The 56102-nt window shown below is 70.9% G+C and carries 54 protein-coding genes, 2 tRNA genes and 1 pseudogene (1 of these 57 running past the window's edge); 34 read left to right on the top strand and 23 right to left on the bottom strand.

Annotation, left to right across the window (positions count from 1 at the left end):
• On the bottom strand, positions 1-416 hold the 5' end (the start) of the coding sequence (locus SNR22_RS26280) for a trehalose-6-phosphate synthase (protein WP_320069342.1). It extends 985 nt beyond the left edge of the window; only the first 416 of its 1401 coding nucleotides appear in the window; its start codon is at positions 414-416; its stop codon lies off the left edge, out of view.
• A 347-nt stretch (positions 417-763) separates the two neighbouring features.
• Here SNR22_RS26280 and ettA point away from each other — a divergent pair, with 347 nt between their 5' ends.
• The 4 genes from ettA to SNR22_RS26260 all read left to right on the top strand — a co-directional run bounded on the left by ettA (position 764) and on the right by SNR22_RS26260 (position 4362).
• Positions 764-2440, top strand: coding sequence for an energy-dependent translational throttle protein EttA (ettA, locus tag SNR22_RS26275; RefSeq protein WP_320069367.1), 1677 nt, complete (start codon positions 764-766; stop codon positions 2438-2440).
• Entirely contained in the window at positions 2433-2891 is a 459-nt protein-coding gene (locus tag SNR22_RS26270) for a thioesterase family protein (RefSeq protein ID WP_320069341.1), read from the top strand. Before ettA ends, SNR22_RS26270 begins: the two co-directional genes overlap by 8 nt.
• Positions 2888-3643, top strand: coding sequence for a hypothetical protein (locus SNR22_RS26265; protein ID WP_320069340.1), 756 nt, complete (start codon positions 2888-2890; stop codon positions 3641-3643). The genes SNR22_RS26270 and SNR22_RS26265 overlap by 4 nt, the downstream gene beginning before the upstream one ends.
• A 131-nt stretch (positions 3644-3774) precedes the next feature.
• A complete protein-coding gene (locus SNR22_RS26260; RefSeq protein ID WP_320069339.1) occupies positions 3775-4362 on the top strand; it encodes a YbjN domain-containing protein in 588 nt (195 codons plus the stop codon).
• A 142-nt stretch (positions 4363-4504) separates the two neighbouring features.
• On the opposite strand, the gene SNR22_RS26255 is transcribed toward SNR22_RS26260, so the two are convergent.
• From SNR22_RS26255 to SNR22_RS26205, 11 genes are all read right to left on the bottom strand, one after another.
• Positions 4505-4924 carry a globin gene (locus tag SNR22_RS26255; RefSeq protein WP_320069338.1) on the bottom strand — a complete coding sequence of 140 codons (420 nt, stop codon included), beginning with the start codon at positions 4922-4924 and terminating at the stop codon, positions 4505-4507.
• A gap of 84 nt (positions 4925-5008) precedes the next feature.
• Positions 5009-6403 carry an MFS transporter gene (locus SNR22_RS26250; RefSeq protein WP_320069337.1) on the bottom strand — a complete coding sequence of 465 codons (1395 nt, stop codon included), beginning with the start codon at positions 6401-6403 and terminating at the stop codon, positions 5009-5011.
• A 256-nt stretch (positions 6404-6659) separates the two neighbouring features.
• On the bottom strand, positions 6660-7706 hold the full coding sequence (locus SNR22_RS26245; protein WP_413775711.1) for a mechanosensitive ion channel family protein: 1047 nt from the start codon (positions 7704-7706) through the stop codon (positions 6660-6662).
• Positions 7707-7933: 227 nt separating this feature from the next.
• Entirely contained in the window at positions 7934-9172 is a 1239-nt protein-coding gene (locus SNR22_RS26240) for a tyrosine-type recombinase/integrase (protein WP_320069336.1), read from the bottom strand.
• Position 9173: 1 nt separating this feature from the next.
• Positions 9174-9359, bottom strand: a complete 186-nt coding sequence (locus tag SNR22_RS26235) for a helix-turn-helix domain-containing protein (protein WP_320069335.1) — start codon at positions 9357-9359, stop codon at positions 9174-9176.
• On the bottom strand, positions 9356-10657 hold the full coding sequence (locus SNR22_RS26230) for a replication initiator (protein ID WP_320069365.1): 1302 nt from the start codon (positions 10655-10657) through the stop codon (positions 9356-9358). Before SNR22_RS26230 ends, SNR22_RS26235 begins: the two co-directional genes overlap by 4 nt.
• 139 nt (positions 10658-10796) lie before the next feature.
• On the bottom strand, positions 10797-11738 hold the full coding sequence (locus SNR22_RS26225) for a hypothetical protein (protein ID WP_320069334.1): 942 nt from the start codon (positions 11736-11738) through the stop codon (positions 10797-10799).
• A 5-nt stretch (positions 11739-11743) separates the two neighbouring features.
• Positions 11744-12832: a cell division protein FtsK gene (locus SNR22_RS26220; RefSeq protein ID WP_320069333.1), complete on the bottom strand. Its 1089-nt coding sequence runs from the start codon at positions 12830-12832 to the stop codon at positions 11744-11746.
• Positions 12833-13207: 375 nt separating this feature from the next.
• Positions 13208-13444, bottom strand: a complete 237-nt coding sequence (locus SNR22_RS26215) for a hypothetical protein (protein ID WP_320069332.1) — start codon at positions 13442-13444, stop codon at positions 13208-13210.
• Positions 13444-13719, bottom strand: a complete 276-nt coding sequence (locus SNR22_RS26210; RefSeq protein WP_320069331.1) for a hypothetical protein — start codon at positions 13717-13719, stop codon at positions 13444-13446. Before SNR22_RS26210 ends, SNR22_RS26215 begins: the two co-directional genes overlap by 1 nt.
• Positions 13720-14126: 407 nt before the next feature.
• Positions 14127-14456 carry a hypothetical protein gene (locus tag SNR22_RS26205; protein ID WP_320069330.1) on the bottom strand — a complete coding sequence of 110 codons (330 nt, stop codon included), beginning with the start codon at positions 14454-14456 and terminating at the stop codon, positions 14127-14129.
• Between the two features lie 254 nt (positions 14457-14710).
• Between SNR22_RS26205 and SNR22_RS26200 the strand changes: the two genes are divergently transcribed.
• The 3 genes from SNR22_RS26200 (at position 14711) to SNR22_RS26190 (ending at position 18875) form a co-directional block, all read left to right on the top strand.
• The gene (locus SNR22_RS26200) at positions 14711-15550 is read left to right on the top strand and encodes a GntR family transcriptional regulator (protein ID WP_320069329.1); all 840 of its coding nucleotides are present in this window, start codon (positions 14711-14713) and stop codon (positions 15548-15550) included.
• Positions 15547-16083, top strand: a complete 537-nt coding sequence (locus tag SNR22_RS26195; RefSeq protein WP_320069328.1) for a kinase — start codon at positions 15547-15549, stop codon at positions 16081-16083. Before SNR22_RS26200 ends, SNR22_RS26195 begins: the two co-directional genes overlap by 4 nt.
• 242 nt (positions 16084-16325) lie before the next feature.
• The gene (locus SNR22_RS26190) at positions 16326-18875 is read left to right on the top strand and encodes a tetratricopeptide repeat protein (RefSeq protein WP_320069327.1); all 2550 of its coding nucleotides are present in this window, start codon (positions 16326-16328) and stop codon (positions 18873-18875) included.
• Positions 18876-19359: 484 nt separating this feature from the next.
• Here SNR22_RS26190 and SNR22_RS26185 read toward each other — a convergent pair.
• Positions 19360-19617: pseudogene (locus SNR22_RS26185) on the bottom strand (hypothetical protein); the annotation flags it as partial.
• 200 nt (positions 19618-19817) lie between these two features.
• On the opposite strand from SNR22_RS26185, the gene SNR22_RS26180 reads away from it, so the two are divergent.
• On the top strand, positions 19818-20051 hold the full coding sequence (locus SNR22_RS26180; RefSeq protein WP_320069325.1) for a winged helix-turn-helix domain-containing protein: 234 nt from the start codon (positions 19818-19820) through the stop codon (positions 20049-20051).
• Between the two features lie 884 nt (positions 20052-20935).
• On the top strand, positions 20936-21472 hold the full coding sequence (locus tag SNR22_RS26175; protein ID WP_320069324.1) for an HNH endonuclease: 537 nt from the start codon (positions 20936-20938) through the stop codon (positions 21470-21472).
• Positions 21473-21566: 94 nt separating this feature from the next.
• On the opposite strand, the gene SNR22_RS26170 is transcribed toward SNR22_RS26175, so the two are convergent.
• The 3 genes from SNR22_RS26170 to SNR22_RS26160 form a co-directional block, all read right to left on the bottom strand.
• Complete coding sequence (locus tag SNR22_RS26170; protein WP_320069323.1) at positions 21567-22418, bottom strand: class F sortase; 852 nt, start codon at positions 22416-22418, stop codon at positions 21567-21569.
• Positions 22419-22429: 11 nt separating this feature from the next.
• A complete protein-coding gene (locus SNR22_RS26165) occupies positions 22430-22954 on the bottom strand; it encodes a hypothetical protein (protein WP_413775710.1) in 525 nt (174 codons plus the stop codon).
• Between the two features lie 160 nt (positions 22955-23114).
• Positions 23115-23567, bottom strand: a complete 453-nt coding sequence (locus SNR22_RS26160) for an Lrp/AsnC family transcriptional regulator (protein ID WP_320069322.1) — start codon at positions 23565-23567, stop codon at positions 23115-23117.
• Positions 23568-23711: 144 nt separating this feature from the next.
• On the opposite strand from SNR22_RS26160, the gene SNR22_RS26155 reads away from it, so the two are divergent.
• The 13 genes from SNR22_RS26155 to SNR22_RS26095 all read left to right on the top strand — a co-directional run bounded on the left by SNR22_RS26155 (position 23712) and on the right by SNR22_RS26095 (position 35288).
• A complete protein-coding gene (locus tag SNR22_RS26155; protein WP_320069321.1) occupies positions 23712-24617 on the top strand; it encodes a tryptophan 2,3-dioxygenase in 906 nt (301 codons plus the stop codon).
• Positions 24618-24631: 14 nt separating this feature from the next.
• The gene (kynU, locus tag SNR22_RS26150; RefSeq protein WP_320069320.1) at positions 24632-25933 is read left to right on the top strand and encodes a kynureninase; all 1302 of its coding nucleotides are present in this window, start codon (positions 24632-24634) and stop codon (positions 25931-25933) included.
• Positions 25930-27267 (top strand): NAD(P)/FAD-dependent oxidoreductase, encoded by a 1338-nt coding sequence (locus SNR22_RS26145; protein ID WP_320069319.1) that lies wholly within the window; start codon positions 25930-25932, stop codon positions 27265-27267. The genes kynU and SNR22_RS26145 overlap by 4 nt, the downstream gene beginning before the upstream one ends.
• A 23-nt stretch (positions 27268-27290) precedes the next feature.
• Positions 27291-28772: a 2-hydroxymuconic semialdehyde dehydrogenase gene (locus SNR22_RS26140; protein WP_320069363.1), complete on the top strand. Its 1482-nt coding sequence runs from the start codon at positions 27291-27293 to the stop codon at positions 28770-28772.
• Between the two features lie 5 nt (positions 28773-28777).
• Positions 28778-29569 (top strand): 2-keto-4-pentenoate hydratase, encoded by a 792-nt coding sequence (locus SNR22_RS26135; protein WP_320069362.1) that lies wholly within the window; start codon positions 28778-28780, stop codon positions 29567-29569.
• Positions 29566-30501, top strand: a complete 936-nt coding sequence (locus SNR22_RS26130; protein WP_320069318.1) for an acetaldehyde dehydrogenase (acetylating) — start codon at positions 29566-29568, stop codon at positions 30499-30501. Before SNR22_RS26135 ends, SNR22_RS26130 begins: the two co-directional genes overlap by 4 nt.
• The gene (dmpG, locus tag SNR22_RS26125) at positions 30498-31571 is read left to right on the top strand and encodes a 4-hydroxy-2-oxovalerate aldolase (RefSeq protein WP_320069317.1); all 1074 of its coding nucleotides are present in this window, start codon (positions 30498-30500) and stop codon (positions 31569-31571) included. Before SNR22_RS26130 ends, dmpG begins: the two co-directional genes overlap by 4 nt.
• Positions 31568-32362, top strand: a complete 795-nt coding sequence (locus SNR22_RS26120; protein ID WP_320069316.1) for a 2-keto-4-pentenoate hydratase — start codon at positions 31568-31570, stop codon at positions 32360-32362. The genes dmpG and SNR22_RS26120 overlap by 4 nt, the downstream gene beginning before the upstream one ends.
• The gene (locus tag SNR22_RS26115) at positions 32355-32783 is read left to right on the top strand and encodes a RidA family protein (RefSeq protein WP_320069315.1); all 429 of its coding nucleotides are present in this window, start codon (positions 32355-32357) and stop codon (positions 32781-32783) included. Before SNR22_RS26120 ends, SNR22_RS26115 begins: the two co-directional genes overlap by 8 nt.
• Positions 32780-33304 (top strand): 3-hydroxyanthranilate 3,4-dioxygenase, encoded by a 525-nt coding sequence (locus tag SNR22_RS26110; protein ID WP_320069314.1) that lies wholly within the window; start codon positions 32780-32782, stop codon positions 33302-33304. Before SNR22_RS26115 ends, SNR22_RS26110 begins: the two co-directional genes overlap by 4 nt.
• Positions 33304-34329 (top strand): amidohydrolase family protein, encoded by a 1026-nt coding sequence (locus SNR22_RS26105; protein WP_320069313.1) that lies wholly within the window; start codon positions 33304-33306, stop codon positions 34327-34329. Before SNR22_RS26110 ends, SNR22_RS26105 begins: the two co-directional genes overlap by 1 nt.
• Before the next feature lie 280 nt (positions 34330-34609).
• On the top strand, positions 34610-34894 hold the full coding sequence (locus SNR22_RS26100) for a hypothetical protein (protein WP_320069361.1): 285 nt from the start codon (positions 34610-34612) through the stop codon (positions 34892-34894).
• Positions 34881-35288 carry a DUF5130 family protein gene (locus tag SNR22_RS26095; RefSeq protein ID WP_320069312.1) on the top strand — a complete coding sequence of 136 codons (408 nt, stop codon included), beginning with the start codon at positions 34881-34883 and terminating at the stop codon, positions 35286-35288. Before SNR22_RS26100 ends, SNR22_RS26095 begins: the two co-directional genes overlap by 14 nt.
• A 165-nt stretch (positions 35289-35453) precedes the next feature.
• Here SNR22_RS26095 and pepN read toward each other — a convergent pair whose 3' ends face one another.
• Positions 35454-38000: an aminopeptidase N gene (gene pepN / locus SNR22_RS26090; RefSeq protein ID WP_320069311.1), complete on the bottom strand. Its 2547-nt coding sequence runs from the start codon at positions 37998-38000 to the stop codon at positions 35454-35456.
• Between the two features lie 245 nt (positions 38001-38245).
• Here pepN and SNR22_RS26085 point away from each other — a divergent pair, with 245 nt between their 5' ends.
• The 4 genes from SNR22_RS26085 (at position 38246) to SNR22_RS26070 (ending at position 41084) form a co-directional block, all read left to right on the top strand.
• Complete coding sequence (locus tag SNR22_RS26085) at positions 38246-38845, top strand: disulfide bond formation protein DsbA (protein ID WP_413775716.1); 600 nt, start codon at positions 38246-38248, stop codon at positions 38843-38845.
• A gap of 132 nt (positions 38846-38977) precedes the next feature.
• Entirely contained in the window at positions 38978-39283 is a 306-nt protein-coding gene (locus SNR22_RS26080) for a hypothetical protein (RefSeq protein WP_320069309.1), read from the top strand.
• An 11-nt stretch (positions 39284-39294) separates the two neighbouring features.
• A complete protein-coding gene (locus SNR22_RS26075) occupies positions 39295-40494 on the top strand; it encodes a DUF1015 family protein (RefSeq protein ID WP_320069308.1) in 1200 nt (399 codons plus the stop codon).
• Positions 40495-40616: 122 nt separating this feature from the next.
• Positions 40617-41084, top strand: coding sequence for a ribose-5-phosphate isomerase (locus SNR22_RS26070; protein ID WP_320069307.1), 468 nt, complete (start codon positions 40617-40619; stop codon positions 41082-41084).
• An 83-nt stretch (positions 41085-41167) separates the two neighbouring features.
• Here the strand turns inward: SNR22_RS26070 and SNR22_RS26065 are convergent, their stop codons facing one another.
• Positions 41168-41485, bottom strand: a complete 318-nt coding sequence (locus SNR22_RS26065) for a hypothetical protein (protein ID WP_320069306.1) — start codon at positions 41483-41485, stop codon at positions 41168-41170.
• A gap of 138 nt (positions 41486-41623) precedes the next feature.
• Positions 41624-42856 (bottom strand): GNAT family N-acetyltransferase, encoded by a 1233-nt coding sequence (locus SNR22_RS26060; protein WP_320069305.1) that lies wholly within the window; start codon positions 42854-42856, stop codon positions 41624-41626.
• Between the two features lie 109 nt (positions 42857-42965).
• Between SNR22_RS26060 and SNR22_RS26055 the strand changes: the two genes are divergently transcribed.
• On the top strand, positions 42966-43514 hold the full coding sequence (locus tag SNR22_RS26055) for a hypothetical protein (protein ID WP_320069304.1): 549 nt from the start codon (positions 42966-42968) through the stop codon (positions 43512-43514).
• A gap of 132 nt (positions 43515-43646) precedes the next feature.
• Positions 43647-45530, top strand: coding sequence for a propionyl-CoA synthetase (locus SNR22_RS26050; protein WP_320069303.1), 1884 nt, complete (start codon positions 43647-43649; stop codon positions 45528-45530).
• A gap of 27 nt (positions 45531-45557) precedes the next feature.
• Here SNR22_RS26050 and SNR22_RS26045 read toward each other — a convergent pair whose 3' ends face one another.
• The 3 genes from SNR22_RS26045 to SNR22_RS26035 form a co-directional block, all read right to left on the bottom strand.
• Entirely contained in the window at positions 45558-48371 is a 2814-nt protein-coding gene (locus tag SNR22_RS26045; protein ID WP_320069302.1) for an Hsp70 family protein, read from the bottom strand.
• Positions 48372-48628: 257 nt separating this feature from the next.
• Positions 48629-49087, bottom strand: a complete 459-nt coding sequence (locus tag SNR22_RS26040; protein ID WP_320069301.1) for a hypothetical protein — start codon at positions 49085-49087, stop codon at positions 48629-48631.
• A gap of 294 nt (positions 49088-49381) precedes the next feature.
• Positions 49382-49455, bottom strand: a tRNA-Gly gene (locus SNR22_RS26035).
• A gap of 369 nt (positions 49456-49824) precedes the next feature.
• Here SNR22_RS26035 and SNR22_RS26030 point away from each other — a divergent pair.
• The 6 genes from SNR22_RS26030 (at position 49825) to SNR22_RS26005 (ending at position 55279) form a co-directional block, all read left to right on the top strand.
• Positions 49825-49898, top strand: a tRNA-Pro gene (locus SNR22_RS26030).
• Positions 49899-50043: 145 nt separating this feature from the next.
• Positions 50044-51402, top strand: coding sequence for a trigger factor (tig, locus tag SNR22_RS26025; RefSeq protein ID WP_320069300.1), 1359 nt, complete (start codon positions 50044-50046; stop codon positions 51400-51402).
• A gap of 170 nt (positions 51403-51572) precedes the next feature.
• Positions 51573-52214, top strand: coding sequence for an ATP-dependent Clp protease proteolytic subunit (locus tag SNR22_RS26020; protein ID WP_320069299.1), 642 nt, complete (start codon positions 51573-51575; stop codon positions 52212-52214).
• 14 nt (positions 52215-52228) lie between these two features.
• The gene (locus tag SNR22_RS26015) at positions 52229-52891 is read left to right on the top strand and encodes an ATP-dependent Clp protease proteolytic subunit (RefSeq protein ID WP_320069298.1); all 663 of its coding nucleotides are present in this window, start codon (positions 52229-52231) and stop codon (positions 52889-52891) included.
• A gap of 207 nt (positions 52892-53098) precedes the next feature.
• Complete coding sequence (clpX, locus tag SNR22_RS26010) at positions 53099-54394, top strand: ATP-dependent Clp protease ATP-binding subunit ClpX (protein ID WP_320069297.1); 1296 nt, start codon at positions 53099-53101, stop codon at positions 54392-54394.
• An 87-nt stretch (positions 54395-54481) separates the two neighbouring features.
• On the top strand, positions 54482-55279 hold the full coding sequence (locus SNR22_RS26005; RefSeq protein ID WP_320069296.1) for a carbon-nitrogen hydrolase family protein: 798 nt from the start codon (positions 54482-54484) through the stop codon (positions 55277-55279).
• A gap of 36 nt (positions 55280-55315) precedes the next feature.
• On the opposite strand, the gene SNR22_RS26000 is transcribed toward SNR22_RS26005, so the two are convergent.
• Positions 55316-55543, bottom strand: coding sequence for a hypothetical protein (locus SNR22_RS26000; RefSeq protein ID WP_320069295.1), 228 nt, complete (start codon positions 55541-55543; stop codon positions 55316-55318).
• Between the last annotated feature and the right edge of the window lie 559 nt (positions 55544-56102).

Genomic DNA, 56102 nt, shown 5'->3' with positions numbered 1-56102 from the left:
TAGTCCTGCACCCAGACCGTCGCGCCCTCTGCCGCGACCTCCGCAGCGGCCTCCGCGAACCGCGCGTTGACCAGCCGGTACGCCTCGCGCCAGCGGCGCTTGTACGCCGGGGTCTCCACCGCGTCGTGGTAGAGCGGCCAGATCGTCGCGTTCGACTGGCCCTCGTAGTAGCGCTCCAGCTCCTCGGCGCTCAGCGGCACCGGGTGCAGCCGGATTCCCTCCAGGTCGAACGGCTCGGGGGCGGCGCCGGTGCCGCCGGCCCAGCCGACCCAGGTGCCCTGCTGTTCGACGAGAACGGGGTGCAGCGCGGTGACCAGGCCGCCGGGGCTGCGACGCCACTGGCGCCCCTCCGGGGTGTTCACCTCGTCGACCGGTAGTCGGTTCGCCACTACGACAAAGGAACTGCGGACGGTCACGATCGGCCACCTCCGGGTGCTGACGGGTCCACCGCGTTCGAGCGTACTGAGCGTAGCCGCGGCCTCTGATGCCTCGTGTCGCAGTTAGGTACCCGTCCCACAATCGCCGAACCGTGAAGGTGATCACGGCGCCCACCTCGACCGGGGCTCGGTGATCGGCCGAGGTGGCTTCTCGGCGTACCCCCTGGGCGGGGTGATGTGGGCGCGGCGGGCCGTACCTGTCAGGATTGAGGATGGCCTGCGGTGGGCCTGGCTCCGGCCGGCGGCGACGAGCGGCACCTTCGGAGCCCGCGCCGCGCCCGCACCGCAGGCCTCGAAGATCACAACCTATGGAGGTAGCCCGCACCGTGGCCCAGTACATCTACGTCCTGGAAAAGGCGCGCAAGGCGCACGGCGACAAGGTCGTGCTCGACAATGTGACGCTGAGCTTCCTGCCGGGGGCCAAGATCGGTGTGGTCGGCCCGAACGGCGCCGGTAAGTCCAGCCTCCTCAAGATCATGGCAGGGCTGGACAAGCCGAGCAACGGCGAGGCCCGGTTGATGCCCGGCTACACCGTCGGCATGCTCGCCCAGGAGCCCCCGCTCAACGATGCCAAGACCGTCCTCGGCAACGTCGAGGAGGCGGTCGCGGGAACCAAGGCCAAGCTGGAGCGGTTCAACTCCATCGCCGAGCAGATGGCGACGGACTACTCCGACGAGCTGATGGAGGAGATGGGCAAGCTCCAGGAGGAGCTGGACCATCTCGACGCCTGGGACATCGACTCCAAGCTCGAACTGGCCATGGACGCGCTGCGCTGCCCGCCGCCGGACGCCGACGTGACGCAGCTCTCCGGTGGTGAGCGCCGTCGGGTGGCACTCTGCAAGCTGTTGCTGGAGGCGCCCGACCTGCTGCTGCTCGACGAGCCCACCAACCACCTGGACGCGGAGAGCGTCTCCTGGCTGGAGCAGCACCTGGCCAAGTACCCGGGCACCGTCATGGCGATCACCCACGACCGGTACTTCCTGGACAAGGTGGCCGGCTGGATCCTGGAGCTGGACCGCGGCCGGGCCATCGGCTACGAGGGCAACTACTCCACCTACCTGGAGAAGAAGGCCGCCCGACTGGCCGTCGAGGGGCGCCGCGACGCCAAGATGAAGAAGCGGCTCACCGAGGAACTGGAGTGGGTCCGCTCCAACGCCAAGGCGCGGCAGACCAAGTCCAAGGCCCGCCTCGACCGGTACGACGAGATGGCCACCGAGGCGGAGAAGACCCGCAAGCTCGACTTCGAGGAGATCCAGATCCCGCCGGGCCCGCGCCTGGGCAGCACGGTGATCGAGGCGCAGAACCTGAGCAAGGGCTTCGGTGACCGCCTGTTGATCGACAACCTCTCGTTCTCGCTGCCGCGCAACGGCATCGTCGGCATCATCGGCCCCAACGGCGTCGGCAAGACCACCCTGTTCAAGACCATCGTCGGGCTGGAGCAGCCGACCAGCGGCGAGGTCCGGGTCGGCCCTACCGTCAAGCTGTCGTACGTCGACCAGAACCGGCAGGGCCTCGACGGCGACAAGAGCGTCTGGGAGATCGTCTCCGACGGCCTGGACTACCTCATGGTGGGCAAGGTCGAGATGCCGTCGCGGGCGTACATCGCGGCGTTCGGGTTCAAGGGGCCGGACCAGCAGAAGCCGACCAAGGTGCTCTCCGGCGGCGAGCGCAACCGGCTCAACCTGGCGCTGACCCTGAAGATCGGCGGCAACGTCCTCCTGCTCGACGAGCCGACCAACGACCTGGACGTGGAGACCCTGTCCAGCCTGGAGAACGCGCTGCTGGAGTTCCCCGGCTGCGCCGTGGTCATCTCCCACGACCGGATGTTCCTCGACCGGGTCTCCACGCACATCCTGGCCTGGGAGGGCGACGAGCAGGACCCGGCGAAGTGGTTCTGGTTCGAGGGCAACTTCGACGCGTACGAGAAGAACAAGGTCGATCGGCTTGGCGCCGAGGCGGCCCGCCCGCACCGGGTGACCTACCGCAAGCTCACCCGTGACTGACAGGTTCGTCTACCACTGCACGCTGCGCTGGTCCGACCTGGACGCGTACGGCCACATCAACAACTCGCGCTTCCTCACCCTGTACGAGGAGGCGCGGGTGGCGTTGATGTTCGCCGGCGGCCGGGCCTGGGGGGTGGGCTCGTTCGCCGACGGGGTGGTCATCCGTCGGCACGAGGTCGACTACCTGCGCCCGGTCGACTACGCCCTGGGCCGGGCCACCGCGGAGGCCGCCCCCACCGTCCGGATCGAGCTGTGGGTGGAGGAGATCCGGGCCTCCCGGTTCACCGTCGGCTACGAGCTGTACGACGGCGACACGCTGGCCAGCACCGCCCGTTCGGTGCTGGTCCCGTTCGACCTGGTCGCCAAGCGGCCCCGGCGGATCACCGACGAGGAGCGGGCCTTCCTGCTCGCGTACGCGCCGGGGGTCGGCCCGGCCGGGGTGCCGGCGTGAGCGGCCCGGTGCGCCCGCCCGGGGCCGACCTGGCCGGCGGCGGGCACCGGCTGGCCGGGGTGGCCGACGCGGGCGCGTTCCTGGCCCGGCTGGTCCGGCTCGACCCGGCGGCGCTGGTCCGGCTCCGCCCGGCCGGGGCGACCGGCCGCACGGCGCTCTGGGCCCGGCTGCCGTGGGGTGTGCTGGCTGTCCGGACGGTGGATGGCGCCGGGTACGGCGACGTGACGGTCGCCGCCCGGGAGTTGCTGGCCGGGCTGGCGGCCGGCGAGGACGCCCTGCCGGCCCGGCGGGACACGCAGTGGCACTGGCCGTTGCCGCCGTCAACGAGCCGGCCGGTGGAGGCGTTGCCGGCCGGGGAGCTGTGGCGGATCGCCGAAGCGGCGGCGGGGACGCTGCGGGAGGCCGCCGCACAGGGGGTGGCCGGCCGGGCGGTCGGGCAGCGGGCCCTGCGCGACGCCCTGCTCGACCACGTGGCGGTGGTGGTCACCCCGGACGACCCACCCGGCCCGCCGGTCGAGATCGCCCAGCGGTTGGTTCAGGGGTTGGTCCGGATGGGCTTCCTGGGCCGCCCCGGCAGCGCCGCCGGGCCCGCCAGGCCCGCCGCGCCGGCCGCTCCCGACGCGGCCGGCGGCGATGTCCAGGTGCGAGTGGCCGGCCGATGGGTCAGCCTGGTGGGACCATACGGAGCCGTGTGGTCGCAGAAGGTTGCGGATCTCGCCGTCACACCGCTCGGGACTCAGCCGAAAGTATGACCGGTGGTCGTTCTTCTGGCCCGGGGCTACCGTTGGGGGGATGCTTCAACCCGGCTGTCCGGGTACCGTCCATCCTCGGATCCAACGCACCGTAGGCGAGTGGATCCGCTGGGGAGTGAGGTGCGCGAGCGATGCCGTGGTGGTCATGGCGCCCCGGTCCCGCCGGTGGCGGCGAACCGGAAACTCGAAGCGGGATCAGAGTGGACGACAGCACCGTCCGGGTCGGACCACCGGCCCAACGTCAACCAGGCGACGACAGCCTGCCCGCTGACCGTCCGATGGTCGCGGACATGTCTGCCACCGTCGCGCCGGTCAGCCTCCGTCGGGTCTGCGACGCGCTCGACCTGCTGGACGTGCGCTACCTGGCCGACGGTGACGGCAACCTGCTGGCCATGTGGGAGCGGCACGCGGTGCTGGTCACCCTGGAGGGTCCGGAGGACGAGATCCTGGTGATGCGGGCTCGTCCACACGCGACCGTGCCGCCCGACTGGGCCGACCGGGCATACCGGGTGGTCAACGAGTGGAACCACACTCGACGGTTCTGCAAGGCGTACATCGGCGACCCCACCGAGCGGGGTCAGTTGCCGATCTACGCGGAGCTTCAGGTGCCGCTCGGCGCCGGGACGCACGACGCGCTCCTGGTGGAGATGCTCGACTGTGGCGCCGCGGTGGCCAGCACCTTCGTGGACTGGCTGCACGACGAGGGCGCGCTGCTCTGATCCGACCCCGCCCGGGTCGCCCCGCGCGGCCCGGGCGGGGTCGTGCCGGCCGGTGCACCGGCCGGTGGCGTCGTGCCGGCCGGTGGGCGTCGTGCCGGCGCGGGTCAGGCCGTGCCGGCCTGTGGGCGTCGTGCCGGCGCGGTCAGGCCGTGCCGGCCGGGTCGTCCATCGCGTTGACCATGAAGTACGCGGCCCGCTCCAGGTAGTCCCAGAGCGCGGTGGCGATCTCCGGCGGCAGGTCCAGCCGGTCGACGGCCCGACGCATGTGGTGCAGCCAGGCGTCGCGCTCGGCCGCGCCGATCCGGAACGGGGCGTGCCGCATCCGCAGGCGGGGGTGCCCCCGCTGGGTGGAGTAGCTGTTCGGGCCGCCCCAGTACTGCATCAGGAACAGCGTCAGCCGGTCCGCCGCGGGGCCGAGATCTTCCTCCGGGTACATCGGCCGGAGCAGCGGGTCGGTGGCCACGCCGGCGTAGAACTCGTCCACCAGCTTGCGGAAGGTGGGTTCGCCGCCGACGGCCTCGAAGAGGGTCACGGCACGCTCGGACTCACCTGCGGGATTCACCGTTCCATCCTGCCAGGTGCGGACGCGGCCGGCCGGGGCGTACCGGCCGGGGCGCTGCCGTCCTCGTCACACCCGGGCCGGCCATCAGCTCACCGCGTGGCTGGGGCGGCCGCGCTCACCGGGCAGGTTGCCCAGCTTCCCGTCGCCGTCGCTCTCGCCGTGGCTCTCGCTCTCGCCCGCCGGCCGGGGCGGCACCGGGCCGTCGGCGTTCCCGGCGGCCTCGATGGCAAAGTCGATCGCTGCCCGGTTGGGCCAGCGCGCGGCGGTGAACGCCATCAGCAGCACCCCGGCGGCGCTCCACGCGCCCACCACCACCGGGATCGAGAACCGCTCGGCGAGCAGGCCGGTGGCCAGCACGGCGAAGCCCTGGATCACCTGCACCCCGGTGGCCATCACCCCGAACGCGCGGGCCCGGTAGCCGTTGGGCAACGCCCGGACGAAGAGCCCGTTGGCGACCGGGAGCAGCCCGGCCACCGCGAAGCCGCAGAGGGCGGCGAGCAGGGCCACCGCCAGCGGCGGCGGGTCGAGCAGTGCCGGCACCAGGGCCAGCGGCGCGAGCACCGCCAGCGGGCGGATCAGGACCAGCCGGCGGGCCGGGGCGACCGCCCGGCCGACCAGCAGCCCGCCGACGATGAAGCCGATCGGGTTGGCGGCCATGATGACGGCCTGTGCCACGCCGGTGTCCATGTCGCCACCGGCGCCCTCCCGCGCCCAGGCGGCGGCCAGCCCCTCCGGCACGATCGAGAAGAGCATCGAGCTGAACACCAGCAGGGCGACGGCCCGCAGGACCGGGGTGCCGAAGACTATCCGGAAGCCGGCACCGGTCTCCCGCAGCAGATGGCTGCGGTGTGCCGGGCTCATCGCCGGCGGCCGGTCCTTGATGCCGAAGCGGACCAGGGCCGCCGAGAGGGCAAAGGTGGCCGCGTTGATCAGCAGGGCCGCGGTCGGGTTGACCGCGGCGATGGCCGCCCCGATCAGGTAGCCGATCACCTGGGCGGCCTGGCCGGTGCTGCTGTTGAGCGAGAGCCCGACCACCAGCCGGTCGCCGGTGAGGATGAGCGGCATCAGCGCCGACCGGGCGGCCTGGCTCGGCGGGTTCGCCAGGGTGGTGGCGAAGAGCAGGCAGAGGATCAGCCACGGCGGGTTGCCCGGGATGGCGACCAGCACCATCAGGGCCATCCGGATCACGTCGCACACCACCATCACCGAGCGGTAGCGGTGCCGCTCCGCCAGGGTGGCCAGCAGCGGGCCGCCGATCAGCCAGGGCAGGAAGCTGACCGCGAACGCGGCGGCCGAGTAGCCCACGGACTGCGTCTCGTGGTAGACCAACACGGTGACCGCGGCCTTCGCGATGAAGTCACCGATCCAGGAGAGCGCACTCGAGGCGAAGATTGCCCGGTATTCCCGCTGGGCGAACACCTCACTGAAAGTTGCCGGACCTTCCTGGGAGGGTCGCTCGTCGGACACCGTGGCCTCCATCGTCCCCGCGGGGGCCACTCGTGATGGCCTGCCCGGGAAACCGTCGTCAGATCTACGGATCAGCGAGACGTGATCACGCTCCGGCAGGTGGCGTTGCGTACCGGATTCTGCCCGATCGTCTGATGGCTGGCTAGGGCGAACGGTTTGATCGTCGCATCTCCGACTGAACGAACGGACGATACCCGAGGGGACACACGGCCCGCGACCCCTGGATCGACCGGTCAGGAGAACCGCAGGTCATCGACGTCCTTCTGGTTCAGGCGGCCCCGGTCCGGCCGGCAGTCCCGTCCTGCGGCGCGGGCAGCGGAACGCCCGGGTAGAGGCGTGCGGCGGCGATCCGGGCGGTTATGCCCGAATTCTCTAACGCCTCGGCGAGCCGCCGGCGCAACTCCCGCCCCACCGCGAACTGCCCCTCGGCGGTGGTCTTGACGACGGTACGGATCACCGCGCCGTCCACGGTCATCTGCTCGACGCCCAGCACCTCGGGCGCCTCCACGATCTCCGGGGCCAGGTCCGGGTCCATCGCCACCGAGGCCGCTGCGGTCCGCAGCACCGCCGTCGCCTCCTCGGTGCGGGCGAACCCGATGGGCAGATCGACCACGACCAGGGCCCAGCCCTGGCTCTTGTTGCCCACCCGGATGATCTCGCCGTTGCGGATGTACCAGAGCACGCCCCGGCCGTCCCGGACGGTGGTTACCCGCAGCCCCACCGACTCCACCACGCCGGTCGCCTCGCCCAGGTCGACCGTGTCGCCGACGCCGTACTGGTCCTCCACCAGCATGAACAGGCCGGCGATCAGGTCCTTGACCAGGCTCTGCGCGCCGAAGCCGAGGGCCACACCGGCGATGCCCGCGCTGGCCAGCAGCGGCGCCAGGTCGAAGCTGAACTCGCGCAGGATCATCAGCAGCGCGATGCCGAAGACGAACGCGGTGACCAGGCTGCGCAGCACCGACCCGATCGCCTCGGTCCGCTGCCGGCGCCGCTCGGGGACGAACTCGCCGGGCTCCGGCCCGGCGGTCGGCACCCGTTCCCGCAGCGGGCGCAACATGGTCGGCACCCCGTCGGCGGTGGTGCGGACCAACCGCTTGATCATCCGGTGCAGCGCCCAGCGGGCGAGGAACGCCAGCACGAGGATCAGCAGCACCCGCAGCGGCTTCAGCAGGATCCAGTAGCTGCCCTCGGCGAACCACGCCGAACCGGTCGTCTCGTACAACCAATCGCAGGAGGTGCTGCCCTGGCAGTCGGCGCTCGGGGTGGTGCTCGGGGAGGGGATCGGGGAGGGGATCAGCCTGAGGGCACTCACCCTGACTTCGTACCCCACGGCCGCCGACCGGCCACCGGCGGACCCATGATCCGGTACGCGGCCCTCCCGGCGGGGGCCGCGCGGAACCGGCCATCTTGGCACAGCCCGGAGGAGCTTCACGAGGGACCCCCGGATTAGTACGTGCAATCCCTGATCGGGCGATACGGGACGGGGGGTGGCCTGCAAGAACGCCCAGACAAGATCACTTGGCACAGTCAGGGCACAAGCTAGGGATGATCTTGACCAACCCGGTCGACCGTCTGACCGTCCTTGCTTGGCCGGAGGATCTGCCCGACCAGGCCACGCCGCCGATCCCTCTTCGGCATCCAGTGAACGTAGGTTCCCAGCGTGATCCGCAGGCTTGCGTGTCGTAGCGCCTTCTGAACCTCTTGCGGCTCGACGCCGTTGCTCATCAGCGTCGTGGCGAAGAAGTGGCGCAGCGAGTGGAAGGTTCCTTCCTTGGGCCAGCCCGCAGCCGACCGCCAGGTTTCCCACAGCTCGGACCAGTACCGATCGGTGATCAGCTTCCCGGTGGAGGTGGTGAACAGCAGAGCCGCAGGCCGGGTCTGCGGCTTCCCGCCAGTGATGTCCGGAAGCTCGAATTCGACTGGGCCAACCTCCTTGATGTGGGCTGCCAGCTCCTCCGCAACTACGGCATCCAGGTCGATGGTTCCGGCCGATCCGCTCTTCGGTGGGGCGAGGTAGAAGCCGCCGAAGTGTTCAACGGAGTGGCGCAACTGCTGAACAACGTGCAGCTCTTCACGAGCAGAGTCGAAGCAGCGTGACCCATCCTCCATGCCCAAGACCTCGCCGAAGCGCAAGCCTTCACCAGCTCCCAGCCAGATGGCCGCCCGGAATCGCCGGGGCACAACCTCGGTCAGCTTGAGTACCTGATCCTCAGTCGGCACCCACTTCGGTGCCCGTGACACCCCGCGCAGGAGCTGCGCAAGTTTCACGCCATCGCAAGGGTTCTCGGGAAGCACCTTGTCGATGACGGCGGCGTTCAGAATCGTCTTCAGGACGCCGAAGTACAGGCCGATAGAGGACTTGGCGGAACCCTCGTCGAGTAGGCTGCCGAGCCACGCCATCACGTCAGTCAGGTTGATCGACCGAATGGCCCGCTCCCCGAACGTCGGTAACAGGCGCTTCCGAAGGTTCTGCGGGACACGCCGCCGCGTCTCGACGCTCCAACCCGCCTGCCGTGAGTCCTGCCAGCGCTGCGCGTACTCGGCGAAGGTCAGTCGGTCCGTCTCACGCTTGGCCTTCACCTCCGCCGCAACGCCCGAGCGGCATTCGAGGTCGAAGGCTTCCGCGTCGACCTTGCGCTCAAACAGCCGTTCCCGGGGCTCGCCGGCGGCATCGGCGTAGCGCACCCGCCAGCGCTTGCCCCGGCCGTACCGCTTGGAGGGAAGCCGTTTCTTGTCCGGTCCGCGCTTGGTGAGGTACCACAGGTCGTCGATGGGCATGTCAGGCCGCCTTCTGGTGGAACCAGGCCCGGACGTCGGCGGGGTCGTATCGGAGGTGTCGGCCGATGCGGGAGGCGCGGGGGCCGATGCGGCGGTGTCGCCATTGGTAGAGGGTGCCGACGGGGATGCCGAGGAACGCCGAGACGTCGGCGACGCTCCAGAGCCGGTCGGTGGGGGTGGCGCTCATCGGGGTTCCTCTCGTGCTTGTCGTCGTGCGGAGCGGATGCGGTCACCGATCGCCGCGGCGAGTTCGAGTTGTTCGCGGGAGTCGTAGCCGACGCCGAGGATCTGCCAGTCGTTGACCACGATTACGTCGGTGTCTTCGGGTAGGCCGGCGTCGGTGAGCGCGGTCTGAATCTGGTGGGTGCGGCGCTCAGCTCGGAGGTTTTTGAAGGTGGTGCTGTAGATGCGGGATTTGGTGAGGAAGTGGCCGCGGAAGCCGAGCATGTGCGCCCAGTGGCGAAGCTTGAGTTCGGCGTACTGGTCGAGGCCGCCGAGGTCCCACGCGGCTTGGATCATGGCCCGGTGGTGAGCGGACACCTGTAGCCGGTCGATGTGTGCCTGTGAGCGGATACGCCGGTCTCCGGTCTCCGTCGCGCCGGTGCCCTTGGTGGCGTACTTGGCGATGTAGCCGGCAAGCCGGTTGTCACGCACGACCTGGTCCCCGTCGTCATCGTCGCCACCGTCGGGGATGTCGATGTCGGTGGCGGTGATGTCCTTGACGTCGACTTGGGTGCCCCAGCGCAGCGGCAGCGGGGTTCCGTCGGGACGTGCGGTGTCGACCTGGACGGACGAGGCCGCGGACCGCACCGCGTCGGCCAACACGTCGGGGGTGAGCCACCCCGGAGGCGACGAGTCCGGACCGGACGGGCCATCAGCGCGCACGATCGCGTGGAAGTGGACCAGGCCGCGCCGTTGGTACTCGGCAACCTTGGCGTAGGAGATCCGTAGGTGCGCCCCGGATTCGCGGACGGTGAGGCCACCCGCGGCGGCGACGGCCCGGCGTAGGGCGATGGTGAAGCGGTGCCAGAGTTTCCCGCTGTGGGCCTGCCACAGCACCGCGCCGGGGTAGTCGTAGGTGTCGGGGTTGATCGGGTTACCGAGCAGCGGGTGTCCTTCGGGGTGCCAGCGTCGGCAGGTGCAGGGCCGCTTGCCGGGTCGGTTGTGTACGGGGCCGAAGGAGGGGGCGGTGAGGGTGACGAACAGGCGGGTAGACCGGGCCACGGTGGCGGGGACGCCTTTGCCGCCGGACATGCCCGCATGAATCAGGTGCCAGGCGTCAGCGGCGTACCGTTCGGCGCAGGTCGGGCACACGGCCGATCGGCGGGTGCCGCAGGACGCCCATACCCGGCCCTGCCGAGACGCGATCAGGTCACCGGTGCCCATGTGTCGGACCTCGAACTTGCCGACCAGGCGGACGGGTTGTAGGCAGCCCTGGACGCTCTCGACGCCGGCCCGCCATTCCCGGTAGGCCGGGGTGCGCATCCACCGGGTCAACACGGCTTCACCGTCGTATGCCGGCCGAGCGGGGGAAGGTGGTGGTGACATGGAATCCCTCCGTAGACGGGCCTGCCGTGCCCCGGCGCAGGAGCACGGCAGGCGAGAACGAACGCGAGACGGTGGGTTAGTGCGCGTAGCCGTTGGCCGTGGCCGGGGTCAGCCGGTCGGCAACCCGTGCGGCGATCGACAGCGGTAGCCGGGTGGCCTGTTGGATGTCGACGGCGGTCACCGGCCGGTCGAGTTCGTCGACGAGTCGCCGGATCTGGGCTTGCATTCCGGCCGGAATCCCCAGCCCGTCCAGCGCCGGCGGCGACGACTCCGCGGCGGCACCACCCGTCAGTGACGGAACCGGAACCGAGGCCTGCACCTGGACCGGAGCGGACGCCGGAACCTGCGCCGGGGCGGAGGGTTCGATGAAGCCGGCCGACACGATCGCCGAAGCCGAAGCCGAAGCCGAAGCCGAAGCCGGAGCGACCGGCGGTGCCGGAGGCGGGACGGGCGTTGGTGCCTTCTCGGGAAGGGTGATGGCCCGGCGTGCTTGGGTGCAGCGTGCCTGCACGATCGGCATGACCTCGGCCAGGAAGAACACGAGGATCGGGACCATGAAGTGCGCGGCGAGCATTCCCGGGCTGATGCCGCCTTCGCGGGGGAACAGGGCCGGGATGACGTTCATGACGAGGGTGGAGCCGAGGAGGAACCGCTTCAGCCAGTCCACGGCCCGGGAGTCGATGTCGATGTCCCGGGCGATCATCGCGGCTTCCCAGCGCAAAATGGTGATGAGGATGCCGACTAGGCAGGGTTCGACGCCCCAGCAGCCCCACCACACCGGATCGGCGGGACTGCGGTCGCCGGCTAGGAAGTCCTGGACGCCGGTGGTGGTGAACACCGACCCGACCGCGAGGAACAGCCACAGGCACCGGGTCACGCTCGCCCGGAGCCGTTCGATGTCCACGATGTCGAGCGCGGTGTCTTGCTCCAGGTCGTGAAGCTGCCGGGCCACGTCCAGGCGCTTACTCAGCTTGCGAACGGGCCGAGGCGGACGAGCCGGCCTACCGGTCTGGCTCATGTCGCTCACCGCTGCCCCGTCGCAGCCAGCTCGGAGACCGGCCAGCCGGCGACGTGCACGAGTTCGGCGATGTCGGCGTCATCGCAGTAGGCAGCCCGCACCCGCACCGGGGTCCGCGACCGCTGCTTGACGACGAAGCCGATCCCGGCCGAGGACGCCACGTTCGGGATCTCGTCGGCCAGGGCACCCCGGCGGCGCATGTCCTCACCGAGGACCATGTCCACGTGTCCGGCCGACGTAGCCCGCAGGCACACCCGCAGGCTGAACAGGTCCCGCTGCGGGATCACGTCCTTGGTGGGTTCCTGAAGCGCGCCGATCACGCTGCCGCCCAGCGCCCGGGACTGCGACAGGATCAGCGGCAACACCGCCTGAACGCCGCGGGTCAACGACCGGTCACCGTAGCCGGTCACCGCCCCCAACTCATCAACCACCAACAGGTCGAGGGGGGTTTCCCGGGACAGCTCGAAGGTCCGCCGCCCCTGCTCCGCGAGGACCCGCTTACGGCCCTGCATGGTCTCCCAGAACGAGCCCATCAGCTCCACGATGTCGGCGTCAGTCTCGGCGTACCGGTACGACACCGGCTTGAGCGCGTTGAGTTCCGTGCCCTTCGGGTTGACCACGTGCACCCGCACCAGGCCGTCACGGATCAGCGGAGCGCACGCCCGCAACGCCATCCACGTCACCGAGTTCTTCCCCGACCCGGACGCCCCGCCGACAAGCCAGTGCTGCCCGAGCAACGGCGCGTACCAGTCGGTGCCGTGTTCGGTCTCACCCAGGTACACCCGCCCGAGACTGGCCGCGTCAGCGTCACCCGGCAGGTCCGGCGGAACGATCACAGACGTGAACGGCTCGGAACGCTGCACGATCAACGCGATCACCTGCGGGCGGACCCGCTCCACCCCGACCCGCTCCGCCTTGAGCGCGGCGGCCAGGGCGTCCGCGGCTTCCTCCCACAGCTTCGGCGTCTGCCCGAGCAACAACCGCACGTACACGGTCTCCGTCGATGGCGAGTGCGACCGGATGCGGATCACCCGGGGAACACTGACGACGCCGGTAACCCGGTGCACGGTGACCAGCCCGCACGCCTCAGCCACCCGAGACCACCAAGGCCCGAGGTACGCCCGAGACAGCCACCGACGACGCAGCGCCCGCAACTGCGGAGCCGCCACCGCCGACCACGAATCGGGGTGACCCCGGTACCAGCCCACACCCGCCGCGACCGCACCCGCCACCACACCACCCGCGGTCACCGGCCCGAGCTGCGCCACACCAGCAGCGACAGCGGCCGGAGCAGCAACGAACCCCGGGTGCCGCGCGGCCCAACCCGCAACCCGCCATTCCCACCCCTGACTACGCTTTCCCATTTCCCACACCCACTTTCACAATTTTGTCGGCAATTAGTAATGTCGTGTTTTGGGCAAGAGGAAGGCCCGGATCGGATCACCAATCCGGGCCTTCCGTTGAACCTTTCAGCGCACCGCGTCGAACATTTGCTTCGCGCGGGTCGTGGCCTGCTTCGCTTCCCGCGTCTCGTCCATCCACGGGGTAGCCTCTTCGAGCAGGACCAGCAGCACCGCCACCGCCCTACGAAGGTCGTCGTAGTGCCGCATGTACCGGTGCCGTTCCGGCATTCCCTTCATCGACCCGCGCATCAAACGCATCGCCCGGTCGATCCCGTCGTACGTGTCGCTAATCTGGTACGACATCAGCTCACCTTCCACGGCTTGGCCACCAAGTCGGCTTCGTACGTCTTCACCCGCACATGGAACGCCCGCAGCGCCTCCACCGCCTGCTTGTGTGCGTCCTCCAACTCCTCGATCCGGGCCGCGTACTGGTACAAGGTCCCCGGCGGCGGCTCACACGCCTTGATCAGGCTCTTTGCCCCATCCAGCAGCATCGCCAGACCCTGCACGTTGCCGACCAGCGCCTCATACCGGCCACGCCCGGTCCACGCCTTCACGATCTCCGGCACCAAACTCATACGCCGTCCCTTCCGGTTTCCCCACGCGATCGGTGGGCACCACCCGCCCCCGGAAAAGCGCTCCGAAGGGCGGATAGAAACCACCGACCGGCGGCTACTCCCGACCAGAAAGACGCCACACCCGACGCCACCGACGCCCCTCACGACGAATCAAACCAACGTTCAGAGAAACCGACAGCAACAACAACCCAATAAGGATCAACTCGAAGTCCGACATGACAAACTCCTTTCGAATCACGAGAATGAAATACGGCCAGTTTTAGGCAAGGTTCTATCCACTGTGAAATTCTCAAAGAACAACCCGCCCGAGCATGAGGCCAATGCAGACCACATTCCCGACGAAAGCGCCCCGACCCGACTCGAACGGGTCACCCACCACACCAGGGGCAGGGCCGAAGACTCCTACATCAGCGCGTGACCGGCTTGAGGCCCTGCGCCTTCCACGACAACCCCGACCGGCCCTCGTTCTCCCAGTGCGACACCGTCGGCCCGATCAGCTCCACAACGTCACCCTCTTCGATCCCCTCCGGGCTAGCCACAAGCGTCACCTTCAACTCCTCGCCCTTGCCCCGGTAGCCGTCCTCCGTCGCCACCGGCTTCGCGAACACGCCCACCACGAACAGCGGGTCATCCGTCCCGTAAGCCGTCTTCACCCTGCCGTCCTGATCCGTCTTGATCGACGGCTCCTCCACCACCCGCAGCTTGAAGCCAGCCAAGTTCACCGGGATGTTCCGCATCTCGTCGCTCTCCTCTGTCTCTTCACGTTTGTGTCGTTCCTGCGACTACTGGGCACTTAGACCCGGTCCGTCGTCGCCGCCCGATGTAACAGAGCGGATCAGCTTGGATCAGAGGCTAACAGGTTGATTCAGAGTGAGTCAACAGATACACTCAGTTCCACGAAAGTTGGCCGCTGACCTGCGAAAACGCCACTGCGGGGGTTAGCTCGCACAGCCTTCGTGACCGTCAAGCCCCCATCGACAAGGAGCCCTCGATGAACGCCCAGTCAGATCCACCGGAGGAGCTACAGCGCGGGACGGCCGCGCTCGTGATCGCACAGGCCATCCGGAACGACATCGAGTCCGGAAGGCTGGTGCATGGGCGACAGCTCCCCGGGACCAGGAGCCTTGCCGAGTCCTGGAACACCAGCGTCGCCACGATCAATCGAGCGATGGCGATGCTTGCCGAGGAGGGGCTTGTGATCAACCGGGCGCGCTCAAGCAGGATCGTTCACAACCCCGCAGCGGAGACGGACCGGCGAGGCCCCCGCGTGATCCTGGTTGGAGGCTATCCAGGCTCGGGGAAGACAGAGCTGGGGCGCATCATCGCTCGCCAAACAGGCTGGGCGATCCTCGATAAGGACACAACGACCCGCCCCGTGGTTGAGGCCGCGCTTGAGCACTTGGGACACTCCCCGCATGATCGAGAGTCAGAGACGTATCTGACGATCATCAGGCCCGCCGAATATGAGGCCCTGATGGCGACCTTGGACGAGAACTTGCAGTGCGGTGCGTCGGTAGTCGTGACCGCGCCCTTCCTAAAGGAACTGAGCGATCAGGCGTGGTGTGATCGGCTTGCGGCTACCGTGGCAGCCCACAATGGAAGTCTTCAAGCCGTCTGGGTCTACTGCGACGCCCTTACCATGCACACCTACATCCGTCGTCGTGGTGCCGCCCGAGACGAATGCAAGCTTGCAAAATGGAACGAGTACGTCGGTCTACTTGACCTCGCGTTCGCGCCGAAGGTGCCGCATGTCCGAGTCGACAACTCCGCTGGCGCAAGGCCGCTTCAGGAGCAAGCGAAAGAGCTGCTCGGCAAGGTGGCTGAACTGTGAGACAAGGCGTAATCCTCTACGGCGCTCCGGCAACCGGAAAAGACACAATCACCGCTGAAATGGTCGGCCGATACCCGCGCTTCGCGCACTTCAAGCGGCTGAAGTGCGGGCCTGGAAGGATGAGCGGCTATCGGACGATCAGCCCAGATCAAGCAGATAAGTTGCGGCATGAACCGGGTGCGATTTTGTGGGAGAACACTCGATACGGCGCAACATACTTCGTTGATTGCTTCGGGCTTGAGCAGCTATGGGAGTTAGGCCGGGTGCCAGTCGTGCACCTTGGCCAGATCGAAGCAATTGAAGCTATAGCTGACGGCACCGAGGCGAACTGGACTGTAGTCGAGCTATATGCCCAGCCAGCCGTACTCGCCAGGCGCATCCGGTCGCGGGGTACCGGGGATGAAGATCAACGCTTTGCGGCTGTCGAGCAGACGCTTCGCCTTCCGGTCGCAGACGTGCGAATCGATACCGGGGTCGTGTCAGTCAGTGAAGCGGCGAATGCCATCGAGCGGTGTATGCAAGATCGGCTGTAACGCATCGGCCGTTGCACGTAGCACGACTGGAGATTCTAGTCCCACCACATGCTTGACGGATTCGTGCCAGCACATGCGCGACAGCCGACCTTGGTTGCTTTGTCATTCTGTTTACGTTCGGTGATACCTGGGCACGGTGGCAGCGCACGCACATGCCCGATGAACGGATGCTGCTCTCGGGCGATCGACCGTGTGTCGGTTCGATCACCTTCAGTACTGTGCGGGGTGTGCTTCGGGATTGGGTGAGGTGGATCCGGCGCTACTGGTGGGTGGCACTGGCTCCCGCAGTGGTCGTGGCGGCGGCGGTATGGGCGTTGGTCACCGATGACAAGCTGCTTTGGACTGTGGTCGCGGGCGCGACGGCGGCGGTGGTGTCAGCGTTCGCGCCGTCTGTGCTTGAGGGGGTTCGGGCTGCGTGGGAGCGGGGTGAGCAGCGGGATCGGGTGGTCGCGGGGGCGTTGGTGGCGGAGTTGCCGGAGTCGGTGGTGTCGCTGTTGCGTCCGCAGGCGGCGGTGGTCGGGTTCGTGGGTCGGGGGTGGCTGCTCGCAACGTTGGACAGGTGGTGCGCGGATCCGGCGGCGAGTGTCGTGCGGCTGTTGGTGGGTGCGGGTGGGGTGGGTAAGACCCGGTTGGCGCGACATTTTGCCGGCCGGTTGACGGGCTGGACGTGTTGGCCGGTGGCGCACGACCAGGAGGCGAAGGTTGTCGGGCTGCTTGAGGCGGGTGAGCGGCCGGGCCGGTTGCTGCTGACGGTGGATTACGCCGAGGGCCGTGACGCGCAGGAGTTGGCGCACCTGTTGTGTGTCGCGCAGCGGGCCGGTGGTGTGCGGGTGTTGTTGCTGGCCCGGTCGGCCGGGTTGTGGTGGTCGTCGCTGTCGGCGGCATACCCGCCGCAGGCGCATCTGGTGGATGCGTTGACCGTGCCGTCGAATGTGATCGGGGTGCCGGCTCGCATTGAGGATCACAGCCCGCAGGAGATCGTGGCTGAGGCGGTGGTGGCGTTCGCCGGTCGGCTGCGTCGCCGTCCTGCGGATAACGTTCCCTTGGCTCCGATTGGTCTGGTTGATGCCGCGGGTTCGGATGTTCCGGTGTTGCGGTTGCATGCGCAGGCGCTGCTGGCGGTGTTGGGTGGGCCGCGGGGTGATGACCGGTACGACGTGTTGGCTGAGGTGCTGGGTCATGAGGCCCGGTACTGGCGGCACCGGGCTCGCCGCGACGGGCTACCAGGTGCGGGTAGGCCGGCTGCCGACGCCGTGTTGCGGCGGCTAGTCGCCGTGGCGGCGCTGCTAGGCGCGGACAATCGTGAGCAGGCGATGGATCTGGTTCGCCGGGTGCCGGGTCTGGGTGGGGCGCTGCCGGAGGTGGTGGATGGGTATGTGGACTGGTTGTACGGTCTGTATCCGGGGGCGGGGACGGGTGGTGGGTTGGGGACGTTGCAGCCGGACTTGCTCGCTGAGGACCTCGCGGTCGCGGTCCTGCGAGAAAGCACTCTGGCCGAGCGCAGCAGGGTGCTGCACGGGTTGGCTTCCGGTCAGGCGATGCAGGCGTTGACGGTCCTGAGTCGTGCTCGAACCCACCAGGCTGACGCCACGGAGATGATCGACGTGGCGCTGACCGCGGATCTGCCGGTGATGACCGAGGCGGTGCTCCAGGTCGGCCTTCAGTTCCCCGGAATCCTCGCACCCCGGGTTGCCGCCCTGCTCGCCACGGCTGAACTCGGCCCTGGCTGGGCCCAGCGCACAGCCCGCCGGGTGCCGTACCCGTCGATCGAGTTCGGCCCGATCGCGCTCGCGTTGACCACCCACGCCCTGCACACCGCAGCAGGGACGACCGAGCCACATGGTCGAGCGTTCCTACTGAACAACCACGCGGTCCGGTTGGGGGCGGTGGGGCGGCGGGGTGAGGCTTTGGCCGCCGGTCAGGAGGCCGTCGACCTGTACCGGGAGTTGGCCGCGGGTAACCGTGACGCCTACCTTCCCGACCTCGCCATGTCGGTGAACAATCACGCGGTCCGGTTGGCGGAGGTGGGGCGGCGGGATGAGGCTTTGGCCGTCAGTCAGGAAGCCGTCGACGTGTACCGGGAGTTGGCCGCGGGTAACCGTGACGCCTACCTTCCCAACCTCGCCACGTCGGTGAACAATCACGCGCTCCGGTTGGCGGAGGTGGGGCGGCGGGATGAGGCTTTGGCCGTCAGTCAGGAGGCCGTCGACCTACGTCGGGAGTTGGCCGCGGGTAACCGTGACGCCTACCTTCCCAACCTCGCCACGTCGGTGAACAATCACGCGCTCCGGTTGGGGGCGGTGGGGCGGCGGGGTGAGGCTTTGGCCGCCGGTCAGGAGGCCGTCGACCTACGTCGGGAGTTGGCCGCGGGTAACCGTGACGCCTACCTTCCCGACCTCGCCATGTCGGTGAACAATCACGCGGTCCAGTTGGCGGAGGTGGGGCGGCGGGATGAGGCTTTGGCCGTCAGTCAGGAGGCCGTCGACCTGCACCGGGAGTTGACCGGGGGTAACCGCGACGCCTACCTTCCCGACCTCGCCGTATCCCTGTGGAATATGGGAAACGTAGCGCGCATTCTCGGAGAGCCGTCGGACCAGATCCTTAATGCAGTTGCGGAAGGCGTGCGGTACTTCGACGAACTCGCAGCAGCCGAGCCGCAGGCGTTCACCGCGCGACGCGACGCGGCGGCATCCACCTTGAGCGACCTAAAAAACAGCGCCGTCAGCCAGCACCCCAAACTGCCACCACCCAGGTCACCCCAGGCAGACGAGGCAGCCACTGACACAGCATGACTAAAGCGTGTGTTCAGACTTTCTTTACTTGGTCAAGGGCGGGCCTACGGCCCGCCGCCGTGTCCGCGCCGGGGCGCGCGTGCGGCCTCCGGCCGGTCACGCCCCGGCGCACGGCCTACCAGAACAACCGCAGCCGGCACAGCTCCCCGAAACCGAGCGGACCAAGCCTCGTGTACCCCGGCGTTGGAACGGGCCGCCGCCGGAGCTTGGCTCCGAGAATGCCGCGCAGGGGAGTGCCGGCAAGCCCCAAGCATGGGGGCGGCGCCCGCGGTTGCCGAGCAGGCGACCCCCCGTGCCAGCCCCTACCGAAGTCCGGGTCAGGTCAAACCCTGCACCTGGGAAGGGGGAGGTTGCCGCCGTGGGCGGGGCCGTCGTCCAGGAGCCGACGCCGTGGCCGGTCCCGGTCAGGTCAAGAGCGCTGCTGTGGCGGTGTCCGCCGGGTGCCGGGCCGTGACACGAAAGCCGAGTCCGACCCCGGGTACCCGTCAGACCGACGCACGCGCTGTAGACCAGCCAGCCGCACGTAGATCTCTCGCTTGGCAACGGCCTGGCCCTGGCCGTCGAGCTGGTAGCCGGTGACCCAGATCCAGCCCGGGTAATTGGGCTTCGGGCACACCGAGATCACCCGGAACATGAACGCCGGCTGTCCCGCGAACTGCACCGACGCCTCTCGGCTGATCAGCAGCTTCTCGCCCGGTGCCGGGGGCCGGAGGTGGGCTACGGCGCGTGCGTCAGGAGACACGATCTTCCTCCCTGCGGTGGCCCCTGCCCCGACCGGTTCGGAGGAGCCCGGCCGGGGCAGGGGGTACCGCCGTGCTGGGGCGAGTTCGGGTCTCCGCGACCAGCACAGCGGGCTTATCGCACGATATCGCAACCGGTACATGGTGGTCCATGGTCTACCAAGACTGACCAGTGTCGTCCGCACCCGCATACCGTCGAGACGTGATCGACCCCGAAGGGCCGGTGCCGGTCTACCAACAGTTGGCGGCGATTCTGCGCGAGCAGATCGAGCGCGGCGACCTACTGCCCAACCGGCCGATCCCGAGCGTGGCCCGGCTCCAGCAGGAATACGGCCTGGCCCGCGGCACCATCCTGCACACGGTTCGGGTGTTGGTCGCCGAGGACCTGGTCTACGTGGTGCCCGGGAAGGGCACGTTCGTCAAGCCCACTGAGTAGGCGGCGGACGATCAGTGGCCGGTGTCCGCTCAGCAGTGGCTAGTACGGATGTAGCCGCCACACCAAGCCGGAGCCTCAACCGTCCAGACCCGCCACCCGCCGTAGCCTTTCCGGACCTCGAAGCGCCAAAGGTGCCGACTGCCCACCAGCGACACCCGATCTTGCCACCAGACCGCGTGAACCTCAGTGGCGACCAGGGCGACACCACCACCTCGGACGTGGTCGACCTGCAACGGGCCTGATTCCAGCTTGCTCGGCGGGTTTGCCGATCTCGACATCTCTGCCCGGTACGCGCGCCACTGGCGTACCAGATTCTCGCGGCGGTCGGCGGCAAGCACTCGGCGAAGCCCGCCATCATCCCCGCTACTCAGCCGCAGCAGGTAGACGGCTACCGCAGCATCCGGGGCCTGCTCTCCCCGTTCCGCCTCAACCTGGGCTCTCACCGCCCACGCCGCAGGAACGGCCAGCGCACCTGTGCACGCCAGGACGACGAGGGACAGGAGAACCCATGGCCAGTGCTTCGAGGGAGCTTCCCGCTTCACGCCAGGCACTCTAGTGATCTTGGGCTACCTTGATCAAGTTCATCAAGTTCAATGCGTGTTGCATGATCATCGGGCACAGATCCGGCACAACTGAGGTCGAAAACGGGTGTAAAAAGTCGAGAGGCGTCGAGGGGTCCGGCCCTGCTCAGAGGCCAGATCTGTCCGGTTCCGGGTGATGCCTACCAGGCTTCCGACATTAGTACGTGCAATCCCGGGTCTTATCAGGGACGATTGGCGCAACGGACGTCGGTGATCCTGCCGGCGCCGGACGTGGTTCCGTCATGCGCGGGCGCGTCCGGCGCGGCCAGCGGTGGGAGCGGCTGGACCGGGAGGGTGAGCTCGATGCCTGACATACGACCCACGGTGGGCTCCGGCGCGCTGGTTCTCAACGCCAGCTATGAGCCGCTGTGTGTCGTGTCGGTGCGTCGCGCCGCCATCCTCGTCCTCTCCGCCAAGGCCGTCTGCGTGGCCCACGGCGAGGGCATCCTGCACAGCGCCCGAGACGCGCTCCCGGTCCCCTCGGTGGTCCGGCTCACCCGGTTCGTCCGGGTGCCCTACCGCACCCACGTCGGGCTCTCCCGGCGGGCGATCTTCGCCCGGGACGGCTGGCGGTGTGCCTACTGCCGGGGCCCGGCGGAGACCATCGACCACGTCTTCCCCCGCAGCCGAGGCGGCCGGCACGCCTGGGACAACGTGGTGGCCGCCTGCGCCCGGTGCAACCACACCAAGGGCGCCAAGACCCCGGCCGAGCTCGGCTGGCGGCTGCACTCGTCGCCCAGCGTCCCGAAGGGGACGGCCTGGCGGGTGCTCGGCCACCGGACCCCCGACCCGCGCTGGGCCGACTGGCTCGACCTGCGGGAACCCGAGGCCGCGGCCTGACCCGACCGGCGGCCCGGCTTGACCCCCGGCCCGCCCCGGGCCGGCCCGCCCGGACCGGAGGCGGGCGGTTCGGTCCCCGACCGGGGCGGCGGCCTCACTCGTGGCGGGCCTTCACCAGTGAGGCGTACACGACCACGTTGTCGGCGTACCCGGTCTCGCCGCCGACCCATCGGCCGCCGCAGGTGATCAGACGCAACCGTGGCCGGCTGAAGTCCCCGTACACCTCGTCCACCGGCAGTTGCGCCTTGTCGTAGCGGTGCACGGCGTCGACCTCGAAGACCGCCACCGAACGGTCCGTCCTGTGGATCTCCACCCGGTCGCCGGTGCGCAGGTCCTTCAACCCGTGGAAGACCGCCGGCCCGCTTCGGGTGTCGACGTGTCCCACGATCACCGCTGGGCCGTACTGGCCGGGGGTCGGCCCCTGGTCGTACCAGCCCGCTTCCTGGGCGCGGTCCGCGGCGGGCACCCCGATGCTGCCGTCCGCCGCGATGCCGACCTCGTGCACCGGGGCGTCCAGGTCGATCTTGTCGCTGGTGATGGCGACCGGCCGGCTGGCCGGCAGGATCGGGAACTTCTTCGGCGGCGGGCGTAGGCCGGCAATGAACCGGTCCGGCAGGATGCTGTACCCGGTCACCCGTTCGACGCCGAGCATCGTCACGATCAACGCCATCAGGGCGGCGATGACCAGCACCGGGGCGCCGGGGCCCGACCGGGTCAGCGGACGCCGGCCCGGGCCCGTAGCGCCGCGACCCGCGGCGACGGACGCCGGGCGGGCGGTCGGGTCGGTCGTGGCGACGCTGGCCGAGAAGATCTGCCCGACGACCCGGGCGACCCGACCGTAGCCCCGGGCCACCAGCCGGCCCGCCGCCCGGACCCGGCCCGGAGCCCGCCGGATGGTGCTCCGGTGCTCCCGGGCCGGGCCGGCACGCGTACGTCGGCGGGCCATGACGGACCTCGTCAGGTTCGCGTTCCGGTGCGCCGACGGGTGCCGAACACCCCGAACCCGGCCGCCACGGCCGCCACCGCCAGCCCGCCCACCAGCAGCAGGGAGCCGGTGCCCCGGCCGTCGTCGGCCGTGCCGCCGCCTCCGGTGTTGGGCCCCTTGCTCGGCTGCGCCATGTTCAGCACGGTGAGGGTGGTGGTCGCGGCGGCGTTGTTCGCGCACCGCAGCTCGACGGCGTACTCGCCGGCCTGCTTGTCGCCGGGGATGGTGACCTCCCCCGTCAGGAAGCCGTTGTCGGGCTTGAGCATCACCCGCCCGAAGGCGTCGGACTGCGCCTCCGCCTGGCGGTTGTTGGCGCTGTCGCAGCCCGCCCGGATGTGGACCCGGGTGCCGGTCTGCGCGCTGTTCGGCGTGACCTCGATGAAGGTGTTCTCCCCGGCCCGCGCCGGCGCGACGGTGGCCAGGACGAACGCCCCGACGACGCCGAGCACGGTCAACACGGCCGAAAGGGCGCGATGTGTCGCGGTGAGCCCCCGCATGATTTCCCCTCTCCCGGTGCCGGGCACCGGAATCCTCCCCCGGGTGGTTCCGCCCTGCTTTCCCCGTGGCCCGGGGGCAAACCCGCCGCTGGCGGTGCGGCGGGCAGGGGTGCGGCAACCCCGGAGGCGTTAAAAGGGGGCCCTTCCTATACCGGAGACGTTAAGAAGGTGCCCTTCCTTCCAGTGGGGTGACGGGGTGCCAGTCGAGAGGGGTGGAGAGGACCATGGTGCTCGACGGCTGGCCGTACGGGGCGAGGCGGTCGATGACCCGCTCGAAGCCCCCGATCGAGCCGGCGGCGACCTTGAGCATGCTGCACGCGTCACCGGTGATCCGGTGGATCTCCAGGATCTCCGGCCACCCCGCCACATCGGGGTCGTGCAGGATGCAGCGCGACCCGTAGCAGGACATCCTGATCAGGGCGACCACCGTGCGGCCGGCCCGGGTCAGGTCGATGTGGGCCCGGTAGCCGGTGATCACCCCCGACTCCTCCAGCCGGCGGACCCGCTCCGCCACGGCCGGCGGCGACAGGTGCACCCGGCGGGACAGCTCGCTGAAGGAGAGCCGGGCGTCGGCCTGGAGTTCGCCCAGCAGCGCCCAGTCCATGTCGTCCACGCGTGACCTTCCTTTCCGAAACCACGATGGGAGACTCGCTTTTGCCATGGCAGGTCGAAGGCGGGTAGTGCCGTCGAATCGGCATTCCGTTTCGCGTTCCACCGGGGCACCATGACGCTATCCGGCTCAGGGAGGAGACGACAGGTGGAGCAGACGGACCTGCAGGCCCCCGCGCCGGCCGTGGCGGTCCGCCCCGCGACCCCGCAGCAGCGGGCGGCCCGGGCGGCCCGCAACGGCGGCGAACCGACCCTGGAGTTCGCCGAGAGGGTGCCCTACGACGCGTACGTGCACGCCAGCACCCTGCACCGGTTGCAGCAGCCGCTCAGCGACGACCCGGGCGAGATGTCCTTCCTGATGATCAGCCAGATCATGGAGCTGTACTTCGGGCTGACCTGCCACGAGCTGCGCGAGGCGCAGCGCTGCCTGCGCGCCGACCGGGTCTGGGACGCCCTGGTTCCGCTGCGCCGGGCGGGCCTGCACCTGGAGGGGCTCAACGCGGCCTGGAAGGGGCTACGCTGGATGACCCCGGCGGACTTCAACCGGTTCCGCAACCTGCTCGGCGAGGGCTCCGGCTTCCAGTCGGCGATGTACCGGCACCTGGAGTTCCTCCTCGGCCTGCGCGACCCGACCCTGATCCGGCCGTTCCGCCGGCAGGTCGAGGTGCACGCCGCGCTGACCGCCGAGCTGGCCGCCCCGAGCGTCTGGGACGACGTGGTCGCCCTGCTGGCCCGACGCGGCTTCGAGATGCCCGCCGAGCTGCTTGCCCGGGACGTCGCCGAGGAGCACCGGCCGGAACCGGCCGTGGAGGCCGCCTGGGTGGCCGTGTACGAAGACGACGGCGGCCCGGACAACCACCTGCGCCTGCTCGGCGAGGCGTTGGCCGAGGTCGCCGAGCAGTTCGGCGACTGGCGGTGGAACCATGTCAAGGCGGTGCAGCGGGCCATGGGTGCCAAGGTCGGCAGCGGTGGCTCGGCCGGCCTGGCCTGGTTGCAGCGCAGCATGGCCCGGGTGGTCTTCCCGGAGCTGTGGTCGGCCCGGACGGCGATGTGAGCGAGGAGCACGACATGGACATCTCGGAGCGGGACGCGACGCGCCCCTCGGAGCAGGAGGCGCACCGCCTCGACAAGGCCGATCCCGGGCACCGGCACCTGTTCCACGTGCCGCCGGCGGACGGCGGTCGCTACCCGGAGGCCGCATACCTCGCGGGTAACTCCCTGGGCCTGCAGCCCCGGGCCACCCGCGCCGACCTCCTCGCCGACCTGGACGGGTGGGGCCGGCTCGGCGTCGAGGGGCACCTGGAGGCCGACCGGCCCTGGCTGTCGTACCACGAGCTGTTGACCGGGCCCGTCGCACGACTGGTCGGCGCCCGGCCCACGGAGGCCGTGGTGATGAACTCCCTCACGGTCAACCTGCACCTGCTGATGGTCAGCTTCTACCGCCCGGCGGGGGAGCGGACCCGCATCGTCATCGAGGACGGCGCGTTCCCCTCGGACAGCTACGCGGTGCGCAGCCAGGCCCGCTTCCACGGCCTCGACCCCGACGCCACGGTGGTCCGGCTGACCCCGCGCCCCGGCGAGGACACCCTGCGCACGTCCGACGTGCTGGACCTCCTGGCCGCCGAGGGCGACACCGTCGCGCTGGTGCTGCTCGGCGGGGTCAACTACCTCACCGGCGAGCTGCTGGACATCCCGGCGATCACCGCCGCCGGTCGGGCCGCCGGCGCGGTGGTCGGCTGGGACCTGGCACACGCGGCCGGGAACGTGCCGCTGGCGCTGCACGACTGGGACGTCGACTTCGCCGCCTGGTGCTCCTACAAGTACCTCAACTCGGGCCCGGGCGCGCTGGCCGGCGTCTTCGTCCACGAGCGCCACCTCGGCCGGGCCGACCTGCCCCGTTTCGAGGGCTGGTGGAGCACCGAGGCGGCCACCCGGTTCGAGATGACCCCGGTGTCCCGCCCGCCGGCCACCGTGGAGGCGTGGCAGATCTCCAACCCGCCGATCTTCGCCATGGGCCCGGTGCGGACCTCGCTGGCGGTCTTCGACTCCGTCGGGATGCCGGCGCTGCGGGAGCGCAGCGTCCGGCTCACCGGGTACCTGGAGCGACTGCTCGACGCGGCCACCGCCGGCCGGCCGCTGCGGGTGGTCACCCCGCGCGAACCGCAGCGTCGGGGCTGCCAGCTCTCGGTGCGCATCGCCGGGGGCAGCGCGGGCGAGCTGACCAAGCGGCTGCGCCACGAGCACGGGGTGATCGCCGACGCCCGGGAGCCGGACGTGATCCGATTCGCCCCGGTCCCGCTCTACTCGACGTATCACGACTGCTGGCGGGTCGCCGACGCGCTGGCCGCAACGGTGGAGGGTCACCCATGAGCACGGAACACGACGAGATCGCCGTCGTCGGGGCCGGGCTCGCCGGCTGCCTGCTGGCCTGCTTCCTGGCCCGGCGCGGCTACCGGGTGGCGCTCTACGAACGCCGTCCAGACCCGCGCGCCGGGACCGCCGAACGGGGACGCTCGATCAACCTCGCACTCTCCGAGCGCGGGCTCGACGCGCTGCGCCGGATCGGCCTGGCCGAGCAGGTGATGGCGGACGCGCTGCCGATGCGTGGGCGCATGATCCACCCGGTGGCGGGCGAGCCACAGTTCCAGTCGTACAGCGCCGCCGGGGACCGGGCGATCAACTCGATCAGCCGGGGCGCGCTGAACAACGCCCTGCTCACCGCCGCCACCGCGCTGCCCGGGGTGCGGGCCGTGTTCGACCACCGGCTCGTCGGGCTCGACCCGGGCACCGGGGAGATGACCTTCGAGACGCCGCAGGGCAAGGTCACGGCCGCCGCGCCGGTCGTCCTCGGCGCAGACGGGGCCGGCTCCGCGGTGCGCGGGCAGCTCCTCGCGTACGGGGTGCTGGGCGAGAGCCTCGACTTCCTCGACTACGGCTACAAGGAGCTAACCATCCCAGCGGTCGGCGGGGAGTTCGCCCTCGACCCGGCGGCGCTGCACATCTGGCCGCGCGGCACCTCGATGATGATCGCCCTGCCGAATCCGGACCGTTCCTTCACCTGCACGCTCTTCTGGCCCACCCACGGCACCGCGAGCTTCGCCTCGCTGAGCAGCCCGGCGGCGATCGAACGACACTTCGCCACCCACTACCCGGACCTGGTCCCGCTCGCCCCGAACCTGATCGACGACTACCAGCACAATCCGGTCGGGGTGCTCGGCACGGTCCGCTGCACCCCCTGGCAGACCGGCGGTCGGGTCGGCCTGATCGGCGACGCCGCGCACGCCATCGTGCCGTTCTACGGCCAGGGCGCGAACTGCGCCTTCGAGGACGTGGTGGTGCTGGACCGCTGCCTCGACGAGTGCGGTGACGACTGGGCGGCGGCGCTGCCGCTGTTCCAGGCGCGGCGGCAGGCCGACGCGGAGGCGATCGCCCGGATGGCGCTGGCCAACTTCGTGGAGATGCGCGACAAGGTCGCCTCCCCGGTCTTCCAGGCCCGCCGGGAGCTCGACCACGCGCTCGAGCGGGCGCTGCCCGGCCGGTACGTCTCGCAGTACGAGCTGGTGTCGTTCTCCACCACCCCGTACGCGCAGGTGCGGCGGCGGGTCCGCGGCCAGCAGGCCGTGCTGGGGGCGGTGGCCGCCGGTGCGGCGGCGCTGCTGGCCGGGATGGCCGGCGCGGCGCTGGCCCGGAAGCGGCGGCGATGAGCGCCCACTGGGACCCCGGCCTGATGACCGGGCGGGCGGCGGGCGGGCCGGGGCTGCTGCGCAACTTCGTCGGCGGGGAGTTCCGCGCCGCCGGCCGGCGGTTCACCAAACGCAGCCCGGTGACCGGGGAGCCGGTCTTCGAGGTGGTCGAGGCCGACCGGGCGACCGTGGACGACGCGGTGACCGCCGCCCGGGCGGCGCTGCGCGGGCCGTGGGGACGGATGGGTGAACGCGAGCGCGCCGAGGTGCTGCGCCGGGTCGCCGACGAGCTGGAGCGCCGCTTCGACGACCTGGTCACCGCCGAGGTCGCCGACACCGGCAAGTCCATCAGCCAGGCCCGCACCCTCGACATCCCGCGCGGGGCGGCCAACTTCCGGGCGTTCGCGGAGATCGTGGCGACCGCGCCGACGGAGTCGTTCACCACGGTCACCCCGGGCGGTGGGCGGGCGCTGAACTACGCGGTCCGCAAGCCGGTCGGCGTGGTTGCGGTGATCGTGCCGTGGAACCTGCCGCTGCTGCTGCTCACCTGGAAGGTCGCCCCGGCCCTGGCCTGCGGCAACGCCGTGGTGGTGAAGCCCAGCGAGGAGACCCCCGCCTCGGCGACCCTGCTCGCCGAGGTGATGGCCACCGCCGGGGTGCCCGACGGGGTGTTCAACCTGGTGCACGGCTTCGGTCCCGACTCGGCCGGTGAGTTCCTCACCCGGCACCCCGGGGTGGACGCGATCACCTTCACCGGTGAGTCCGCCACCGGCGGCGCGATCATGCGGGCCGCCGCCGACGGGGTGAAGGCCGTCTCGTTCGAGCTGGGTGGCAAGAACGCCGGGCTGGTCTTCGCCGACGCGGATCTGGACGCGGCGATCGCCGGGTCGGTGCGGTCGAGCTTCACCAACGGCGGGCAGGTCTGCCTCTGCACCGAACGGATCTACGCGCAGCGCCCGGTCTTCGACGAGTTCGTCGACCGGCTGGCGAAGTCCGCCGACGCCCTGGCGTACGGGTGGCCGGCCGACGAGGCCACGGTGAACATGCCGCTCATCTCCCACCAGCACCGGGACAAGGTGCTCGGCTACCACGACCTGGCCCGCACCGAGGGCGCGCAGGTGCGCGCCGGCGGTGGGTCGCCGACCTTCGGCGACGCCCGCGACGGCGGCGCGTACGTGCGCCCCACCGTGCTCACCGGGCTCGGCCCGAACACCCGCACCAACCGGGAGGAGATCTTCGGCCCGGTGGTGCACGTGGCGCCCTTCGACGACGAGGAGGAGGCGTACGCGCTGGCCAACGGCACCGAGTACGGCCTCGCCGCGACCGTGTGGACCCGGGACGTGGGGCGGGCGCACCGCGCCGGTGCCCGGCTCGACGCCGGGATCGTCTGGGTCAACACCTGGTTCCTGCGGGACCTGCGCACCCCGTTCGGCGGGGTGAAGGCGTCCGGCATCGGCCGCGAGGGCGGCGTGCACTCCCTCAACTTCTATTCCGAACTCACCAACGTCTGCGTGGACCTGACTTGACCGACATCGACATCGACGCCGCCGTCGGGGAGCTGACCGCGGCCCGGGCCAGCGGCAAGCCCTGCCCGCCGCTGCGTGGCCGGCTGCTGCCGGAGGGGGACGTCGCGTCGGCGTACCTCGTGCAGCGGCGCCAGACGCGGGCCTGGCACGACCGGGGCGAACGCCGGGTGGGCGCCAAGGTCGGGCTGACCTCCCGGGCGGTGCAGGAGAACCTCGGCGTCTACCAGCCTGACTTCGGGGTGCTCACCGACGCGATGGCTGTCGGCGACGGCGACGAGGTGGCGTTCGGGCGGCTGCTCCAGCCCCGGGTCGAGGCGGAGATCGCCTTCGTGCTCGGCGCGGACCTCACCGAGGAGCGGATCACCACGGTCGACCTGATCCGGGCCGTCGACCACGTGTTGCCGGCGATCGAGATCGTCGACTCGCGGGTCGCCGGCTGGGACATCTCGATCGTCGACACCGTCGCCGACAACGCCTCCAGCGGGCTGTTCGTGCTCGGCACCGCGCCGCGCCGGCTCGCCGACGTGGACCTGCGGCTGTGCGGGATGGTCCTCGAACGCGCCGGGGAGCCGGTCTCCGTCGGCGCCGGGGCGGCCTGCCTGGGCAATCCGCTGCACGCGTTGGCCTGGCTCGCCGGCACGCTGGCCCGCGCCGGTGAACCGCTGCGCGCCGGTGACGTGGTGCTCTCCGGTGCGCTCGGGCCGATGGTCGCGGTGACGCCGGGTGCGGCGTACGAGGCCCGGATCTCCGGGCTCGGCTCGGTGCGGACCTGTTTCTCGACGGAGGGTGACCGATGACCACGGGCGTGGCGATCCTCGGTTCCGGCAACATCGGCACCGACCTGATGATCAAGGTGCTCCGGCTCAGTGACAGCCTGCGGATGGTGGCGCTGGCCGGCATCGACCCGGACTCCGACGGCCTGGCCCGGGCCCGCGGGCTCGGCGTGGCCACCACCGCCGACGGCGTCGACGGGCTGGTGGCGCTGCCCGAGTTCGCCGACATCGCGCTGGTCTTCGACGCCACCTCGGCCGGCGCGCACCGGCGCAACGACGAGGTGCTGCGGGCGTACGGGCGGACCGTGATCGACCTGACCCCCGCCGCGATCGGCCCCTACGTGGTGCCGCCGGTCAACCTCGACGAGCACCTGCACGAGACGAACGTGAACATGGTGACCTGCGGCGGGCAGGCGACGGTGCCGATCGTCGCCGCCGTCGGCCGGGTCACCCCGGTGGCGTACGGGGAGATCGTCGCCTCCATCGCGTCGCGCTCGGCCGGGCCGGGCACCCGGGCCAACATCGACGAGTTCACCGAGACCACCGCACGGGCCATCGAGGTGGTCGGCGGCGCGGGGCGCGGCAAGGCGATCATCGTGCTGAATCCGGCCGACCCACCGCTGCTGATGCGCGACACGGTCTACTGCCTCTGCCCCGACGCCGACGCCGACGCCGACCGGGCCGCGATCGTCGCGTCGGTGGCGGAGATGGTGGCGACCGTGCAGGGGTACGTCCCCGGCTACCGACTCAAGCAGGATGTGCAGTTCGACGAGGTCGACGCGTACGTGCCGGCGCTGGGCCGACGGCTGACCGGGCTCCAGGTCTCGGTCTTCCTGGAGGTTTCCGGGGCCGGGCACCACCTCCCGGCGTACGCCGGGAACCTGGACATCATGACCTCGGCCGCGCTGCGCACGGCGGAGCGGCTGCTCGCGCTGCGGGAGACGGTGACCCGATGACCGACCTCTACGTCCAGGATGTGACGCTGCGCGACGGGATGCACGCCGTCGCCCACCGGTACACCGTCGAGCAGGTACGCACGATCGCCGCCGCGCTGGACGCGGCCGGGGTGGCCGCGATCGAGGTCGCGCACGGCGACGGGCTGGCCGGGTCCAGCGTCAACTACGGCCACGGCGCGGCCAGCGACGCCGAGTGGATCTCCGCCGCCGCCGAGGTGCTGACCGCCGCGCGGCTCACCACGCTGCTGCTGCCCGGGATCGGCACCATCGCCGACCTGCGGGCGGCCAGGGCGCTCGGGGTGACCAGCGTCCGGATCGCCACCCACTGCACCGAGGCCGACATCTCCGCCCAGCACATTTCCTGGGCCCGGGAGAACGGCATGGACGTCGCCGGTTTCCTGATGATGTCGCACATGACCGACCCCGCCGGGCTCGCCGCCCAGGCCAGACTCATGGAGTCGTACGGGGCGCACTGCGTCTACGTCACCGACTCCGGCGGGCGGCTGCTGATGTCCGACGTGGCCGAGCGGGTCGACGCGTACCGGCAGGTGCTGGCGCCGCAGACGCAGATCGGCATCCACGCCCACCACAACCTCTCCCTCGGGGTGGCCAACAGCGTGGTCGCCGTCGAGCACGGCCGGATCGTCGGCGACGCCCCGGCCGGGCCGGACGCCCCGCACGGCCGGACCGTCCGGGTGGACGCCTCCCTGGCGGGGATGGGCGCCGGGGCCGGCAACGCCCCGCTGGAGGTCTTCGTCGCGGTCGCCGAGCTGCACGGCTGGAAACACGGCTGCGACGTGTTCGCGCTGATGGACGCGGCCGACGAGATCGTCCGGCCGCTCCAGGACCGGCCCGTCCAGGTCGACCGGGAGACGCTCTCCCTCGGGTACGCCGGGGTCTACTCCAGCTTTCTGCGGCACGCCGAGCGTGCCTCGGCGAAGTACGGGGTGGACGTCCGCTCGATCCTGGTCGAGCTGGGCCGGCGCCGGATGGTCGGCGGCCAGGAGGACATGATCGTGGACGTGGCGCTGGACCTCGCCGGTCGGCGCGGGCAGAAGGAGATCGCATGATCGGGGTGGACACCGCAGGCGTCGCCGAGCAGTTGGGCGCGGCGGCCGACACGGCCACGGCGATCGGCCAGCTCGCCGCCGAGATCGGCCTGGACGCCGAGGGCGCGTACGCGGTGCAGACCGCGCTCGTGCAGCGCCGGCTCGACCGGGGAGAGCACCTCGTCGGGCTGAAGATGGGGCTGACCAGCCGGGCGAAGATGGCCCAGGTCGGGGTGGACGAGGTGATCTGGGGCCGGCTCACCGATGTGATGCGGGTCCCCGACGGCGGGACGGTCGACGTGGGCGGGTTCATCCACCCCCGGGTCGAGCCGGAGGTGGCGTTCCTGCTGGACCGGCTGCCCGAGCCGGGTGAGCCGGTCGGCTCGTTCGCCGACGCGGTGCGTGCCGTGGCCCCGGCGATCGAGCTGATCGACTCCCGGTACGCCAACTTCACCTTCTCCCTGCCGGATGTGATCGCCGACAACGCCTCGGCGGCGGCGTTCGTGATCGGGCCGTGGTCGCCGGTGCCGGACGGGCTGGACAACCTCGGGGTGCTCCTGGAGGTCAACGGGCGGGTAGCCCAGGTGGGCTCGACGGCGGCGATCCTCGGCGACCCCCGCCGGGCGCTGGACGAGGGGCTGCGGCTCGCCGGACGGCACGGGGTGCGGCTGCGTCAGGGCTGGGTCTTCCTGGCCGGGGCCGCCACGGCGGCCGTGCCGTTGCCGCCCGGGGCGCACGTACGGGCCGTCGTCGAGAAGCTCGGCACCGCCACGCTGCGTTCCGCGCCGTCGGCGGGCGGCAGGCATGGCTGACGGGGCCCGGGTCGTCGCGGGAAAGGCCGTGCCGCGCGGGGCGTTTCCGCACGTCAAGGTCGCGGGCGGATTCGTCTTCGTCTCCGGTACGTCCTCGCGGCGGCCGGACAACACCTTCGCCGGGGTCTCGGTCGACGAGTTGGGCACCACGGACCTCGACATCCGGGCGCAGACCCGGGCGGTGATCGGGAACGTCCGTGACCTGCTGCGCTCGGTGGGCGCCGACCTCGCCGACCTCGCCCAGGTCACCAGCTATCTGGTCAACATGAACGACTTCGGTGGCTACAACGAGGTGTGGGCGGAGTTCTTCGACGCCACCGGGCCGACCCGGACCACCGTGGCCGTGCATCAGCTGCCGCACCCGCACCTGCTGATCGAGATACAGGCCGTGGCCCTACTTCCGTCGAGAGGTCAGTCATGAGTGAGATCGCCGAGCCGTTCAGCTTTCCGGGCTGGGTCGCGGAGAACCAGCACCTGCTGAAGCCGCCCGTGGGTAACCGGGAGATGTTCCCCGGCTCCGACGACTTCATCGTGATGGTGGTGGGCGGGCCGAACCAGCGCACCGACTTCCACGTCGACCCGTACGAGGAGTTCTTCTACCAGGTCAAGGGCAACATGCACGTCAACCTGATGACCCCGCAGGGGCCGCGTACGGTGCACGTGCGCGAGGGCCAGATGTGGATGTTGCCGCGTAACACCCCGCACTCGCCGCAGCGGCCCGAGGTCGGCTCGATCGGCGTGGTGGTCGAGCGGGTCCGCGATGAGGGCACCCTGGAGAAGTTCCAGTGGTACTGCCTGGAGTGCGGGCACCAGGTGCACGAGGTGGAGTTGCAGGTCCGCGACATCGCCGCCGACCTGCCCCCGGTCTTCGGCGCGTTCTACGCCGACGAGGCCGCGCGCACCTGCGGCGGGTGCGGCGCGCTGCACCCGGGCAAGGGCTGATGAGGGGTTCCGCCGCGCGAACCCCGGTGGTCGACGTGCACACGCATGTCGTACCGAAGGGGTGGCCGGATCTCGGCGCGGCGTGCGGTGGGTCCGGCTGGCCCTGGCTGCGGGTGGACTCCGAGCGGGCCGCCATGATCATGGTGGGGGAGACGGAGTTCCGGCCGGTCGGCGCGGAGTGCTGGGACGCGCAGACCCGGCTGGCCGACATGGCCGCCGACGGAGTCGACGTGCAGGTGGTGTCGCCGACGCCGGTTTTCTTCTCCTATGACCGTCCCGCCGAGCAGGCGGTGAAGGTGGCCCGGATCTTCAACGACCTGACGCTGGAGGTGACCGCCGCCGGCGGTCACCGGCTGGTGCCGTTCTGCCAGGTGCCGTTGCAGGACCCGGATGCCGCCTGCGCGGAGCTGGACCGCTGCCTCGCGGCCGGGCACGTCGGGGTGGAGATCGGTAACCACGTCGGCGACCGGGACCTGGACGACGCGGGCGTGGTGACCTTCCTCCAGCACTGCGCCGAGGTCGGTGCGCCGGTGTTCGTGCATCCCTGGGACATGCCCGGTGGCCCCCGGCTGGACCGGTGGATGGCCCGCTGGCTGGCCGGCATGCCCGCCGAGACGCACCTGTCGGTGTTGGCGCTGATCCTCGGCGGGGTGTTCGACCGGGTGCCGGAGTCGCTGCGGATCTGCTTCGCGCACGGCGGCGGAAGCTTCCCGTTCTGGCTGGGACGGGCCGACAACGCCTGGCACCGCCGGGGTGACCTGGTCCGGGGCGCGTCCACCGCCCCGCCCAGCGCGTACGTCGACCGGTTCTGCGTCGACTCGGTGGTCTTCGCCCCGGCGGCGCTGCGGCTGCTGGTGGAGACGATGGGGGAGGACCGGGTGCTGCTCGGTAGCGACTACCCGTACCCGCTGGGGGAACGCCCGGTGGGGCGGGTGGTCCACGAGGCCGACTTCCTGACCGCCGCACAGCGCGACAAGCTGCTCTCCGGCAACGCCCTGCGCTTCCTCGGCAGACCGCGGATCTGAACGGTGCGTGCCGGGCGCCGCTGCGGCCGGGTCGTGCCGGCCGGCACCCTGAGCTGACCGTCGGCCGCCGTGTCGGCCGGCCGCCGGAGACCGGACAGGGCAGGATTGGTGGGGTCCGACGGCGGGTGGGATCGCCACCCCGCAGTTCGGCGGGCCGTCGACTCCGCTAACGTGAACAGGAGCGGAGTCGGGCGGTCGATGTCCATGATCGTCCACCCGACCCGGGATTCCTGGTCTCTCTTTCCGCCTGGGGGCGTTGGGATTGTCTGTTACCGAGACGTTGCTGATCTTCGTCGGCATCCCGGCGGCCGTGGTGCTGGTGATCAGCGCGCTGGCGTTCGCCGGCGGCCGGGGGCCCGGTGGCGCAGCCAAGCGCTATCGGCCGGGCCGGCCCTTCGAGTTCACTCCGGTCTGGTTCCTGGGCCGTCCGGAGCAGCTGGCCGACTCGGCCGGCACCGCGCTGGCCGCCGGGGCGCAGGCACCGGCACTGACCAGCCACAAGCTTGAGAAGGCCGGCATCGAGCCGCCGGCCGGGGGAACCGGAGGCGCAAGTGACCGTTGGTGAGATGCAGACCGGGACGGGAACACCGCCTGAGGTCCTGGACGGGCCGTTCTCGACCCGTCAGCTGCTCCGCATCGACGAGGCGCTCCGCCTGGCCGACCAGGGGACCGGGCTGGTCTTCTCGGTCTACGTCGGCGGCCTCGACCTGCCGATCCGCGAGCACGCCCAGCGGCTGCACCGGCAGCTCGCCGACCCCGACCGGTCGGTCCTGATCGCGGTGTCGCCCAACCAGCGGCAGCTGGAGATCGTCACCGGCCGGCAGGCCCGCAAGCGCATCCCGGACACCTACACCAAGCTCGCCGCGCTCTCCATGGTGGCGGCCTTCGGCGGCGGCGACCTGACCGGTGGCGTCATCATCGGCCTCGACCAGCTCGCCAGCCACGCCGGCAAGGGCTGACCACACCACTCGCACCACGACGCCCGGCCCGCAGCGCGGACCGGGCGTCGACGTGTTCGGCGCAGACCGCTGGCCGACCTGGACACCTGCCTGCTCGCCGCCCCGTAACGGCCGGGGCCGGCGGGGCGGTTCGCCCACGCCGGCCCCGGCCGGATAACACCCGCCTCAGGCGCTCCGGGCGTCCCGGGCGCGGGCCTTCAACGCGCGGACGACTGCGTCGCGGCCCTCGGCGACCAACCGGCGCAGCGGCGCGGGCCGCCCCTCCTCGGCCAGCCACGCGTCGGTGGCGGCCACGGTCTCCTCGGAGACCTGCGCGCCCGGGTACGCGAGCTCGACGAACTCCTGCGCCGGCTCGCTGTCCCGCTGAGCCCAGACCTGGTCCACCACGGCGAAGTACTTCTCCCGGTACGGGGCGACCAGTTCCGTCTGCACGGCCGGGGCGAAGCCCTGCAACAGCGCCCGGTTCAGCCAGTTCGGCAGCGCATCGGGCCCGGTCAGTCGGGCCCAGACGGCGGCCTTGTTCTCCGCCGTCGGCACCAGCGCGCGGGCGTACGCGGCCTCCCGCTCACCGCTGGAGGTGCGGTCGCCGGCCAGCTCGGCCTCGATCTCCTCGGTGCCCGCCGCCCCGTTGGCCACCAGAGTCTGCAGGATCGTCCAGCGCAGCTCGGTGTCGACGGCCAGCCCGGCCGGCACGTCGGTACCGGCCAGCCACCCGCGCAGCATCGCCAGGCTCTCGTCGGAGCGGGACGCCGAGATGACGGCGCGAGCCCAGGCGAGCTGGAAACCGCCACCCGGCTCGGCGGCGGCCAGAGCGGCCTTCGCCGTCCGGTGCAGCTCCGCCCAGCCGGTCGGCGCCCACGCCGGGTCGACGTAGTGCACGAGCGTGGTGGTCGCCTGGCGGAGGGTGGCGGTGACCAGGTTGATGTCCGTCTCGCCGGGGAGCCCGGCCAGCACCAACGCCACGTAGTCGCGGGCCGACAGCTCGGCGTCGCGGACCATGTCCCAGGCGGCCACCCAGCACAGGGCGCGGGGCAGCGACGACTCGAACCCGGCGATGTGCTGCACCACCGTGGCCATCGACCGCTCGTCCAGGCGCAGCTTCGTGTACGTCAGATCGTCGTCGTTGAGCAGCAGCACGTCCGCCGCCCGCACGCCGTGCAGGTCGGTCAGCTCGGTCAGCTCGCCGGTCACGTCGACCTCGATCCGGTCCCGACGGACCAGCCGGCCGTCGGTGAGGTCGTAGAGGCCCACGCCGATCCGGTGGGTACGCAGCGTGGGGTGCCCGGCCGGCGCCTCCTGCCGCGCCACCACCCGCTGGTAGCTGCCGTCGTCGCCGATCGTCACCTCGGGGCGCAGGGTGTTGACCTGGGCGGTCTCCAGCCACTGGGCGGCAAACTTGCGCAGTTCCCGGCCCGAGGCGGCCTCCAACTCGGAGAGCAGGTCGTCGAAGGTGGCGTTGCCCCAGGCGTGCTTGTCGAAGTACGCCCGCAGCCCGGCCAGGAACGGCTCCTCGCCGACGTACGCGACGAGCTGCTTGAGCACACTCGCGCCCTTGGCGTACGTGATGCCGTCGAAGTTGACCTCGACCGCCTCCAGGTCCGGCATCTCGCAGTACACCGGGTGGGTGGAGGAGAGCTGGTCCTGCCGGTAGCCCCAGTTCTTCCGGATCGACAGGAAGGTCGTCCAGGCGTCGGAGAACCGGGTGGCCTTGGCGTTGCACCAGTGGCTGGCCCATTCGGCGAACGACTCGTTCAGCCACAGGTCGTTCCACCAACGCATGGTGACCAGGTCACCGAACCACATGTGGGCCAGCTCGTGCAGGATCGTGTTGGCCCGCTGCTCGTACTCGAAGTCGGTGACCTGGGAGCGGAAGATGAAGTGCCCCTCGGCGTGGGTGACGCAGCCGAAGTTCTCCATCGCGCCGGCGTTGAAGTCCGGCACCCAGAGCTGGTCGTACTTCGGCAGCGGGTAGCGCACCCCGAACTGCTCGTGGAAGAAGTCGAAGCCCTGCTTGGTGATGAGGAACAGGTCGTCGGAGTCCAGGTACTGCGCCATCGAGGCCCGGCAGTAGACCCCCAGGTCGATGCCGTCGTGGCTGTCCCGCACCTCGTGGTACGGGCCGGCACAGAGCGCGGTGATGTAGGTGCTCATCCGCACCGAGGTGACGAAGTGGACGACCTTGAGCCCCTCGCCGGCCGGTTCCTCCCGCTCGACCGGCATGTTGGACACCACCCGCCAGTGCTCCGGGACGGTGGCGTGCCAGGTGTAGCTGCTCTTCAGGTCGGGCTGGTCGAAGCAGGCGTAGACCTTCTGGGCATCCGCCGTCTCGAACTGGCTGTAGAGGTAGGTCTCCCCGTCAACCGGGTCCATTGTGCGGTGCAGCCCCTGCCCGCTGTTCGAGTACGCGAACTCGGCCTCGACCAGAAGGGTGTTCTCCGCGGCCAGCCCGGTCAGCGTCAGGCCCGTCTCCGCCGACCAGGCGGAGATGTCGAGCGGTGCGCCGTTCAACGTGGCCGACCGCACAGACTCGGCGGCCACCTCGATGAAGGTGGTCGTGCCCGGTTCGGCGCAGCGGAACCGGACCTCGGTCACCGACCGGAAGGTCCGGCCGTCGGCCCGCACGGCGGACGACAGGTCCAGACTGATGTCATACCCGGTCACCTCGAGCAGGCGAGCCCGCTCGGTGGCCTCGACCTGGGTCAGGTTGCGCACTCCCGGCACTGTTCGTCTCCATCTCATTCTCGCCGTGCGCCGTCGCGGCGCCAGCCATCGACCGATCGTGACGGTCAGTTGGTAACGAGTCTTCCACGGTCGGGCACCTTGCGGTGTGCGACGTCACGCTCTCTATCCGGTACCGGTAGCTGCCGCTGTGGGTGGAAGATCAATGGATGAGGGTTCGGCCCCCGGCCCCTCCGTACGAAGGGAACCCCACCGTGACCGACCGTGTCGCCGTCGACATGTGGTTCGACCCGCTCTGCCCGTGGGCGTGGATCACCTCCCGTTGGCTGCTGGAGGTGGAGCAGGTCCGTGACGTGGACGTCCGGTTCCATGTGATGAGCCTCTCGGTGCTCAACGATGGGCGCGACGTGCCCGAGGAGTACCAGAGGATGCTGGCGGCCGGCTGGGGCCCGGTGCGGGTCTGTATCGCGGTCGAGCAGCAGCACGGCCCAGACGCCGTCCGCGCCCTGTACACCGCCATGGGCACCCGGATCCACCTCGGTAAGGAGGGGCTGGGCCGGGAGTTGTTCGCGGCGGCGCTGACCGATGCCGGCCTGGACCCGGAGTTGGCCGCGGCGGCGGAGAACACCGGGTACGACGAGGCCCTGCGGGCCAGCCACCTCGCCGGCATGCGGCCCGTCGGCACCGACGTGGGCACCCCCGTCATCCACGCCCCCGGCCCGGACGGCGGAACGGTGGCCTTCTTCGGTCCGGTGATCACCCCGCGGCCGAAGGGCGAGGCCGCCGGCCGGCTCTGGGACGGGGTCCTGCTGGTCGCCGCGACGCCCGGTTTCTACGAGCTGAAGCGCTCCCGTGAGGTCGCCCCGACCTTCGAGTGAGCGCTGGGGAGGCCCGCCCCGGCGATAGCGCGACGCGCCGGGGCGGCGTCACCGGCCGGCACCGGGCTCGTTCCCCCGGATGTCCCGCCAGCGGCCTGCAGGGCGGTGCCCGGCAGCTCGTGGAGGCATCCGATGGGTAAGCACCGCCGTACGTCCGACGACGCGTCGTCGGAGCCGGCGACCGGGGATTCCGGTGCGACGTATTGGTCCGTGGCCGACGCCGGCTGGCCGACGGTCCGGCCGACGTTGCCGGCCGAGATGGTCGACCTGTTGGCTCCGCCGATCGTGGTCGGCGTCGCCCGGGTGGCCGCCCTTTCCCGGCCGGCCCCGATCGCCGACGTGTCGGGCCGGTCCGTCGCGTCGGTCGCGCCGGCTCCCGCCTTTCATCTGGTGGACGGGGCCCGGGGCCCGCTCCGAGGCGTGACCGTGCGGCGGTAGCGTCAGCGGACATGACTGTCGTGCACCCGATCGCCCGGGCCTGGATCACCACTGGCGGCACCGGCGCGCAGAACTACGACGAGTTCGCCGACGACGCGGAGATCACCGCGATCATCGAGGCGAATCCGCACAGTGCCCTCGGCATCGAGATGCCGCACCGCGCGCCGGAGAGCCTGGGCAAGTCGTTCCTCGACGCGCTTCCCGACGCGGTGAACCGCCTCGCCGAGGCGAAGGCCGATGGCAGCTACACCCCGGCCGAGCAGGTGGTGGTCCTCTACCGGATCAGCGCGCCTCGGGAGGAGTCGGCGTACGGCCTGTTCGCCATGGTCGACACCGACCAGATCTCCACCAGCGCGGACGAGCCGGGCCTGGTCATCCGTAACGAGGACGTCTTCATCTCGAAGGTGCGTGAGCGCGTCGCCCTCGCCGAGGCGCTCGGGCATCTGCTTTCGCCCGTACTGCTGCTCCAGACCGGTCGGGGCGACGAGCTGCACGCCGCGCTCGCGGCGGCGACCGAGTCGGCCGGGGCACCCGCCGCGACGGACACCGACCAGGCCGGCCGCACGCACGCCGTCTGGCTGCTCGGCCCCGGTCCGGAGCAGGACGAGCTGACCGCCCTGGCCGGCGGCGGGGAGTTGGTGGTCGCCGACGGCAACCACCGGAGCCTGGCCGCCCAGACCGGCGGCCTGCCGCGCTTCCTGGCCGTGGTGACCACCCCCGCCTCGGTCGCGATCCAGCCGTACAACCGGTTGGTCAGCGAGCTGACCGTCAGCACACAGGAGTTGGTCGACCGGCTCCGCGCCGTGGGCGCCGAGGTCACCGAGATCGACGGCCCCCTCGAGGTTCCGACGGGCGGCGGCACCGTCGCGCTCCGGCTCGCCGACCGGGGGTACGCGGTGCGCCTGCCGCACGTCGACGGCGGCCGGCTGGAGAACCTCGACCATGCGCTGGTCGAGCGGGTGCTGCTGCGCGACGCGCTGGGGCTCGACGCCGGTGACAAGCGGATCACCTACGTCGGCGGGGACTACCCGGCAAGCTGGTTGACCGGCGAGGTCGACGCGGGCCGGGCCGCGGCGGCCGTGTTGATCGCCCCGGTGACCGTCGATGACTTCGTCGCGGTCAACCTGGCGCGGGAGAAGATGCCGCGCAAGAGCACCTGGTTCACCCCGAAGGCCCGCGGCGGCCTGGTGGTGGCCGAACTGTCCCGCTGAGACATCCGGCACCCCGGCTGACCCCGGGCGGCCACCCCGTTGACCAGCCCTTATGTGACGAAACCAGCTCCGCGCCGCCGCCCCTGCGGCGGCGCGGAGGACGGCCTGACAGACTGCGCGGTATGCGCGTCTATCTGGGATCCGACCACGCCGGTTTCGAGCTGAAGGTGCACCTTTTCGGTCATTTGGCCAAGCAGGGGTACGAGGTGGTCGACGTCGGCCCGCACGCCTTCGACCCGGACGACGACTACCCGGCGTTCTGCCTGCACACCGGTGCCCGGGTGGTCGCCGACCCGGGCAGCCTCGGCGTCGTCATCGGCGGCTCGGGCAACGGCGAGCAGATCGCCGCCAACAAGGTCGCCGGCGTCCGGGCGGCGTTGGCCTGGAACATCGACACCGCCCAGTTGGGCCGTGAGCACAACGACGCCAACATTGTGGCCGTCGGTGCTCGTCAGCACACCCTGGACGAGGCGACCGCCATCGTCGAGGCGTTCCTCACCACGTCGTTCTCCGGCAACCCCCGGCACTCCCGCCGGATCGACCAGGTCGCCGCCTACGAGCAGAGCCGGGAACTGCCCGAGCTGCCCTGACCCCGCCACTCCGGGGCGGCCCCGGCCGCCCCGGCTTTCGTCCTGCCCCGGTCGGGTAGGCGCTCCTGGGGCGGTCGGCAGGGTCAGCGGCCGGAGCGGGGCAGGTCCTCGCGGGGCACCCAGTTGCGCCGGACGATGGCCACCCGGGCCTCCGCCTCGGCCAGATCCTCGTCGGTCGGTCGGGCGGCGTCCCGGGCCCGCATCGCGGCCAGGGGCCCCACCTGCGAAGATCCGGGACCGACCAGGTTGCGCAGGCCTCGCTCACCGTCCCGATCCTCGGCGCCGCCGCCACGGCGGCGTGGCGGCGCCGCCGAGGCGTGCCCCCCGGCCGTGGCGGCCGTGGGACCCTCGCCCTCGGAGTGGTGCCTCAGCTGCCGTCGCCGTCGCTCCGCGTCACCCATCAGCCGACCGTACCGCCCGCCTCGCCTCCGTGCCCGTTCCGGGCGTCGCCCCAGCCTGCGGCGGGTTGAAGAGGACCTGATCAGCGAGCACCGGGGGGCAGTGCGGGCCCTTAGGGAGCTGCCCCGCCCCGAGGCCGGTCAGAATTCGCCCATTCCCGACGGGGCCCGGTGCCAGGTGAACGCCGGGCCTGCGGCGGCCAGCGCGCCGGGGCGCCGCTCGTCGACCCGCCCGGCGTCGGCCAGCGCCGTCAGCCCTGTCCCGCCCAGGTACAGCTCGCCGAGCGCCCGCACGTCGCAGGCCAGGTCGGCCGGCCGGTCGGTGGGCACGCACCGGGCACCGTCCGGCCCGCCGGTGAGCCGCCAGCGCCCCGCGTTCTCCGGCAGCAGGTCGTCGGTGACCTCGACCACCAGGTCCACGGCTGCGGCGTACCGACGGGCGGCCAGTGCGGCCGGCACGTCCACCACCCGCACCCAGAGCGCGTCGGCGAGCCGGGCCTCCAGCCGGCGCGGCTCGTCGACCAGGAACAGCAGGGGCTCGTCCACCGGCCCTCGGTAGCTGAGCCGGCGGACCAGGTCGAGCGAGACCAGCAGTCGCCATAACGCCAGGCGAGCCACCGGCGTCGCGGCCACCATCTCCTCGACGATCGTCACGCCGTACGGCCCGGCCTGGTCGGAGCCCCGACGCGAGCGCCACAGGGCGTACCCGTCGATCCCGCCGTCCGGGCCCTCGTGCAGGGCCACGTGGCGCTCGGTCGCGCCCCCGCGCTCGGCGGTCGGGTCGCCCAGCACGTACCGCCACCACCGGTCGTCCCGGTCCGACCAGCCGGGACGGTCAGCGCGTACCCGGTCGTACAACCGGGCCAGCTCGGGTTGCCGCGACGCCGGCCGATCGAGGCGCAGCCTGCCCTCGGCGGCGCCCACGGCCGGCAGCCGCAGCTCGGTGGTGGCGCACTCGATGGTCAGCTCCCGGGCGGCCAGGCCGTAGCCGAACCGGGGGTAGATCCTGCCCTCGCTGGCCCAGAGCACGGCGACCGGCTCTCGGCCGGCGTCGCGGAGCTCACGCAACTGCCGGCGCATCAGCCGGGTGAGCAGCCCTCGGCGGCGGTGGGTCGGCAGCACCGCGACCCCGCTCACGTGAGCGGCCGGCACCGTCGCCCCCGGCACGGTCAACTCCCGGGTGAACGCCGAGACATGCGCGACGAGGTCCGGGCCGTCGTGGATCAGCAGGCTTCGCTCGGGCTCCCAGGTGCCCCGTTCGGCCTCGCGAAGTTCCTCGCCGAGGGTGGTGTGGAACGCGATCTCGATAAGCCGGACCAACTCGTCGGAGTCGTCGCCGTGGCCGACGCGGACCGGCAGGGCAGTGTTCGTCATCATCCGTGTCTAACCGACACCACCGGGGGCGGGCGACCGATTTGCCGGCTGGTTACTCTCGAAGTCGGGGCCGGTTGGTGCCGGCGCCGACGTCAGGGGAGGACATGAGATGGCAGACCAGACACAGCCGTGGGCGGAGCGGACCGTCGAGGTGGCGCCGCAACCGGGTGTCGGGGTGCCGCCGCAGCGCGACGCCTTCCGCCGGGGTGTGGCCTCGGTGGGGCAGCCGCGGACTCCGCGTACCGAGCAGTTCCCCGCCGTCGACCAGGGCGGGCACGACAGGGTCTGGTCCGGCGACGTGTCGGCTCCCCGCCGCCCGCTGAGCTGGCACCTGTCCCAGCTGCGGATGGGCGGCGAGTGGAGCGCCGCAGGAGCGCTCTTCGCCTTCGTCTGTTGGGGCATCTGGGCCATCTCCGGGCGGGGCAACCTGGGGGCTCCGGTGCTCACCTTCGTGCTGAGTCTGCTGGTCGCGGTCGGGTTGTTCGCGCTATCCCGACTGCTCGGCCGGGTGATCCTGGAGCGGCAGATGGGGCGGATCCGGCGCAGCGCGCGGGGCGCACACGTGGTGACCGCGGTTTTCCTGGTGGGCCTGGGGGTCGCCTACCTCCAGCAGACCGAGTGGGTGGTCTCCGCCTGGAACTGGGTCACCGGCAACTGACCCCGGCCGCCCGGGCGGGTCGGCGGAGAGCAGCCCGTCCGGTCCGGCCGTTCGGCGACCAGGCGGGTACGTCCGGCGCACCGGACCCGTTCGGCTGTCGTGCCGCCCGCCCGGCACGCCCAGCATGGCGGGATGGGCGCGTATCGAGCAGCGTACGAGCGGAGCATCGCCGACCCGACCGGCTTCTGGCGGGACGCGGCGGCGGACATCGCCTGGCACCGGCGGCCGGAGGGAATCCTCGACGACAGTCGGGCCCCGCTGTGCCGCTGGTTCCCCGACGGGGAGCTGAACACCTGCCACAACGCCCTGGACCGGCACGTGGCCTCGGGGCGGGGTGACCAGCCGGCGCTGATCTACGACAGCCCGGTCACCGACACGGTCCGCACATACACCTACACCGAGCTGCGCGACGAGACCGCCCGGTTCGCCGGCGCGCTGCGCCGGCTCGGGGTCGGCCGGGGCGACCGGGTGCTGCTCTACCTGGCGATGGTCCCGGAGGCGGTGGTTGCCATGCTGGCCTGCGCACGGATCGGCGCGGTGCACTCCGTGGTGTTCGGCGGCTTCGCCGCCCACGAGCTGGCGGTACGCATCGACGACGCCCGGCCGAAGGTGGTGGTGGCCACCTCGTGCGGGATCGAGGTGGACCGCATCGTGCCCTACCACCCAATCATCGACGCGGCGCTGGCGGAGGCCGACCACGCCCCGGATCGCTGCGTCATCGTGCAAAGACCCCAGCATCCCGCCCCGCTCACCCCGGGCCGCGACCTGACCTGGGAAGAAGCCCTCGACGGCGCCGAGCCGGCCGGCTGCATTCCCGTCGCCGCCACCGACCCGCTCTACGTCCTCTACACCTCCGGCACGACCGGCCGGCCCAAGGGCGTGGTCCGGGACAACGGTGGCCACGCGGTGGCGCTGCACTGGTCGATGGGGAACGTCTTCGGCATCGGCCCCGGCGACGTCTTCTGGGCCGCCTCCGACGTCGGCTGGGTGGTCGGCCACTCCTACATCGTGTACGGCCCGCTGCTCGTCGGCGCGACGACGGTGCTGTACGAGGGCAAACCGGTCGGCACCCCGGACGCGGGCGCGTTCTGGCGGGTCGTGTCGCAGCACCGGGTCGCCGCCCTGTTCACCGCCCCCACCGCGATCCGGGCGATCCGCCGGCAGGACCCGGACGGCACCCGGATCGGCCGGTACGACCTGTCCAGCCTGCGGACGCTCTTCCTGGCCGGTGAACGCCTCGACCCGGACACCTTCGCCTGGGCCGGCGCGCGGCTGGGCGTGCCGGTGGTGGACAACTGGTGGCAGACCGAGACGGGCTGGCCGGTGGCGGCGAACCCGCGCGGGTTGGAGCCGTTACCGATCAAGGCCGGCTCGCCGTCGTTGCCCGTCCCCGGGTACGACGTGCGGGTTCTCGACGCGCGGGGCGCCGAGGTGCCGCCCGGCACGGACGGGTCGATCGTGATCCGGCTGCCGCTGCCCCCGGGCTGCCTACCCACCCTCTGGGGCGACGACGAACGTTACGTCCGGTCGTACCTGAGCGCCTTCCCCGGCTACTACCTGACCGGCGACGGCGGCCGGTTCGACGACGACGGCTACCTGTACGTGATGGGCCGCACCGACGATGTGATCAACGTAGCCGGGCACCGGCTCTCCACCGGGGCGATGGAGGAGGTGTTGGCCGGCCACCCGGCGGTGGCCGAGTGCGCCGTCATCGGCGTTGCGGACGCGCTCAAGGGCCAGGTGCCCAGCGGGTACGTGGTGCTCAAAGCCGGTGTCGAGGTGGACCCAGGCGCCCTCGCCGCCGAGTTGGTCGCCCGGGTGCGGGAGCGGATCGGCCCGGTCGCCGCGTTCCGCCGGGTCACCGTCGTGTCGGCCCTGCCGAAGACCCGCTCCGGCAAGATCCTGCGCCGGACGATGCGCGGCCTGGTGGAGGGGCGCGACGAGCCGGTCCCGGCCACCATCGAGGACCCGGCGACGCTCACCGTCTTCCGAAAGCTGTCCTCCACCACCGACTGACCCCGCCGACCCCGTACGACGGCGGGGTCACGGCTGCGGGGCGAAGCGGTACAGCACGAAGTCCTTCGCCGCGCCGCAGAGGAGCACGCTGGTGTTCCACGAGCAGGACTGGGTCCGCACGTCCTTGACCGCGCCCAGTTCCTCCGGCCGGCTCGCGCCGACCGCCATGCCGGCGACGCTGCGGTTGGCCTCGCTGCTGCTCAACGGGTCGGCGAAGACCAGCATGTTGCCCGCGTCCAGCCGGACGGCCACCCCGTCCCGGTCGCGCAGCACCGCTTTGCCCTCCGGCCCGAACAGCGTCGACGTCGCCTCGGGGTAGTCCCGGCGGACGACCAGGTGCTCGCCCACGGCCACCAGTTCCTTCGCCCCCGGCGCCGCCCACCGCCCCGGCTTCGCGCCCTCGGCGACCGCCACCACCTCGGTCTTCTCCGCGTCGCCGGAGAGGGTCTCCAGCAGGCACGCCCGGTGCTCGCCGCAGGCCACCAGCGCCTCGGCCCGCCTTGCGTCGTCCGGGGCGCTGTGCAGCACGGTCGGCTCGGCCACCCGGGTCAGGTCGTAGGCGAGCAACCGGTACCGGCCGCCGGCGTCGTCGACCACGTACAGCCGGTCGTCCCGCGCCGCCACGAGGTCGTCCCGGTCGGCCACCCCCGTCCAGGTCCGCAGCACCGTGCCCTTCTCCACGTCGAGCAGCCGGGCCGATCGGTCGGCGCCGATCTGCACGAGCCGGTCGGCCGGGCCCTGCCACGGGTCGCGGGGCGTCCCGTCGGCGTACGCCGGCCCGCCCGCGCCCTCGGTGGTCTCCACGCGCAGCACCGTGCTGCGGTCGTTGCTCGAGGAGCCGCGCGGGTTGGGCTCTTCCCAGACCGGCTTACCGTCGCTCATCCGTAGCCCGACCAGGCGCTTGCCCGCGTCGTCGACGAGCACCGCCACGTCGCGGCCGAAGATCATCCGATCGTCGTCGCTGATGGCCCGGCTCCACCGCTGCTGGCCGGAGCCGGCGTCGCGAACCACCAGCTCGCGGGAGGCGTTCACGCCGATCGCATCCGGGTAGGCCACCACCGCGCCGGGGACGGCGACGATCCGGTCCCACCGCTGCGCCGAATGCGTCGTCAGCTCCCGCCACCGCTGCTTGCCGGTCTCCGCGTCGATCGCCGCGATCTCCAGCCGGCCGTCGGGCAGCGGGTACGCCACGTAGCCGGTGTCGCCGAGCAGGGCGGTGAAGGTGTCGGCCGGCCGGTCCGCGCCGGCCTCGACGCGCTTCACCTCGGCCAGGGTGTCGAACTCCAGGCCCGGGTAGCGGTCCCGGGTGAACCACAGCGCGGCGCCGACGCCCACCCCGGCCAGGGCGAGCGCCGCCGCGATCGAGATCCACAGGGCTCGCCGCCGTCGAGGCGCGGCCGGCGTCGCCGGCGTACCCGAAAGGTCTGGCCCGCCCCACGCGGTGGCCGCCGGGGCGGGCGGCCCGGCGGGCAGCGTCGGCGGCATCCCCGGTCTGCCGTCGGCCCAGGTGGGCGGCAGACCGCCGGCCCCCGCCGACGCCGGCACGGTCGGCGGTACGTCCACCGGTGCGCCGGCCGTGACGCCCGTCGGGCTGCCCGCCGGCGCGGCCACCGGGCTGCCTGCCGCGTTGCCCGCTGCCACGCCCGTCAGGCTGCCCGCCGGCGCGAACCTCGGCGACGCGGCCGGACCCTGTCGTGGGGGCCGGGGCGCCGGCAGGTCCGTCAGTGCCCCCTCGGCCACCGGCAGCTCCGGCTGCTCCAGCACGGTCGGCGCGACTCCCAGCTCGGCGTGCAGCATCCGGGCCACCAGCGGCATCCGGGTCGGGCCGCCGACCAGGAACAGCCCGGCGAGCCGGTCGGGGGTGAGGCCGGCGGCTGCGACCACCCGTCCGGTCTCGGCCACGGCCCGGGCCAGCAGCGGGGTGGCCACCCGCTCAAGGTCGCCCCGGTCGAGCTGGGCGACCGTCCGCAACCCGGGTACGACCACCGGCGCGACGGAGGCTCGGGACAGCATCTCCCGGGCCTCGCGGACGCTCTCCAAGAGCCGGTGCCGGTCCCGCCACTGCTCGGCGTCGCCCGGGTGGGTCAGCCGCGCCCACTCGGCCGGGTGGGCCGTGGAGACCTGCTCGCCGAGCCGGTCAACCAGGGCGGCGTCCAGGTCGAGCCCGCCGAGGTCGGGCACGCCTCCGGTGGCGGTCACGGCGAAACCGGAGTCACCCCACGGGTCGGCGCCCTCGTTGCGCAGCACCGCCACGTCCAGGGTGCCCCCGCCCAGGTCGAACACGGCGATGGAACCACCGACCGGCACCGGTCGACGCAGCACCTGGGCGTAGTAACGGGCGGCGGCGACCGGCTCGCGCAGTAGCCGGGTGCCGAGCGGGGTGGGACCGGAGAGGGTGTGCTCGGCCGCCTGCGGCCAGCCCGCCCGCAGCAGCGCGTCGGCGAGGACCTGACGCCGGGCGTTGTCCCAGGACGCCGGGCAGGTCAGCACCGCCGGGGGAAGGAAGCCGACCGTGGCGACCGCAGTCTGGCCCACCGCGTGCAGAATCGCGGCCAGCAGGTCGGCGGGGGCGTACTCGCGGTCGCCGAGCGGTACGCCGGGGGAGTCGATCCGGCGCTTCGGGTTCGGCTCGTACCGGCCCGGGTCGGCCCGCGCCAACCGCTGGGCGTCCCGGCCGACGTGCAGGCGCCCGTCAGCGTCGGCGTACACGCCGGAGGGGATGACCGGCTGCCCGTCGACCAGCAGCGGCCGGGTCCGTCCGTCCGGCCAACGGAGCACGGCCACGGTGTTCGACGTACCGAGGTCGACGCCGAGAGCGAACCCCTCGTGCTGGCCTGCCATCTGCCGCTACCTCCGCCGGGACGAGGGGATGTCCGGCTGGCATCGTACGCAGGCGGGTCACCCTGCGGGACAGTCCCCGGTCGGTGGCCCCGCCCTCGGGCTGTCGGCCCGGGTCCGGTTGGCGGCAGCAGCGCGGGCGGCAGGGGTCGCGGTCCGTCGGGTACGGGGGTGCCTCACGTGACTGTCATCGCGGGCCAGGAAGGTGGCCCGCGGTGACAGTCGCAATGGTGGCAAATCGGCCACTGAGGGCGGCGAGGTCAGAATTTGACGGTGACGCCGGCCGCCTTGCAGGCGGCGGTGAGGTCCTCGCCGGCCTTCTCGAAGCCGGGGTCGGCGGCGGCGGTTCCCGGGTCGGCAGCCGCTGCGGCCTTGAGGGCCTCCGCACCGAACTGCTTCAGGGCGGCTGCCACCTTGCTGTCGCCTCCCTCGGCGGCAACGGCGGCCATCTTCTCGTTCAGATCGGTCAGGATCTTCTTGTACGTGGACGGCTTCACATCGCCGCCCTCGGACTGCAGGGCGGAGACGAGCTCACCCTTCATCTGGTCCCCGGCCTTCTTCGCGGACTCGCAGAGCTTCTTGTCGCTCGTGCCGTCCGCCGCGGCCGAAGACGGTGCCGAGGAGGCGGAGGGGGCGGCCGAAGAAGCAGCCGTCGAAGCCGACGGCGCGGACCCGGACGTGGTCGTGGTGTCCTCACCGCTGCAGGCGGCGAGAGCCATCAGGGAGGCACAGAGCAACACAGTGGAGGTTACGCGAAAGGAATTCACGGGCGCGCACGCTAGCCGATGTCTGCACTTTGATCAACTTCGAATCGGCGGTGTCGGCCCCACTCGACGTACGCCAACTGGACGAGGGTGGTGCGACGACCGCGACGTTCGAGGCCGGCCCGCGAAGCCGCCTGCGACAGCACGGTCGGCGGTACTGGACGCCAAATGGCACGCAAGATCAAAAAAAGGTTGGGACGAGAGCGGCCCAGGTGCGGCGACAACGCCGCTGACCTGGGCCGGTAATGCTGGAGCGGGCGACGAGAATCGAACTCGCACCGTCAGTTTGGAAGACTGAAGCTCTGCCATTGAGCTACGCCCGCGTCCGTCCCGCTGTGCGCGGTACGCCCCGACAGCCTACCCGGTGCCCCGCCCCGCCGCGCATCCCTGTCCCCGCCCCGTCGGCACCATCCGCCGTACCCGTCCGCCCAACCCAGTTCCCGACCCGAGATCCCCACAAAAGCAGGGAATTAGTGGCCCCCAGGCGCCTGGGGGCCACTAATTCCCTGAATGTGGCCCTACCCGGGCCGCGCCGCTGCCGCGAGCGGCTCGGGGTTCCGTCCCGCCCGGTTCTACGCGGCTGGGCCGGAGCTGTGACGTGGGTTGCGGGAGCCCGTCGAGGTGGTCCCGGGGTGTCGTTGGACGCCCCGGCACTCCCGGTGTGTGCCGACGGCATACACTTCTCGTCGCCACGGGGTGTGGCGCAGCTTGGTAGCGCACTCGCTTTGGGAGCGAGGGGCCGTGGGTTCAAATCCCGCCACCCCGACTGTCGTACGCGACCGGGTCACCCCGGGTGCCGCCCGAATTCCGCGCGGTCTCCCGGGCGCTGCCGGAGGGCCGCGCCGGCTCGCCTACACTCGATGGGCTGAATCCCGCCCAGACTCAACTGAGATCCGTCAAGGAGTACGCCTGTGAAGAGCACCGTCGAGACTCTGAGCCCGACGCGCGTGCGGCTCGCCATCGAGGTGCCGTTCGTCGAGCTCGAGCCGAGCCTCAAGAAGGCGTACCGGGAGATTGGCCAGCAGGTGCAGGTTCCCGGCTTCCGGCGGGGCAAGGTGCCGTCCGCCGTGATCGACCAGCGGGTGGGCCGAGGCACCGTCCTCAACGAGGCGGTGCAGGAGGCCATCCCGCAGACCATTCTCGCTGCGGTCCGCGAGCACGACCTGAAGACCCTCGGCCGCCCCGAGGTCGAGATCACCGAGTTCAACGACGGTGACTCGCTGAACTTCACCGCCGAGGTCGACGTCCGCCCCGAGCTCACCCTGCCCGACCTGAGCACGATCGAGGTCACCGTCGACGAGCTCCAGATCGACGACAGTGAGGTCGATGAGCAGGTGAAGAACCTGCGTGAGCGGTTCGCCACCCTGAAGACCGTCGAGCGGGCCGCCGCCGAGGGCGACTACGTGCAGATCGACCTGAACGCCACGGTCGACGGCGAGGACGTCCCCGGCGGGCAGGCGACCAACATCTCCCACGAGGTGGGCAGCAAGCAGCTTCTGCCGGGGCTGGACGAGGCCGTTGTCGGCCTCGCCGCCGGCGAGAGCGTCACCTTCACCACCCAGCTCGTCGGCGGCGACTTCGCCGGCCGGGACGCCGATGTGGCGGTGACCGTGCGCACGGTCAAGGAGAAGGAGCTGCCGGCGCTCGACGACGACTTCGCCCAGCTGGCGAGCGAGTTCGACACCATCGAGGAGCTGCGCGACGACCTGCGCGAGAAGGTCACCCGGGGCAAGCGCGTCGAGCAGGTCTACGCCGCCCGGGACAAGGCCCTTGAGCAGCTCGTCGAGGCCGCCGAGGTGCCGGCGCCGGAGGGCGTGGTCCGCGAGGAGGTCGAGAGCCGTAAGCAGGCCATGGTCGACCAGCTCGAGCGGATCGGCGCCTCCCTCGAGGAATACCTCGCCGCCGAGGAGAAGACCGAGGAGCAGATCGACGCCGAGCTCAACGAGGCGGCCACCGACGGGGTCAAGATCCAGCTGCTGCTGGACACGCTGGCCGACGCCGAGGAGGTTCAGGTCTCCGACGACGAGTTCGGCCACGAGATCGTCCACCGCGCCCAGCGTGCCGGGATGGCCCCGCAGCAGTACTACGACCAGCTCGTCCGTTCCGGCGCGGCGAATGCCGTCTTCGGCGACGTGCGGCGGGGCAAGGCGCTGGCCTCGGTGATGGAGCGGATCAAGATCAAGGACTCGGCGGGCAACGAGGTGAGCCTCGACGCGATCCGTGCCGAGAGCGGCGAGACGGACGACCACGACCACGACCACCAGCACTGATCGTCGGGTGAGGCCGCCGTCCACCGGTCCCGGTGGACGGCGGCCGAAATCCTTTTCCGGGTACGTCTGCGAGGGGCTGCGCTGAGAGCGAAAAGCGCCCCGACCGGGAGTGTGCCGCCCGGACGAGCGGTTAGTGTCGGTGCAGACGGTACGGAGAGCGAAGGGCTGCCATGACCGACATGCACATCCCAACGAAGCCGCTCCGGGCGATCGAGGCCCGCGGTGGCGACAACATTGGCAACCTCGACGACTCGGTCTACAACCGGTTGCTCAAGGAGCGCATCATCTTCCTGGGCAGCGAGGTGAACGACCAGGTAGCCAACCGCATCTGCGCGCAGCTGCTGCTGCTCGCCGCGGAGGACCCGGACCGCGACATCTTCCTCTGGATCAACTCGCCGGGTGGCTCGGTCTACTCCGGTATGGCGATCTACGACACCATGCAGTACATCGACAACGACGTGTCGACCGTGGCGATGGGCATGGCCGCCTCGATGGGTCAGCTGCTGCTCTGCGCGGGCACCAAGGGCAAGCGGTACGCCCTGCCCCACGCGCGGATCATGATGCACCAGCCGTCCGGCGGCATGGGCGGCACCGCCTCCGACATCGCCATCCAGGCGGAGCAGATGCTGTACACGAAGCGGATGTTCCAGGAGCGGGTCGCGCACCACACCGGCCAGACCCAGGCGCAGATCGAGGCCGACTCGGACCGCGACCGCTGGTTCACCGCCCAGGAGGCCATGGACTACGGCTTCATCGACAAGGTGATCACCGGAGCCACCCAGGTTCCGGAAGGCGCCGGGACCCTGAGCTGAGCGAGGAGCTGACGATGACCGACCTGAGCCTGCCGCCCCAGTTCGCGGCCGTGCACAACCGCTACGTCCTGCCGTCGTTCGTCGAGCGCACGTCGTACGGGGTGAAGGAGTCCAACCCGTACAACAAGCTCTTCGAGGACCGGATCATCTTCCTCGGCGTCCAGGTGGACGACGCGTCCGCCAACGACGTGATGGCCCAGCTGCTGACGCTCGAGGGCACCGACCCGGACCGCGACATCATCATGTACATCAACTCGCCCGGCGGCTCGTTCACGGCCATGACGGCGATCTACGACACCATGCAGTACGTGCGGCCGGACATCCAGACGGTCTGCCTCGGCCAGGCCGCGAGCGCGGCCGCCGTGCTGCTGGCCGCCGGCACCGCAGGCAAGCGGATGGCGCTGCCGAACTCGCGGATCATCATCCACCAGCCGGCCACCGAGGGCGGCTACGGGCAGGGCTCGGACATCGAGATCCAGGCCCGGGAGATCCTGCGGATGCGGACCCAGCTGGAGGAGATGCTCTCCCGGCACTGCAACCGGCCGGTCGAGAAGGTCCGCAAGGACATCGACCGCGACAAGATCATGACAGCCGAGGAGTCCCGCGAGTACGGGGTCGTGGACACCATCCTCAGCAGCCGCAAGAAGGGCCTGCTCGCCGCCAACGCGGCCAGCTGAGGCGAGCAACGGGTCGGAGGTCGGCCGGGCCTGCTCTCGGCCGGCCTCTGACACGCCCGATTTGGGGGTCGGAGAAACCCCCGCCAGCGGGTAACGTCGGTTCCGCACCGTTGTCGGTTCGGTCCGGCAGGCGAGCGGAGACGGACGGAGCGCAGCGTCCGCAGGTCATGGCCGGTACACCGGCCGATGAGCGCAGGGAGAACGTAGGTGGCACGGATCGGTGACGGCGGCGACCTACTCAAATGCTCCTTCTGCGGCAAGTCGCAGAAGCAGGTCAAGAAGCTCATCGCGGGCCCAGGGGTCTACATCTGCGACGAGTGCATCGATCTCTGTAACGAGATCATCGAGGAAGAGCTGGCCGAGTCCGGCGAGGTGAAGTGGGAAGAGCTTCCCAAGCCGATGGAGATCTGCCAGTTCCTCGACAACTACGTGGTCGGCCAGGACCAGGCGAAGAGGGCGCTCGCGGTCGCGGTCTACAACCACTACAAGCGGATCCAGGCAGACGCGGCCGGCGCGCCGGGTTCTGGTAGCGACGCCGTCGAGTTGGCCAAGTCGAACATCATGCTGCTCGGGCCGACCGGCTGCGGCAAGACGCACCTGGCACAGACTCTCGCGCGGATGCTGAACGTCCCCTTCGCGATCGCCGACGCCACCGCGCTCACCGAGGCGGGCTACGTCGGTGAGGACGTGGAGAACATCCTCCTCAAGCTGATCCAGGCCGCCGACTACGACATCAAGCGCGCCGAGACCGGCATCATCTACATCGACGAGGTCGACAAGATCGCCCGCAAGTCGGAGAATCCGTCGATCACCCGGGACGTCTCCGGCGAGGGGGTCCAGCAGGCCCTGCTGAAGATGCTGGAGGGCACGGTGGCGAACGTGCCGCCGCAGGGCGGCCGGAAGCACCCGCACCAGGAGTTCATCCAGATCGACACCACCAACGTGTTGTTCATCTGCGGCGGTGCCTTCGCCGGCCTCGACCAGATCATCGAGGCCCGCACCGGCCACGGCGGCACCGGCTTCGGCGCCCGGCTCCGGTCGGTCTCCGATCGGTCGACCGACGACATCTTCAGCCAGGTGATGCCGGAGGACATGCTGAAGTTCGGGCTGATCCCCGAGTTCGTCGGCCGGCTTCCGGTGATCACGAACGTGCGCAGCCTCGACCAGGAGGCACTGGTGCGGATCCTTACCGAGCCGCGCAACGCCCTGGTCAAGCAGTATCAGCGCCTCTTCGAGCTGGACGGCGTCGAGCTGGAGTTCGACGAGCCGGCCTTGGAGGCGATTGCCGACCAGGCGATGCTGCGCGGCACCGGTGCCCGTGGCCTGCGCGCCATCATCGAAGAGGTGTTGCTCTCCGCGATGTTCGAGGTGCCGAGCAACCCCGACGCCGCCCGGGTGCTGATCACCCGCGAGGTCGTGTTGGAGAACGTCAACCCGACGATCGTCCCGCGCGAGTTCACCGGCCGCCGGGCCCGCCGGGACCGCGAGGAGAAATCCGCCTGACCCCTTGCCCCCCGGTGGGGAGAAGCACGGCCGTCGGAGACGGTCCGAGGCTGTCGTAGCGGCCCTTCCGGCCGTACGCTGAGGCTCATGCGTGTCGCCGTCTGCCAGCTCAACGCCCGCGATGACCGGGCCGCCAATCTGGCGGCCGCGGAGGCCCTGCTGGTCCGGGCGGCCGCCGCCGGCGCGGACCTGGCCGTCCTCCCGGAGTACGTCGACTACCTGGGCCTCCCCGCCGGCATGCCGGCGCCGGAACCGATGGACGGCACGGTGGGCCGGTTCTTCGCCGGCGTCGCCCGCAGGCTCGGCATCTGGCTGGTGGCGGGTTCGTTCCACGAGGTGGGCCCGGACCCGGAGTACACCTGGAACACCTCGCTGGTCTTCGACCGAGCCGGCACGCTGGTCGCCAGCTACCGCAAGATCCACCTGTACGACGTGGAGATCCCGGGGCGGGTCTCCTACCTGGAATCGGCGACGGTCACCCCCGGGGAGAAGCCGGTCGTGGTCGACGTCGAGGGCGTCCGGGTCGGCCTGTCGATCTGCTACGACCTTCGGTTCCCCGAGCTCTACCGGCACCTGACCGTCGACGGGGGAGCGCAGCTGTTGGTGGTGCCGGCGGCGTTCATGTCGCACACCGGGCGGGATCACTGGGAGGTCCTGCTGCGTGCCCGGGCCATCGAGAACCAGTGCTACGTCGCGGGGGCCGGTCAGACTGGTGACCACGAGCCGGGGCGTACCTGCTTCGGCCGCAGCATGGTCGTCGACCCGTGGGGGACGGTCCTCGGCCAGGTGCCGGACGGCCCCGGTCTGACCGTCGTCGACCTTGACCTGGACCGCCTCCGGACCATCCGCGCCGAGCTGCCGAGCCTGGCGAACCGCCGGCTCTGACCAGCAGAGTCGGGCGGAGCCGGCGGCTGTCGGTCGTCAGCCCTGCAGGAGGACCCCGATCACGGTCAGCCCGGCGATGGCGGCTGCGGTGACCAACAACGCGGTGGTCATCCGGGACCGCCCGCGGCGGGCCAACCGGCCGACCGAGACCAGGATTACCACCAGCACGACGGCGCCGATGACCAGCTGCCAGAACGGCAGCAACAGCCCGAGCAGTGCTTCCTCGGCGAGCGTGGTCCCCGGGGAGGGGGAAGCGGCGTCCATGCCAGACACTCTGGCACGCCGGGGCCCTGGTGCGGGCGAGCCGGCCCGACGGACCAGGGAACACGGGCCGCTCGCGATGTAGCGACAGCCGTTGATTTGCCTTCCGGTGGCCCGTACGCGTAACTTTCTCTCTGCAAGCGGGAGGCCGGACAAACCGGCCGAGAGCGAGCACCAGGTTCGTGGCGGAGACGCCGAGCGAGGCTGGATCCGGGCGGTGCGAAAGTCTCCGGTAAGACGGGGTTGCAATCGCGAAGCTGACCGGCTAGAGTACTGAAGCCGGCAGGAGCCGGGCGGGTGGCCGCGAAGCGGCGATCAGCCGGTCTGCGGCTTACCACGACAGAAACGACCGCCGATCTTAGGCGTGCGTCATCGTGGATCGGTCCTCAACGCAGGAGAACTTGGCAACGATTTGTTCTGCGGAGAAATGATCGGGTAAGTTTTAAGCAGTTGCCCCGGATGGGCTCCCATTGTGTGGGGGTTTCGGATGGTGTGTGGTTGTTCTTTGAGAACTCAACAGGGTGCTTGATAAGCCAGTGCCAATTATGATTTATACCCCGTG

The sequence above is a fragment of the Micromonospora sp. RTGN7 genome (assembly GCF_033804645.1).
GTDB lineage: Bacteria > Actinomycetota > Actinomycetes > Mycobacteriales > Micromonosporaceae > Micromonospora.
Note: the sequence above shows the minus strand (reverse complement) of the source record. Positions and strands in the feature narration are given on the sequence as shown.

Coding starts and splice junctions, on each gene's coding strand:
- SNR22_RS26260 (WP_320069339.1), top strand. CDS start 3,775: ATGCCGTGGTGGTCATGGCGCCCCGGTCCCGCCGGTGGCGGCGAACCG.
- SNR22_RS26250 (WP_320069337.1), bottom strand. CDS start 6,403: ATGGAGGCCACGGTGTCCGACGAGCGACCCTCCCAGGAAGGTCCGGCA.
- SNR22_RS26240 (WP_320069336.1), bottom strand. CDS start 9,172: ATGCCCATCGACGACCTGTGGTACCTCACCAAGCGCGGACCGGACAAG.
- SNR22_RS26235 (WP_320069335.1), bottom strand. CDS start 9,359: ATGAGCGCCACCCCCACCGACCGGCTCTGGAGCGTCGCCGACGTCTCG.
- SNR22_RS26230 (WP_320069365.1), bottom strand. CDS start 10,657: ATGCGCACCCCGGCCTACCGGGAATGGCGGGCCGGCGTCGAGAGCGTC.
- SNR22_RS26225 (WP_320069334.1), bottom strand. CDS start 11,738: ATGAGCCAGACCGGTAGGCCGGCTCGTCCGCCTCGGCCCGTTCGCAAG.
- SNR22_RS26215 (WP_320069332.1), bottom strand. CDS start 13,444: ATGTCGTACCAGATTAGCGACACGTACGACGGGATCGACCGGGCGATG.
- SNR22_RS26210 (WP_320069331.1), bottom strand. CDS start 13,719: ATGAGTTTGGTGCCGGAGATCGTGAAGGCGTGGACCGGGCGTGGCCGG.
- SNR22_RS26205 (WP_320069330.1), bottom strand. CDS start 14,456: ATGCGGAACATCCCGGTGAACTTGGCTGGCTTCAAGCTGCGGGTGGTG.
- SNR22_RS26200 (WP_320069329.1), top strand. CDS start 14,711: ATGAACGCCCAGTCAGATCCACCGGAGGAGCTACAGCGCGGGACGGCC.
- SNR22_RS26175 (WP_320069324.1), top strand. CDS start 20,936: ATGCCTGACATACGACCCACGGTGGGCTCCGGCGCGCTGGTTCTCAAC.
- SNR22_RS26170 (WP_320069323.1), bottom strand. CDS start 22,418: ATGGCCCGCCGACGTACGCGTGCCGGCCCGGCCCGGGAGCACCGGAGC.
- SNR22_RS26165 (WP_413775710.1), bottom strand. CDS start 22,954: ATGCGGGGGCTCACCGCGACACATCGCGCCCTTTCGGCCGTGTTGACC.
- kynU (WP_320069320.1), top strand. CDS start 24,632: ATGGACATCTCGGAGCGGGACGCGACGCGCCCCTCGGAGCAGGAGGCG.
- SNR22_RS26145 (WP_320069319.1), top strand. CDS start 25,930: ATGAGCACGGAACACGACGAGATCGCCGTCGTCGGGGCCGGGCTCGCC.
- SNR22_RS26140 (WP_320069363.1), top strand. CDS start 27,291: ATGACCGGGCGGGCGGCGGGCGGGCCGGGGCTGCTGCGCAACTTCGTC.
- SNR22_RS26130 (WP_320069318.1), top strand. CDS start 29,566: ATGACCACGGGCGTGGCGATCCTCGGTTCCGGCAACATCGGCACCGAC.
- dmpG (WP_320069317.1), top strand. CDS start 30,498: ATGACCGACCTCTACGTCCAGGATGTGACGCTGCGCGACGGGATGCAC.
- SNR22_RS26120 (WP_320069316.1), top strand. CDS start 31,568: ATGATCGGGGTGGACACCGCAGGCGTCGCCGAGCAGTTGGGCGCGGCG.
- SNR22_RS26115 (WP_320069315.1), top strand. CDS start 32,355: ATGGCTGACGGGGCCCGGGTCGTCGCGGGAAAGGCCGTGCCGCGCGGG.
- SNR22_RS26110 (WP_320069314.1), top strand. CDS start 32,780: ATGAGTGAGATCGCCGAGCCGTTCAGCTTTCCGGGCTGGGTCGCGGAG.
- SNR22_RS26105 (WP_320069313.1), top strand. CDS start 33,304: ATGAGGGGTTCCGCCGCGCGAACCCCGGTGGTCGACGTGCACACGCAT.
- SNR22_RS26085 (WP_413775716.1), top strand. CDS start 38,246: ATGTGGTTCGACCCGCTCTGCCCGTGGGCGTGGATCACCTCCCGTTGG.
- SNR22_RS26080 (WP_320069309.1), top strand. CDS start 38,978: ATGGGTAAGCACCGCCGTACGTCCGACGACGCGTCGTCGGAGCCGGCG.
- SNR22_RS26075 (WP_320069308.1), top strand. CDS start 39,295: ATGACTGTCGTGCACCCGATCGCCCGGGCCTGGATCACCACTGGCGGC.
- SNR22_RS26070 (WP_320069307.1), top strand. CDS start 40,617: ATGCGCGTCTATCTGGGATCCGACCACGCCGGTTTCGAGCTGAAGGTG.
- SNR22_RS26065 (WP_320069306.1), bottom strand. CDS start 41,485: ATGGGTGACGCGGAGCGACGGCGACGGCAGCTGAGGCACCACTCCGAG.
- SNR22_RS26060 (WP_320069305.1), bottom strand. CDS start 42,856: ATGACGAACACTGCCCTGCCGGTCCGCGTCGGCCACGGCGACGACTCC.
- SNR22_RS26055 (WP_320069304.1), top strand. CDS start 42,966: ATGGCAGACCAGACACAGCCGTGGGCGGAGCGGACCGTCGAGGTGGCG.
- SNR22_RS26050 (WP_320069303.1), top strand. CDS start 43,647: ATGGGCGCGTATCGAGCAGCGTACGAGCGGAGCATCGCCGACCCGACC.
- SNR22_RS26045 (WP_320069302.1), bottom strand. CDS start 48,371: ATGGCAGGCCAGCACGAGGGGTTCGCTCTCGGCGTCGACCTCGGTACG.
- SNR22_RS26040 (WP_320069301.1), bottom strand. CDS start 49,087: ATGGCTCTCGCCGCCTGCAGCGGTGAGGACACCACGACCACGTCCGGG.
- SNR22_RS26020 (WP_320069299.1), top strand. CDS start 51,573: ATGACCGACATGCACATCCCAACGAAGCCGCTCCGGGCGATCGAGGCC.
- SNR22_RS26015 (WP_320069298.1), top strand. CDS start 52,229: ATGACCGACCTGAGCCTGCCGCCCCAGTTCGCGGCCGTGCACAACCGC.
- SNR22_RS26005 (WP_320069296.1), top strand. CDS start 54,482: ATGCGTGTCGCCGTCTGCCAGCTCAACGCCCGCGATGACCGGGCCGCC.
- SNR22_RS26000 (WP_320069295.1), bottom strand. CDS start 55,543: ATGGACGCCGCTTCCCCCTCCCCGGGGACCACGCTCGCCGAGGAAGCA.